The organism is Lonepinella sp. BR2271 (genome assembly GCF_051851515.1).
Lineage (GTDB): Bacteria > Pseudomonadota > Gammaproteobacteria > Enterobacterales > Pasteurellaceae > Lonepinella.
The window spans coordinates 1-42,167 of sequence record NZ_JBPDVF010000016.1 but is presented as its reverse complement, the minus strand read 5'-3'; the positions used below and the strand labels follow the sequence as shown (position 1 = coordinate 42,167).

The following is a 42,167-nucleotide window of genomic DNA, read 5'->3' as shown; positions in this document are numbered from 1 at the left end:
TGAAAACAGGGCAAAAATGGGACGCTGAACGTTATTTATTAACAGCTTAAAAAATGAGCAATTAGTGAGTTAACACGGTTGCTACGGCGATATATTATAGTCGTATTAGATCATTTCACAAAATCCGTGTAAAATAGACCGCAGTTTAATCCAATTTGAGAACATCAAGATGACCCAATCTAACAATAAATTAAGTGTTGTGATCCTAGCCGCAGGCAAAGGCACCAGAATGTATTCCGATTTGCCCAAAGTGTTACACAACGTGGCGGGCAAGCCGATGGTAAAACATGTGATCGATACCGCAAAACAGCTCAATGCCGAGCAGATTCATTTAATTTATGGCCATGGTGCAGATTTGTTAAAACAACGTTTAGCGGATGAACCGGTTAATTGGGTGTTCCAAGCGGAGCAATTAGGCACTGGACATGCTATGCAACAGGCCGCACCGTTTTTTAAAGATGACGAAAATATTGTTATGTTATACGGTGACGCACCGTTAATTACGACGGAAACCTTGCAAAAACTCATTGCCGCCAAACCACAAAATGGTATTGCCTTATTAACGGTGAATTTAGATAATCCCACTGGTTATGGGCGGATTATTCGTCAAAATGGTTCCGTGGTGGCTATTGTCGAACAAAAAGATGCCAATCCTGAACAGCTCAAAATCACCGAAGTCAATACTGGCGTGATGGTGTCTGACGGTGCCAGTTTTAAAAAATGGTTAAGCCGTTTGGATAATAATAATGCTCAGGGCGAATATTATATGACTGACGTTATCGGGTTGGCGAACCAAGACGGTTATCAAGTTGCCGCCGTGACTGCCGATGATATTATGGAAGTAGAAGGAGCCAATAATCGTTTACAACTCAATGCGTTAGAACGTTATTACCAACGTAAACAGGCGAGCCGTTTATTATTAGCTGGTGTGAGCTTGGCGGATCCTGAACGCTTTGATTTACGTGGTGAATTAAGCCATGGTAAAGATTGCGAAATCGATATTAACGTGATTATTGAGGGCCATGTTCAATTAGGCAATGGTGTAAAAATCGGGGCGGGTTGTGTGCTGAAAAATGTTGTCGTGGGCGATAATGTAGAAATTAAGCCTTATTCCGTATTTGAAGATTGCACCGTGGGCGAGAAAGCCATTATCGGACCATTTAGCCGTTTACGCCCTGGTGCAGAACTTGCGGCTGAAACCCATGTAGGTAACTTTGTAGAAATCAAAAAAGCGACCATTGGTAAAGGCTCAAAAGTGAATCATCTGACTTACGTAGGGGATGCAGAAGTAGGGGCAAATGTGAATGTGGGAGCTGGGGTAATTACCTGTAATTATGACGGTGCCAATAAATTCAAAACGGTGATTGGGGATAACGTGTTTGTCGGTTCCGACTGTCAACTGGTTGCCCCTGTTAACATTGCAAATGGTGCAACGATTGGAGCAGGTACCACGGTTACTCGAGATGTGGCGGAAAATGAGCTTGTGATTAGCCGTGTGCCACAAAAACATATTCAAGGTTGGCAACGTCCAAGTAAGAAAAAATAATTGTCGCTTTCAGCGAAATTTTATGGGTTTATCCTTTATTTCAGTAAAAAAATTGATAAACTAACCAAGGGTATGGCATTCAACTTGATCCATATCAAAAAAACAGATAAAACTTCAACTTTTTTTCATAAATTTGATCGAGTTCAGGTTTTTTCTTGTAAAAAAGTTATAGAATATGCGCATCCATTAATTTTTAATTTTCTAACTCTAATGAGGTAATGTATGACTGACTTAAACAAAGTAATCAAAGAACTTAACGACATTGGTATCACTGGCGTAACAGAAATTGTTCATAACCCAAGTTATGAATTGCTTTTCGCTGAAGAAACCAAAGATAGCTTACAAGGCTATGAAAAAGGTATCGTGACCACAACTGGTGCGGTAGCGGTAGATACGGGTATCTTCACTGGTCGTTCACCAAAAGATAAATACATCGTGTTAGATGACAAATCAAAAGACACCGTTTGGTGGACAAGTGATGCCGCTAAAAACGATAACAAACCAATGAGTCAAGAAACCTGGAAAAGTTTAAAATCCTTAGTGACTCACCAACTTTCTGGTAAACGTTTATTCGTGGTTGATGCGTTCTGTGGTGCGAATGCCGATACTCGTTTAGCAGTACGTATCGTTACCGAAGTTGCATGGCAAGCTCACTTTGTGAAAAATATGTTCATTCGCCCAAGCGACGCTGAATTAGCAAACTTCAAACCAGATTTCGTGGTAATGAACGGTTCTAAAGTGACCAATCCAAACTGGAAAGAACAAGGCTTAAACAGCGAAAACTTCGTGGCATTCAACATCACTGAAGGCGTACAATTAATCGGTGGTACTTGGTACGGTGGCGAAATGAAAAAAGGTATGTTCTCCATGATGAACTATTTCCTACCATTACGCGGTATCGCATCAATGCACTGTTCTGCTAACGTAGGTAAAGACGGTGATGTTGCTGTATTCTTCGGTTTATCTGGTACAGGTAAAACCACCCTTTCAACTGACCCTAAACGTAAATTAATCGGTGATGATGAACACGGTTGGGACGATGACGGTGTATTCAACTACGAAGGTGGTTGCTATGCGAAAACTATCAACCTTTCTAAAGAAAACGAACCTGATATCTATGGTGCCATCAAACGTGATGCGTTATTAGAAAACGTGGTCGTTCGTGCTGATGGTTCTGTTGATTTTGCAGACGGTTCAAAAACAGAAAACACTCGTGTTTCTTACCCAATTTATCATATTGATAACATTGTTGAACCTGTATCTAAAGCTGGTCATGCGAAAAAAGTGATTTTCTTAACCGCAGATGCGTTCGGTGTATTACCACCAGTATCTAAATTAAGCCCAGAACAAACTAAATACTACTTCTTATCTGGTTTCACTGCGAAATTAGCCGGTACAGAACGTGGTATCACAGAACCAACACCAACATTCTCAGCTTGTTTCGGTGCCGCATTCTTAAGTTTACACCCAACACAATATGCTGAAGTGTTAGTTAAACGTATGGAAGCTGCTGGTGCAGAAGCTTACTTAGTCAACACAGGTTGGAACGGTACAGGTAAACGTATTTCAATCAAAGATACACGCGGTATTATCGATGCGATCTTAGATGGTTCAATCGACAAAGCAGAAACCAAAACATTGCCAATCTTCAATGTTGAAGTGCCAACTGCGTTACCAAATGTTGACCCTGCGATCTTAGATCCACGTGATACTTATGCAGACAAAGCACAATGGCAAACTAAAGCTGAAGATTTAGCTAACCGTTTTGTGAAAAACTTTGAAAAATATACAGTAACAGCAGAAGGTAAAGCCCTAGTGGCAGCAGGTCCTAAAGCGTAATTTAATGTAATAATACAATGAAAAGTGCGGTGATTTTCACCGCACTTTTTTGTTGCCCTCTCACTACAACTCATACCCATTCCAGAATTGAATCCCTTTTTCAATCAAATCCGTGTAAGGCGTATCTTGTTCAATAAAAGGCACTTGCTGGCGGTAGGCTTGCCAAATTTTTTGTGTGCTTGGGCTGGCATGAAAGCCTTTGCGTAAATCTAAGGCTTGAGTGCCGTGCAGTAATTGGAAAGAGGAAATTTCCACTATACCTTGTAAAATTTGGCGTGCATTATCCAATGCAATACCTGAAAAGGTGGCAGTATCCTCAATATTACCCGCCAATGTGACCGAACTAAAGGAAACAGGTTGGGCAAGTTGTTTAATGCGAACACTGGTTTCAACAAAAGGTTTTTGAATCGCACCAAAGGCGTGTCCTTCGTTTTCGGGGGCAGCCAGAAAGCGGCTAAGTTGAGTAAAATTAGGGTTTTCTAAGCGAATTAATTGCTGGCTGACCACTTCTGCCACTTTTGCCCAAGATTGATTTAAATATTCCACCCGATTGACCACAGGCAAGAAATTAAAGTTGGCAGTGGGGTAAATCGCCCCAAATTCCCCTTGTTTAATTTCATATTTCTTTAATTGCGTTTGGCTGTCGTCCACGTTCGGGGCATTGATGAGTACCAACGGGTTATCATCGCTAGAATTAATCTGAATTTCCACCGCACTTTTTAACCCATCAATATTGTCTTTCACCGCACCAAGACTGTACGCCATAGAGCGGAAAGATAACGGATCTTGCAAGGCTCTAGTGTCGGACACTTTCCATAGATCGCTACCTGCCAAGGTTTGCCGAAGTTGGCTGGCGATCTGTTGAACGCCTGCATAAGGGCGAGCATTGACAGAACTTTCGCTAAACGGGGCAATATTGCCGTTATACCCCTCTAATACCAACGCAAATAAGGCGACCTGTTTATTCAGCAAGCGTTCAGCATCTAGGGTGAGCAAACTCGCTTCGCCTGCTTTTAGGCTGTTGGTGCTTAAAATAGACAAGAAATCTTTGCCAACAGGATCGAGCGGTTGAATATTGAGCTTTTGTAGCACTTCTTTGGCAGATTGGCGTTTACCTTGATAAAACACGTCCCATTCACCGATCATCGCCAAGCCAATGTGCGAACTCAAGGTAATATCCGCCTCGCCCACCGTGCCACGAGCAGGGATCACAGGGGTGATGCCGTGATTTAAAAATTCCACATATTTTTGTGCCACTTCAGGTTGAACCCCTGTTTCGCCATTTAAAAAGGTATTTAAACGAATCAACATGCCAGCACGCACGGTTTCAATCGGTAAAGGTTCGCCCAATCCCAAGGCGTGTGCTTTTAACGAAGCACGGTTAAATTTACGCGATAAATCCAGCAACTCATCAGAAACGATCTTTTTGCCGTCTTTTTCTTTAAACACGGGTTTGTCTTTATTCCAGCCTACGCCCACGGTTAAACCATACACTGGCACTTGGTTAAGTGCGGCTTGTAGCACCACTTCATGTCCCTTTTTCACCTTTTCTAAGGCTTGTGAACTCAAGCTCACTTCTTCATTTTGGCGAGCTACCTGTTCTACTTGCTCAAGGGTTAAATGGCGATCACCTGTTAATTGCAACGCAAAAGCGGAATTTGAAGCCAATGCCAACAAGGCAAATAAGCTGATTTTGTGATATTTTTTCATAACAGTTCCTTAGGCTCAGTAGCCCCTTAGTATTTATATTGTAATTTTTTCATCAATGCCAAACCTGTAAGTCCTGCAACACCAATCACCGCAAGATAAAATGACGGTGCGAATTTGTTCAAGGTGGTCGCCCATGCCATTAAGGCTGGGGTAAAGCCTGCGAAGAAAATCGCGGCAATATTGTAGGCAAGCGACATACCTGTGGAACGCACTTGCACAGGGAAAAGCTGTGCCAACGCAGCGGGGGCAGTGCCTGCGAAAATGGACATCATGATACAAAACAGGCTTTGGGCAATAATCAGATTATTCACCGTTGGAGAAGATTGTAACCAGCTCAGAATAGGGTAAGTTCCTACGCTCAATAACACAATCGCAAAAGTCAGGATTTTATATACGCCGATTTTATCTGCATAACGCCCCGAAGCAAGGCAACCGATCACCATAAACACATTGCCTAATAAGGCGGCTAAAAAGCTGTCGCTACGCTGAAAACCTAAACCAATATTCGGTGAAGCGTAGTAGGTTGGCATATAAATAATTAGGGTGTAAACACTGGCTGTCCATAAAATGGAAAATAACACGCCTGCCAATAAATGCAACGGATATTGGCGGAACACCGAACTTAACGGGCTATGCTCTTTGCGGCTGGCAATGGCACTAAATTCCTCTGTTTCATTTAAGGTACGGCGGATATATACGCCCACGGGGACGATTAACAAACCGAAAATAAACGGCAATCGCCACGCCCATTGATTGATACTTTCAGGGGAAAATAGGGAACTCACCGTCCAACCTGCCAGGGCTGCCAGAATATTGGAAATCCCCATACTGGCTTGTAACCAAGCTGCATAAGTGGCTTTTTGCTTTTCGGGGGCGGTTTCGACCAAAAATGCGGTTGCACCGCCAATTTCACCACCAGCGGAAAAACCTTGTAATAAACGTCCTACCAATAATAAAATCGGTGCACCCGCCCCGATGACCCAAACGGGTGGTGTGACGGCGATAATTAATGTCCCCAGTGCCATTAAGCTAATGGTTAAGGTTAACGCAGCTTTGCGTCCCACTTTATCGCCATAAGCCCCTAAGAATAATGCCCCTAATGGGCGAGCAATAAAACCCACACCAAACACCAAAAAGGTTTTGACCAGTGCGGCTGTTTCGTTGCCATCCTCAAAAAAGCTGTGTCCAATATAAGCTGCAAAAAAGGCGAAAATACTGAAATCATACCATTCTAGTGCATTGCCTGCGGATGCCGCTGCCACGGCTTTGGTTCTATTGGTTGCCATATAAAGTTCCTTGTTTGATTATCAAAAGCGTTATTAAAGATTATAATTGAATGTAATTTAAGCCTTTTTGCACGGCTTCATCTAAGGCATCGGGATAACCTGCATCGGCATATCGCATCACCCCAAGACTGGTGTCATTGGTCATTGAAAGGGATAAACGCTCAGCAGCTTCAGGTGTCCCATCTGCTACCACCGTTACCCCAGCAGAAGTCATATAACCGCTGTAACCGCCACCACCAGAATGAATTGCCACTAAATCTGCTTGTGAGGCACAATTCACCATGGCATTTATCAACGGCCAATCAGCAACGGCATCAGAACCGTCTATTAAATTTTCAGTCATAATATTCGGATGTGTCATTGCCCCTGCATCTAAATGATCTCGGGTAAAGGCAATAGGTGCGGAAAGTTTGCCCTCTGCCACCATTTGATTCACCGCCAACGCCAAATCGGTACGTTCTTGATGCCCTAACCAAGCAATGCGTGCTGGCAAGCCCTCAAAAGGCACTGATTTCCGTGCCAGATGAATCCAATTGGTCACAATTTTATTTTGTGGAAAACGTGCCAACACATAATCATCAATGATTTCAATATCTTTCGGATTATTGGATAACGCCACCCAACGGAAAGGACCAATGGCACGACAAAATAACGGTCGCAAAAAGGCTTCGGTGAAAATAGGAATATCAAAGGCATTTTGCACTCCTGCTTGTTTAGCGTGGGTACGAATTAAATTGCCATTATCAAACACTACCGCCCCTGCTTGTTGGAAATTCAACATGGCTTGTACATGTTGTTTAATAGAACGAAGGCCAGCGGCGATTAAACGACTGTGATCTTGGTTGCGAAGTTGTTGCACGGTGGTTAAATCAAATTCTGCAGGCACATAGCCATACACCAAATCATGAGCGGAGGTTTGATCAGTAACAATATCAGGAATAATGCCACGGGCAAAAATTTCAGGATAAACAATCGCCGCATTGCCTAATAGTCCAACGGAAACCGCTTGCTTGTCGGCTTGAGCTTGCTGAATCCAAGCCAAGGCTTGATCTAAATTGTCGGTGGATTTTTGCAAATAGCCAATACGCAGGCGTTTTTCAATGCTAGCAGGATTAATATCCACCACCAAGGTTGCCGCTCCCGTCATAAATCCAGCCAGCGGTTGTGATCCACCCATGCCACCAAGCCCTGCAGACAGAATAAATCGCCCTGCCAAATCGCCGTTAAAATAACGTTCTGCAATGCGACTAAAAATTTCATAAGTGCCTTGAATCACCCCTTGCGATCCGATATATTGCCAATCACCAGCGGTTAAACCACCCCAGCAAATTAAGCCTTTGCGTTCCAACTCATAAAATACTTCCGCCTTTGCCCATTGCCCCACTAAATTACAGTTTGCCATAATCACCACGGGGGCTTTGGCGTGGGTTTTTAATAAACCAATGGGCTTGCCTGATTGCACAATTAACGTATAGTCCTCTGTCATGCTTTGCAAGGCTTGCACAATGGCGTGGAAACTCGCCTGATCACGAGCCGCCTTACCAAGCGCTGCGTAAACCACCAATTTTTCAGGGGCTTCGCCCACCGCTAAAACGTTTTCTAATAAACGCAATAAGGCTTCCGTTCGCCAGCTTTTACAGCGTAATGGTTGAGAAACTGCGGTCATTTTTTCACCCCTTTTTGGCTTTTTTCGTGTTTGCACGAGGCAACACATAACTGTGTAAATCAATGCCCAAAATGGCTTCTACTGGCGGATAAACACTGGGATCAAACACGCTAGAAGAAAGGGGAATTTGGCTTTGGCTTAAATGAAACACCACAATATCCATGCCAGCTTTCAGTTTACCCGCACTCACGGGCTGCCCATTTAAATCAAGCGTGGTAATCACATCAGGATAAGTGGCGAGGCGTTCACCTTGGGCGTTGTCCACTGCCATATGCTCATTCATCACATGAATTTTCACCGCACTTTTGCCCGTTCCCACTTGCACCACGCCCACATCAAAGGCTTGATCGGTGTATTTCAAGGTATTTTTCTTCACTTGACCTGCGGCTAAAATCTGTCCACCTGTATGTTTGCAAATAGCATCAATCACCGCCGTACCACCTTTTTTTTCGCTCGCCACAATGGCTTGCCCCAAGGCTAACGCCTGAGAAATCCCACCCAGTGCTGCGTGTTGACGAACAAAACTTGCACGAATAGGATTGCGACAACTGGCAATAAAGCCCCCCGATTGATCAGAGGCTTTACGCAAAATAGGCGAAATTTTCGCCGTTGCACCACGAGTTACCAATTCAATATATTGATTATGCTGACGATTTCCCCCCACCGCCGTTTGAATCGTTTGTTCAGGGGAGTTGGCTAAACCAAGCGACCCCATATCGCCCGTTGGGTGTGCGCGTAAATCGCCCACGGCATCCACCACTTTCGTCCCTAAAATAGCCGATGGCAACCAGCCATTCACCGTGGAGGACATGCCATTTTGCCCAATAATCAAGCCGTAAATTTTCTCACCTAAGGCTTCCTGCAACAACTGCACCGCTTTCACATAATCCACCCCGAGCATTTCCCAATCGGTCAAATCCCCTGGTGCCCCAATGGCGGCTGCCGTGGCAATCCAAGCATCATCATCAATTTCATCAATACTCACTAATTCAGGGCGACCAATGGTTACCGCGGTTTTCCCCAACTCATAACCATGCTCAACCCAGCCACCGCCACCACAAGCAAACACCGAACCGCCTTTCACCGCAAAATCTACATCTTGTAAGGTTAAAATTCTTCCCATCGTTTTCTTTCCTTTTATTGGTTACTTTTGCAACAAAATATAACAAGCGACAAATTATTTGTCCTAGAATGTTTTTATCTTTGATATAGCTAAATGGAATTTAGGGAATAATGTTGATAATGTTAAGAGATAAGATCAAAGTGCAGTGAAAAAAATGATCTGCACGTCTTGCACATTTTCTTCTAACTTACGCACGGTAACGATGATGAGTTCTAATTCCATGGCATTGTCGGTGGTGGATAGGGTAGAAGATGATATTGATGTTTGAGCCAAAACAACTGACGGCAACGCATACATCAAGGCAAAAGCCAAAGGTTGTAAACGAAATGATTTTGCGTTCATAATACGCTCCTTGTTTTGAGACGAGATTGATTTGTATTTGCTATTGCAGGTTGTGTTTTTGGCAAATAATAGCGGAAAATTAAGCGGACATTGTTTATTTTTGCACAGTGTATGCTATATTAACCCCCAATATCAATCATCAGAGAACGCCCATGTCCCTAGACTGGAACAGCATTGACTACTTTGTTAGTCTTGTAGAACATCAAACCCTAACTGCCACTGCCGATAAACTCGGCGTGCAACACAGCACCGTTTCTCGCCAAATTGAAGGCTTGGAAAAACAGCTCAAAATCCGCCTGTTTGACCGCATTAACAAGCGTTATTTACTTACCGAAGACGGCAAACGCCTGTATCAGCAAGCGCGTGAAATTTACAAAGATATACAGGTGTTGCAACGCTTAGCCCATGAGCAAATTCAAGCCATGCACGAAGTGGTGGTGTCGGTGTCGCCCTTGCTTGGGCAGGTGGTGCTTGCTCCGCATTTAGCCGAGTTTTGTCGCCGTTATCCGCAGATTCGCTTGGTGCTACAAAGCACGTCTAATGTCAGCAATCTACACCAACGCCAAGCCGACATCGCCCTACGCATTCCGCCCCCTGAACAAGGCGATTTGGTGGTTCGCCGCCTGTTTGATATTCATGTGCATTTGTACGCACAACGTGATTATTTGCTTAAACACAAGCCTGATGAATGGCAATTTATTGGGGTGAAATCGCACGGCATGTTGGAATATTTAGTAGAAAACCTGCTCGCCGATCGCAAAGTGGTGTTGATGACCAACGATTTTATCACCCTAAAACAGCTGATTTTGCAACAAGTAGGCATTGGCGTGCTACCTGATTTTTATGTTTCGCCTAGCGATAATTTAAGCATCGTTACCCTGCCTGAAAAACAAAGTAGCTTCCACGCCCAACTGCATATGGTGATGCACGAAGATGTCCGCCGCTCGCCCTATGTGCGTGCCGTGGCAGATTTTTTGGTGGAGAAGTTGGGGGATTGAGGTTGTGCAAATATAAATCACCCTAGCAATATAAACACAATATTCAATAATTTTTGCACAATATTTTGTGGTATAGTGAATACAGTGCAATTGATCTTCATTGCAAAATTCCTACAACAGCCACATTCACGGAGGCGACTATGAGTACCCCTAGCTTAAAATTTATTGATGTGCAAGATTTCCCTATTGCCATTATCCACAGCACACAAATGCAGCTTGGCGATGGGCAAAAAATCCTAGATGACCTAGAAACTTTGATTGCCCACGGCGAAAAATTCGTACTGATTATTGAAGACGGCGACCCACGCCATACACGCAACACCCCAGAACTGCACGAAGAAGACAAAGCCCGCATGATGTGGCTAAAAGCTAATAGCCAACGTTTAAATGCGGTTTGTCCTGCGATTTTCTCGCCTACTGACGACCCAGCACAACGTGAATACAAAGCCAAACAAGTGGCAGGTTTAAGTGCTGCTTTGGGAGTGAATTTTCAGGTGGTGGAGAGTGTGGAAGAAGTAAAAGCGAAGCTAGCAGAATTATTATTGTAATTTGCAAAAACTTGTTAAAAAATACCGCATTAGTTTATTTACACTCAACCAATTATTTCACCCCTGACCACCAATCTTCCTGTGGCAATCCATTCAATGTAAAAGTTTGCCCTATTTTGGGCGTAACCGTTTGGAAATCCTGTTTCTCAGCCGCTTTTAAAAAACGTTGAATAGGATCACGCCAATTATGATTTGCTAAATCAAATTTTGCCCAATGAATCGGTAAAACAGCTTTTGCTTTTAAATCTACTGTGGCTTGTACTGATTGTTCCGGTGTCATGTGAATTAAAGGCCAGTGAGCATCATAAGCGCCATTTTCCATTAAAGCGATGTCAAACGGACCATATTTTTCACCAAGTAATTTATAATGTTGGCCATATCCCCCATCACCATTAAAAAAGACGGTTAATAACGGCGATTTAATCACCCAACTGCCCCACAATGTAGTATTTCGGTTGGTTAGCCCACGCCCACTAAAATGGCGAGATGGCGTTAAGGTAAAATGGAGCTGATCCAATTGAGCCTGTTCATACCAATCTAACTCAGTAATTTTTTCATCTGGTACGCCCCAGCGTTGTAAATGTCCTTTCACGCCTAGTGGCACATAAAAGCGCGTTGTTTTTTGGTTAAGTTCTTGAATAGTTTGATAATCAAGATGATCATAGTGATCATGAGAGATGATTACTGCATCAATGCCAGGTAAATCAGCCACACTTGGAGTATGAGTCATGGCAAAAGGTTTACCACCAAAAAAGATTGGAGAAGCACGATGAAATACAGGATCCGTGATTAAAATTTTATCGTTAAGTTTGAATAATACCGTAGAATGCCCAAGCCACGTGAAACTGCCATTTTTGATTTGAGAAACATCTAACCTTAAACTGGGCAATGGTTCACTCGGCTGTTTTCCTTGCGGTGGAAAAGCCATTTGATAAATACGCTCTAGCCACGACGTGTCATTGCCATCTACGGCTTTTTGAAAACCACTCGGCGTCGGTTCTAAATTAACAAAGGTTTCCCCATTAAAATTGGGAGATTGATGAATTTTTTTCAGACTTTGCTCATCAGGCGATCCCCCAAATGTTGGATGCAAATTAGTGCAAGCAATAACACCGAGTAATAAACTAATAATTAAAATAGCTAACCCTTTTAAACATGAGAACAATTTTCGCATTAATCGATTCCTTAGATTTCAAAATAGAAACAAATTCTAACATAAACTAAATTGATTAAAAAATCGTAAATATTTTCTCTCCCCTCTTTCTTTTTGTGCAAAAATCAGACATACTAGCGCCCTTTTTTCGTCTCTTATTTATTATTGAAAGGAAATTTTATGTCAACAGTCAAAGACGGTTTAGCTAACCCTGCGCCACTTGGTTTATGTGGTTTTGCACTCACAACCTGGTTATTATGTTTAATTAACGCTGGTATTTTCGATGTGAAAAGTGTGGGATTAGTGGTCGCCATGGCATTCGCATTTGGCGGGACCGCACAAATGATCGCTGGTATGTTTGAATACAAAAAAGGCAACACCTTTGGTTTCACCGCATTTATTAGCTACGGTGCGTTCTGGTGGTCATGGGCGTTATTCATCACGTTCTTCAAAGGCGAGACACCGGCGACTTTCGTGGCATGGTATTTAGGCGCTTGGGGAACATTCACCTTAATGATGTTTTTAGGAACGCTAGCAAAAGCCAAAGCCTTAAGAGCCATCTTCTTCTTTTTAACCTTAACGTTCTATGCGTTAGCTATCGGTGATGCAACAGGTAACCATGCCATTGTGAACCTCGGCGGTTATTTGGGGTTAATCACTGCGCTTTGTGCTTTTTATTTGGCGGCGGCGGATGTGATTAATGAGAGCTTTGGGCGAGTAATTTTGCCTGTGGGTGAGCCAAAGTAAGTACTCTGATTCATGTAAAAATGCGGTGAAATAAAACTCACCTCATTTTGTATCAGGATTGGCTTACCGTCTTACTTTACTAACCCAACTGCCTCTCTCGTCAAACGCCCAATTTCATCCCAATTTTTCGCTTTAATCAAGGCTTTCTCCACAAACCAAGAACCACCACAAGCGACGACATTTGGAATCGCCAAATAGTCTTTAATATTGGTCGGTGAAATTCCCCCTGTTGGCATAATTTGCAAATTACTGTAAGGGCCTAGCAAGGCTTTAATCATTTTCACCCCGCCACTGGCTTCCGCTGGGAAGAATTTTACGGCGGTGATACCCATTTCTAATGCTGCCTCAATGGACATTGGGTTGTTTACCCCTGGTGTAATTGGCAAGCCTAAGTCTTGGCAAAGTTGCACGATTTTTGGGTTAAATCCAGGGGTGACGATGGCATCTGCTCCTGCGTTTTTTGCTGCAACCACTTGTTCTGCGGTCAACACTGTACCTGCTAAAATTAATACATCAGGATAGTGCTGACGGACAAGACGAATGGATTCTTCAGCCGCAGCTGAGCGGAACGTGATTTCAGCTACTGGCAAGCCATTGTCAGATAAGGCTTTGACTAACGGCAAAATATCTTGGGCATCGTCCACGGCAATAACAGGGACGACTTTAAGCGTTTTGAGTTTTTCAATTAGTTGTTCGGTTGTGTATGACATATTTTTTCCTTAATTAAATTGCCGCATAAATTGTTCTACTTGATGACAATAAGGAATAGGTGCAACCGCCCCAAATCCTGTTGTGGTTAATGCTGCGGCTGAATTAGCATAATATAGCGATTCCTTTAGAGATTTACCTTGCATTATTTGTGTTAAAAATGCCCCCGAAAAGCAATCTCCAGCTCCTGTTGCATCAACAGTTTCTACTTTATGTCCTTTTTCAATAAATCGTTCATTTTCTGTTGCCACCATAGCCCCTTCTTTTCCCATTTTTAGGATAATAACTTTAGCTCCGAGTTTTAAATAAAAATCAGCAATATCGTCAGCCTTATTTAATTTGGTTAACAATATAGCCTCATCTAAACTTGGCAAACAATAATCTACCATACGGATAGTTTCGTGAATAATGGCTCTTGCACGATCTAATGACCAAAGTTTTAAACGCAAGTTAGTATCAAAAGAAACTTTTGTTCCAAGTTCTTTTGCTAATTCAATAGCTTTAAACACGGTATCACTCGAACTTTGACTAATTGCATGAGTAATTGCAGACGTGTGTAATAATTTAGTAGATTGAATAGACTGTTTAGTAATTTGTTCTGGTGTTATTTGTGCAGCAGCAGAACCCTTACGGTAAAAAGTAAAATGATGTCCTTGCTCATCATGAGAAATAAGATAAATGGCAGTTGGCGCGTTCGGATTGCGTACAACAAAATCTATATTAACATTTTCTTTTTGCCACAACTGAATAAATTTATCTCCAAACACATCATCACCAATATGAGCAAGCATACCGACTTTTGCACCTTGCCGAGCGGCACTAATAGCAAAATTAGACGCATCTCCTCCATATCCAGCTAAGTAATTTAATTCTTGATTAGGTAACTGGCTCAATTCATACATAGGTTCGCCAAATGAAAGAATATCTAACATATTTACTCCTTGTTTACTGAGATCTTATAATAAAAAGTATGCGGTTACAAAAACACATTAAAAATAACCGCACTTTATTGATTAAATACGTCCGTACTTAGCCAGACCTTCACGTAGAGACCCTGATTCAATGATTAATTTAGCTTGCTCAAGCTCTCTTTCATCAATAGATTTAGAGAGTGCTAACACTTCTTCTACCACATCTTTAGGAACGCAGACTACACCATCAATATCACCAACTATCAGATCTCCTTGATAAATAGTGACTTCACCAATTTGAATCGGTTGATTTGAGCTAATAGTTTTAAAACGCCCTAGGGTTGTACCAGGAGAAACTGTTTTGGAAAAAACGGGGAAATCATAATCACGACGAATTTCATTAATATCTCGCAAACCGCCATTTAATATAGCCCCTTCGTGTTTATTAGCTACTGCCCCTGCGGTCATTAAACCGCCCCAAACAGCCACAGTTTCCAATGCTTGGCAACCGCTAATCACGATGACGCTACCTGCTTCCGATTCATCAATAGCATCTAAAGCATGTTGCGGTGGTAATTTTTCATCCGTGGCATCTTCAAAAATAGTAACTGCTGGACCAACAATTTTTTTGTTATTAATTCGATTTTTGATTTCATGGGGTAAAAACATAGTCTTACCTAAAATCTGGTCACAGGCATCTGCAATAGAAGCAGTAGAGAAAATTGCACGATAGCCGTCAATAATTTGTTGTGAATACATAATAAAACTCCTTAATAAATGACATGTTAGTTGATTATTTGTTTACCCAGTTTTTAGGTTGTTCACCTTCAAACACACGGAGAACTTCCTCTGCTGCTTTATGTTGTAATTCAATCACTGATTCTGTTGTATACCAAGCTGTGTGATCGCTACAAATCACGTTATCCAGAGTAAGTAATGGGTTAGTTGCTGAAACAGGCTCTTGCTCAAAGGTGTCGATGCCCGCTGCAAAAATGCGTTCTTCATTTAATGCGGAATAAAGTGCTTGCTCATCAATTAAGCCACCACGTCCACAATTGACAATAACCGTATTAGGTTTCATTAACGCTAAACGATCGGCATTAATTAAATGATGTGTTTGTGGGAGTAATGGAGTGTGTAATGAAATAAAATCAGCCTGTTGACATAATGCATCAATTTCGACTTTTTCTATACCTAATTGTTGTGCTTCCCTTTCCGTTAATAGGGGATCTGATACTAAGGTTCTGGAGAAGCCAATTCCTTTGGTTTTTCGGAAAAATTCTCGGGCAATGCGACCAAATCCAACAATACCAAGTACTTTTCCGCCCATTCGATACATGGGTTCAAGTTGTCCAATTCCCCATTTACTATTCAAGCGAACATCTCGATCTCGTTTAACAATACGTCGTGTTGTTGCGAATAGTAATGCTACCGTATGTTCAGCGACATCTTCAGAGCCATAATCAGGCACATTCGCAACATAGATCCCGTTTTCCTTTGCGGTCGCTAAATCAACATTATCGACCCCAACCCCGTAGCGTGCTATAACTTTACATTGCTTAGCCGCCCTGATAACATCAGCATCAATTTTTGCTTCACGCACCATAATAGCATCAACATCTTCAACAGCCTTTAGTATTTCAGTTTTATTGCTCCCTAAGGAGACGATGATAAATTTTGGTTTATATTTGGCTAGGACACGTTCTTCTTCTTGATAATCAAGATAGCCAGGTTCAATAATAACGATTTTCTTCATGTTAACCTCTACATCTAAAATGTTAGTTTTGGGTATATTTTATAGTTAAAATAGATTTTATCACAATAAAAAATTTTAAATTTTGTGATCTTGTTCACAAAATTGAAATAAAAATAGCATATTTTTCGAAAAATGATATTTCATGCTTGTAAATGGAAATGATTAGGGTATAAAATCCAACCATTCTTAAATGTCAGAATATGGAGAATGAAACCATGAAACTTATCAAATCAGCATTATCACTAGCCTTATTAACTTCCGTTGTTATTTCATCAACGGCTATGGCTAAAACTAACATTAAAATTGGTCATGGTGCAGCAGATACTTATCATATGCACAAGGCGTGGGTGAAATTTAAAGAAATAGTAGAAAAAGAATCTGCTCAAGATATAACGGTAGATATTTTTCCTAATGGACAAGTGGGGGGGGATCGTGAGCTAACTGAAGCAGTGCAAACAGGTATTGTGGATATGACAAGCCCCGTAGTGGAAGTGATGTCGGGCTGGGATAATGCGTTTACTGTCCCTGGTTTGCCGTATATTTTCCCTAATCGTGCTGGAGCTTTAAAAGCGCTATATGGTGAATTTGGCAACAAACTATTAGCAAAAGCAGAAAATTTTGGGCTTATTGGATTGGGCTGGATGGAAAATGGTATTCGAAATATTACTAGCAATGTTAACTGTCCAATTACCAAACCAGATGATCTTAAGGGGGTAAAGATTCGTACTATGCAAGTTGATGCCCATATGGATGCTTTTAAGGCAATGGGTGCTAAACCAACCCCAATGTCTTTCAATGAAGTTTATTCCGCTTTACAGCAAGGTGTCATTGATGCGGAAGAAAATCCATTAGGTCATATTTATTCCTCTCGCTTTTATGAAGTACAGAAATGTGTCACGCTTTCTGGGCATGTGTATTCTACCCATATGGTTTTAGCAAATCCAGATTTTTATAATGGATTATCCGATAAAGATCGTGAATTGATTAAATCAGCCCTAAAACGTGCTATTGATTACCAACAAGAGATCATTACTCAAGAAGAACAAGAGCAAATTAATGCCATTCGGAAAGCTGGAGTAAGCGTAACCGAACTGTCTCCTGAACAATCAAAAGTCTTTGAAAATGTAGTTGCCCCGGTGAGAGAAAAATATCTTAAAGCAGTTGATCCAGAACTTGTTCGAGCTCTTGAATCAGGGAAAAATTAACATGTAAGTGGGTGGATAAGTTCCGCCCCTAATCAATAGGAAAAGAGCATATGAAATTCCTAAAATTACTTGATGAAAAAATAGAAATTTGGTTAATCAATCTTCTATTGGTTAATATTACCTTTTGGATTTTCTACGAAGTCGTGATGCGTTATATCTTCAACAATTCATCTTCTTGGGGGGAAGAATTTGTACGGTGGTGCTTTATTTGGTTTTTATGGATTGGTGTTAGTTATGGTTTCAAAACCAGAAAACACGTTGCGGTGACAGCCTTTGTCAATCTACTGCCAGAAAAACTACAGGCAATTATAAATATTCTGGTTAACATCATAGTGTTATGGTGTATGGTAAAAATCAGTCTGTATGGTTGGGAACAATTAATTAGCCCAATTATTGTAAAGCAGACGAGTGTGGTGCTCTACTGGCCATTTACTGAAATTCGAGTTGGAATGCAATGGCTTTATGGATCATTATTAGTGGGAGCAGTACTCAGTGTTATAAGGTTATTACAAAATATTTATCAAGATATTAACGCATTTAAATTAGATTTCTATAAAAAAGGAGAATAATGATGATCACTGCAGTACTTTTTGGTGTGTTCGTTCTTTTAGTGTTACTAGGTGCCCCTATTGCAATTTGTTTAGGGGCCGCCTCACTTATCGTTTTAGAATATTTACCCAATACGCCAAATATTTCTTTGCTGGCTAAAAGTGCCGTAATGGCTGGCAATTCCTTTCCTTTAGTCGCCATTCCACTTTTTGTATTAGCAGGTGAGATTATGCAACGTGGGGGACTTTCTTCTCGCATTGTAGGTGCTGCTTATAGATTAGTTGGACGGTTTAAAGCAGGATTAGCTTATGTCAATATTTTAGCTTCTATGTTTTTTGCTGCTATTTCAGGATCATCCCCAGCAACAGTGGCTGCTATTGGTTCAAATATGATTCCTGAAATGGAAAAAGCAGGTTATAAACGTCCTTATTCAGCAGCTATAACCGCAGCAGCTGGTATCACTGGCGTCATGATCCCACCATCCATTCCTTTTATTATTTATGGCGTAACCGCTAATCAATCTATCGGTAAAATCTTTTTAGCTGGTGTTATTCCTGGGATTTTGTTTGGCTTAGGCTTTATGTTGGTATCTAAATTTACCATACATAAAAATTTAGAAATTGCCGCTCGTGCCACGAAAAAAATGGAAGATGTTATCAATCGTAAAGAACATAATGGTTTACGAGAACATTCTATTTGGGCATTAATTACACCAATTATTATTCTTGGTGGAATTTATGGTGGGATTTTCACCCCGACCGAAGCAGCTGGTGTAGCCGTTGTATATGCTCTAATTATTAGCCTATTTGTTTATCAAGATCTTAAATTTAAAGAATTAAGTGCAGTCTTTTTAAAAGCTGGTTTGACTTCCGCAACGGTATTGGTCATGGTAGTGATGGCTGCATCTTTTGGGCGATTACTTACCTTACAAAAAGTGCCTGTTGATGTGGCTAATTTTATTACTACCCTATCTAATAATCCTTACATGGTGTTATTGCTGATTAATATTATGTTATTAATTGTCGGGATGTTTATGGAAACCATTGCTTCTATTATTATCCTCACACCAATTTTATTACCCATAATTCAACAATTAGGCATTGATCCTGTGCATTTTGGGGTGATCATGACGGTTAATCTCGCTATTGGTTTTTGTACACCACCATTAGGTGCGAATCTCTTTATTGCGACAGGGGTGGCAAATGTGAGTTTAGAATCATTAATTAAATCTATTATTCCTTACTTATTTATGATGATTTTGATGTTATTTGTTGTCACTTACGTGCCACAATTATCCTTATTCTTACCATCACTCATGAATTAGCTGTGTATATTAACATTTATTAGGAGAATTTTTCATGAAAAGTATCAAACATGGTTTAACAATCCTGACCTTTATTGCCCCATTATCTGTAAGTGCTTCAAATCTACCGGCTGAGATTGTAGCTGAATGGAACGCTATAAAATACGAAGTTAAAAACCCATTGATTAAATCAACATGGGAAAAAAGTCAGATCTATGATAAAGCATTAATGCAAGGCGTAAAAGTAGATCAAAATAACCATCTTTATGTATCTACGGCTCGTTGGGCTGGTTCAGAAATTCCTGCAACACTTTCTAAACTAAAAGGTAATGGAAAATCCGCAGTATTAGTACCATTTCCATCAGAAGAACTCAATGATGTTAATAACCCACAGGGATTAAAGGCCGTGTTAGGTTTTGAGATTGACCGTAACAATGTAATGTGGATTTTAGATCAGGGACATATTGCAGGTCAGCCTACTAAAGACGGGGATGAAAAATTAATTTTATGGGATTTGAATACCCATAAAGAGATTTCTCGTTATCATTTTACTGAAAAAGACAGTAGCCGTACTTGTTCATTTTTAAATGATATTGTGGTTGATAATGATCATCAATTTGCCTATATCACCGATTCTGGTATTTTTTGTAAGCCACTGGATGGAGGATTGATTGTTTACGATCAAACTAAAAATCAAGCTCGCCGAGTATTATCAGGTTCAAAATTTACGCAAAATGAACCGCACTTTTTCTTTAATATCAATGGTGAACCTGTTTCTAAAGATCAACCCATGCTCACTGGGGCTGATGGTATCGCACTTTCTGGCGATAAAGAAACCTTATATTGGACAAATCTCACTGGAAATACTTTGTATTCGATTAAAACCCAAATTTTACGTGATTTTTCTCTACCTGAATCAGAAATTGAAAAACACGTAAAAATCGTCAATTTACTACCGTCTAATACTGACGGCATGACAGCGGATCGTGCGGGGAATCTTTATATGACGGGTCTAACCATTAACGGTTTAATGAAACGAGATGCCAAAACAGGAGAAATTAGTCGCTTGTTTTATAATCAAAATATGGTATGGCCAGATACTTTATCCATTGGTAATGATGGTTCTTTATATGTTTCATCCAATAACCTACATCGTAATGATTTAAATTATGTTGATCCACCAACAACTAATTACAAAATCTGGAAGCTGACAATAAATCAGAAACCTTATACAGATAAATAGATTATACAAAGTATTCTGGGTTATAATGACTCAGAGTACTTTTCTATATTATTATCATGAACAATTCAACCAATTTACTAAAAGATATTATTTATTTACGTATCCACAATATGATTATCAGCGGAATTTTGCCCATGGGGCAAAAAATTTCTGAATCTATGCTTATCGAAAGACTGAATGCGACAAAAGCCCCTGTCAGAGATGCAATTAAACGATTGGAAACAGAAAATTTAGTTGTTATCAAACCTAAAAGTGGAACATTTATTTTCAGTGTAACCGATAAAGAGCTGGAAGAATTATTAGAATTTCGTTTTTGTTTAGAAAGCAGTGCGATGCGTTTAGCCTATACCAAAAATAGTAAATTTTTGGTGCAACAACTACGCCTGATTCTTGATAAAATGCAAGTAAGCTATGAACTGAATGAAATGAATGAATACTTAAAATTAGATTATGAATTTCATAACACAATTATTGCGAGCAGTTATAACAGCTACTATATTGATGCATATAGCTTAGTAGCTGCAAGAATGGCTGCTGTTCGCGTCCATCTAGGCTCCAATCAAGAGCATACTACACGATCTTTTGAACAACATAAAAATATTATTAATGCTTTAGAAAAAGACAATCTTGATGTGGCAATCAACGAATTGTTAAAACATATTTCACCCAAACATGGGGCTTATTGGAGTATCACCAATATTACACAACCTCTTTAAATTTCCAAGGATTGCCTATGCACAAATATACTGGTGAATTAGCCCTTATTTTAACCACGATTTTAGCTGCGTTAGGTTGGTTTTTTTCTAAATATGCCATTGCTGGGTTTCCTCCTTTAGGTTTTCTTGGGCTGCGTTTTTTCTTGGCCGCCTTACTTTTCCTACCTATTGCATATCGCCCATTATTACAGCTTAGCAAACCTCAACTTTTTTCTGCTATCGGTGTTGGCGTAACGTTTTCAGTTTTTCTCAGTAGTTGGATTTTAGCTATTCATCATAATACTAATTTAGGCAATGGGGCCTTTTTATTGAGCTTATCTATGTTAATTTCCCCTTTGCTTTCAAGATTGATTTTTAAACACGCATTAGAAAAAATCTTTTGGCTCGCTTTTCCACTATCGCTTTGTGGTTTATATTTTCTTGCGGTTGGGAATGATGGATTACATCTTTCAAATGAGAGCTGGTTTTATTTGTTTGCGGCGTTCTTATCGGCACTTTATTTTGTGTTAAATAATAAATATGCCAAAGATATTCCCATATTACCACTCACCACCATTCAACTTGCCGTCATTGGCATATTATGCAGCCTATTTTCTTTATGCGGTGAGAATTGGAACCAAACAATCCCCATTTCAACTTGGGGTTGGTTAGCAGCCAGTATTTTAATTTCCACTAATTTACGTTATTTATTGCAAACCTTTGGACAAAAACACTGCAATATCGCCAATGCCTCTATTATCATGCTACTTGAACCTATTTGGACATTAATATTGAGTGTAATTTTATTTTCAGAAGAATTAGGTTTCAGAAAATTATTGGGGTGTGGAGTGATTTTGTTATCTTTGATGGTTTATCGTTTATTGGGAGTTAAACAAAAGTATTAGCGGTTGTTTTCTGCTCTTTAACCATTTAAAAAAATCTGCTATATTACGTAGTCCAATTTTCTAAACTTACTCCGTCAATCAAAATGGCAAATTATCAAGACATCACTCTCGCCCTAGCTGGGGTTTGTCAATCGGCAAGATTAGTGCAACAGTTTGCACAACGAGGGCAAGCGAATACCTACGCCCTAGAAGTTTCTTTAAAAAGTTTATTGCAAACACACCCAACTGATACATTGGCGGTTTTTGGTGGTTCGTTGGATAATATCAAATTAGGTTTAGAAACCTTAATTGAACAACTAAATGCTCAAAACCCTGAACTCGCTCGCTATTGGTTGAGCTTAGTGGCAATGGCTGGTAGATTGCAAGATAATGCGGAAGCGAAATCTCAGCTCGCCCATCGTATTCAATATATGCCAACGCAATTAGAATATTATTCACTGCTTGATGAAACCATGTTAGAAAAAATTGCTACTATCTATACCGATATTCTCAGTCCATTGGGTAAACGGATTCAAATATTCGGTAATGCGGAATATTTACAGCAACCATCTATTCAAAACCGTATTCGAGCCTGTTTGCTAGCGGGTGTTCGAGCGGCTATGCTTTGGCAACAAGTAGGTGGTAGCAAATGGCAACTGCTATTCTCTCGCCGTAAGATCCTAAATATGGCACAACAATTATATGAAACTATTTAACGGAGCAAAATCTCTATGTCTTTCAATGCTATGCAACTCAATGCGTTAACTGCCCTTTCCCCGATTGATGGTCGCTATCAAGATAAAACCACTGCTTTGCGTGGTATTTTTAGCGAGTTTGGTCTATTAAAATTCCGTGTCACCGTTGAAGTACGTTGGTTACAAAAATTGGCATCTACTGCACAAATTAGTGAAGTTTCTTCTTTGTCAAAACAAGCAAACGATTACCTCGATCAACTTGTGGCAAATTTCAGTCTTGCCGATGCGGAACGCATTAAAGAAATTGAACGCACCACTAATCACGATGTGAAAGCGGTGGAATATTTCTTAAAAGAAAAATCCGCCGCCTTGCCTGAATTGGCGGCAATTAGCGAGTTTATCCATTTTGCTTGTACATCAGAAGATATTAACAATCTTTCCCATGCGTTGATGTTAAAAACGGCTCGTGAAGAAGTGATTTTACCGCAGTGGCAAAAATTAATTGATGAAATTACAAGGTTAGCGAACGAATACAAAGAAATTCCGCTACTTTCTCGTACCCACGGTCAGCCTGCATCCCCGTCCACCGTAGGCAAAGAAATGGCGAATGTGGTGTATCGCTTACGCCGTCAATTTAATCAATTAAAACAAGTGGATGTGTTAGGCAAAATTAATGGTGCGGTGGGCAACTATAACGCCCATTTATCTGCCTATCCTGACATTGACTGGCATCAATTAAGTCGAGAATTTGTCACTTCCCTCGGCATTCAATGGAATCCCTACACCACCCAAATTGAACCTCATGATTACATTGCGGAATTTTTCGATGCCGTGGTGCGTTTTAACACTATCATCATTGATTTTGACCGTGATTTATGGGGTTATATTGCATTAAATCATTTCAAACAACGCACTATCGCAGGGGAAATCGGCTCAAGCACCATGCCACACAAAGTTAATCCGATCGATTTTGAAAACTCTGAAGGCAATCTTGGGGTGGCAAATGCGGTGATGACCCATTTAGGGCAAAAATTGCCAATTTCTCGCTGGCAACGTGATTTAACCGACTCCACCGTATTGCGTAATCTCGGTGTCGGCTTGGGTTATTGCTTAATTGCCTATGCTGCAACGCTCAAGGGCATTAGCAAATTAGAAGTGAACGAACAACATTTACGTGATGAACTTAACCAAAACTGGGAAGTGTTAGCCGAACCCATTCAAACCGTGATGCGTCGCTATTGCATTGAAAAACCTTATGAAAAGCTAAAAGAATTAACCCGTGGCAAACGTGTTGATGAACAAGCGATGCGTGAATTTGTGGAAAAACTGGATATTCCAGAAGAAGAGAAAGTGCGTTTACAACAGCTTACGCCTGCGAATTATATTGGTGATGCAGTGAAGTTAGTGGAAAAACTTTAATCATTGATTTAATTGAAAAAAGTGCGGTGCTTTTCACCGCACTTTCATAGACTAGATGGATAACTTCGGCTTACTCACCATAATCTCAATCACCTGACGGTCAGTGTATTGCATACTGCGTGACGCAATGTTACACAGATTATCAATGGAACGGTCAATGGAATGTTCAACAATGCCTTCATTGCCTGTCACTTGGGTGTTATCCAACGCCATTAAGACAGATTTATAGCCTGAACTCACGCTAGTAGACACTTTCATGGCACAGCTATTCGCCGCACCGTCACAAATAATACCACTGATGTCACCAATCATACTGCTAATCGCCATACTAATGGTTTCAAATTTCCCCGTCAGCAACCAAGCCACCCCCGCACAACTGCCCATTGCAGCCGTGGTCGCCGCACATAGGGCGGACAGTTTTGGTAATTTACTGTGAATATAAATCGCCATTAAATGAGATAAAAATAACGCTCGAATCCGTTGTTCATGGCTGGCGTTCAAATGGCGAGCCACGACTACAACTGGCATTGTGGCGGCAATGCCTTGATTGCCTGAACCAGAATTACTCATGGCCGGTAGGTTTGCGCCACCCATACGGGCATCAGATGCGGCCGTGGTTTCAATAATAATTCGATTCATTAAATCATCACTTAATAAGCCTTTACCGATTTGATGTTGCAAAGTTCGCCCAATATGTAAGCCATATTCTTGGCGTAAGCCTTCTTGTGAAAGTGCCGAATTCAGTTTTTCCGCATCATCAATAAAGGCAATTTTTTCCAATGCCACATTCATGGAAAAATCAAAAATATCCTGTGCGGACAGGGCGGCAAAAATATCATTTAAGCTGTCGGTTTCTGCTGCACAAGGTTTAGAAAAAATCACCTTACCATTTTTAGCAATGTAAATAATGTTGGTATGATGTGCGGCAATGCGAACGCATACCTGATCTTCACCATAAAATAAACAGGCTTCGGAATATAAAATATGCTCAGTGTCAAAAATAGACACATCAACCCGATTTTCTGCCAGTAAATTTTTGGCTTGGGCGACCTGTTCGGGAGTAATACCTTTTAACACTTCTAAGCCCGCATTAGGATCACCACCAATCGCCCCAATTGCTGCCGCCATGGGTAAACCCAATGTGCCTGTCCCTGGTACGGTAACACCCATGCCATTTTTCATTAAATTGGCAGATACTTTGGCATCAATACGTTCAGGCAAATAGCCTAAATGATAGCGAGCCACCGCCGATGCCAAGGCTAAGGAAATCGGTTCAGTACAGCCGAGGGCAGGGACGACTTCATTTCTTACGGTGTCTAAGATCAAGTTTTCAGTCATCTTGTCATTAATTTTCATTGATATCCTTTAAAAATAATTCGCTGTCTATATAATTAAAATTCAGCAGTACGGCTGAACGTCATTTTTTCCTTTGTGATCGGGTGATGAATCGTCAAACTCTCCGCATGCAAACACAACCTTGGCGACATGGCTTTAGCTTGTGGGTGGGCATAAAATTTATCGCCTAAAATCGGGTGTCCTAGGGCTAACATGTGTAAACGTAATTGATGTGAACGCCCTGTAATCGGGGTGAGTTTGACTCTTGTGCTGTTATTCGGCAAACGTTCCAACACCTCAAATTCCGTCACGGCACGCTTTCCATACACAAAATCGATCCGTTGCCGTGGGCGGTTTTCCCAGTCGCAAATTAAGGGCAAATCCACCACGCCATTGTCGGCTTTCACATGTCCCCAAACTAAGGCTTGATAATGTTTTTCCGTTTCTCGTTCCCGAAATTGGCGTTTGAGTTCGCTATCGGCGAGCTTGCTCATGGCGAACAATAAAATGCCACTAGTTGCCATATCAAGGCGGTGTGCAGGTTCGCAAAAGCCGTATTTATCTTTAATGCGGCTCATGGCACTGTCACGATATTGCGGTTGGCTACCCGAGACGGAAAGCAAGCCGCTAGGTTTGTTGACGACCATAATATGATTGTCATGATAAACAATATCAAGCCAAGGTTCGGTGGGGGGGGTGTAGTCAATTAATGCCATAATGGGTTACTCAAAAAATCAGAATGGCGTATTTTAGCATAATTTAGGCTTGATTTTCTGTTTGTCTATACTATGATTGTTCTATTCATTGATCCGTCTTTTTATAAATATGGTTGAAATTCAAAATCTTAGTTTTTCCTTTGAACAGCAAGTGATTTTTCATGGCTTGGATTTTTCCTTGCCAGAGCAGCAATGGACAGCCTTGCTCGGGGCATCGGGTATCGGAAAATCTACATTATTGCGTTTAATTGCAGGCTTGGAGAAGCATTATCAAGGTCATATTTTGCTGAAACCCAAGGCAAAATTAGCGTGGTTAGCTCAACAAGATAGCCTGTTTCCTTGGCTTTCGGTGTTGGATAATGTGCAGTTGCAAGCCCATTTACAAAGTAAAACCAACGCACAAACGATTGCGAAAGCCGAGCAATTATTGCAAGCGGTGAATATGTTGGAACATAAAAACAAACCTTGTTATCAGCTTTCGGGCGGACAACGGCAACGGGTGGCATTGGCAAGAACCTTGATGTTGGAGGCGGATTTAATTTTAATGGATGAACCCTTTTCGGCGTTGGATGCAGTGACAAGATTACAACTACAACAGCTTTCACGAGAATTATTAAAAGACAAAACCGTGTTATTAATTACCCATGATCCACAAGAAGCCTTACGTTTGGCAGATCGGATTTTTGTATTGAAAAAGCAACCTGCTCAACTGTCTGATCCTATTATTCCCGACAGCCCTGCCCCGAGATTTTCTCAAAATCAAGCCTTGTGGCAGTTGGAGCAACGCCTCTTTAGCGAATTGCTTGGGGAGGTGGCATAATGCACAACGCAATGAAAACACTGATAAAATCCTTGGGACTGTGTTTAAGCCTTGCCCTGCTTTGGCAGTTAGTCGTTTATCTCTTTGATTTACCCCATTATTTATTACCCACACCGTTAGACGTTGGCAACAAAGCCATTGAGCGAGCGGATCTGCTTTGGGAACACGCTCAAATCACAGGCATTGAAATTTTATTAGGGTTGGCGTTGGGCTTAATTTTAGGGCTAATGTCTGCCTTATTGCTCGCATTATCTAAATGGCTCAGTCGCTTGTTATTGCCCTTATTATTAATTTCTCAAGCCATTCCCGTATTTGCCATTGCACCGCTGTTGGTGGTGTGGTTCGGTTATGGCATGGCATCTAAAATCGCCATGACGGTGCTGATTATTTATTTCCCCGTAACCGCCTCTTGCTATGACGGTTTACGCAACACCCCTAAATCTTGGTTAGAACTGGCTCAAACCATGCAAATTTCCCCACAAGCCATGTTGTTTAAAGTCCGCTTACCTGCGGCGTTACCTTCCTTGGCTTCGGGTTTACGCATTGCCGTCACCATTGCCCCTATTGGGGCAGTGATTGGCGAATGGGTCGGTTCTTCGCAAGGCTTGGGGTATTTAATGATGCACGCCAACGCGCGTATGCAAGTAGATTTAATGTTTGCAGCCTTGTTGGTGTTGTTAATCATCACGCTCTGCTTGTATTTTTTGGCAGATAAATTGTTAAACCGCTGGCTCCCTTGGGTCAGCCATTTACGTTAATCTGGAGAACTTTATGAAAAAAATTACCCAATTTTTCACCGCACTTTTGGCAAGTTTTGCGTTAGTTTGCCAAGCTCAAGCCAATGAGAAAATCAGCTTATTGCTCGATTGGTTTATCAATCCCGACCACGCCAATATTGTGGTAGCACAACAAAAAGGCTTTTTCGCTCAACAAGGCTTAGAGGTAGAAATCATTGAGCCAACCGATCCCTCAATGCCACCGAAACTTGTTGCTGCAGGCAAAGGCGATATTGCCGTCAACTATCAACCGCAACTGTTAATGCAAGTGGATGAGGGTTTACCGCTAGTGAGAGTAGGTACGATTGTTGGCACACCATTAAATTCCTTAACCGTATTAGAAAGTAGTAAGATCAACAAGTTAGAAGATCTAAAAGGCAAAAAAATCGGCTTTTCGGTGAGTGGATTTGAAGATTCCTTGTTAGAAAAAATGCTTTCCGATGTAGGCTTGCACAAGCAGGATGTGGAATTAATTAATGTCAACTGGGCATTATCGCAATCCTTGTTGAGCAAACAAGTGGATGCGGTGATTGGTACGTTGCGTAATTTTGAACCGCACGAATTGAACCTTGAGGGACATCAAGCCAAATTATTTTACCCTGAACAATACGGCGTGCCGAGCTATGAAGAACTGATTTTTGTGGTGCAAGCGGGTAAACAAAACGATGCTAAAATTGCCAAATTTTTAACCGCACTTGAACAAGCCACCGCTTATATTAAACAAAATCCAACGCAAGCATGGCAAGATTTCGTCAGCTATAAACCAAAAGAATTAGACAACGAACTTAACCGCCGTGCGTGGAAAGACACCATTCCGTTGTTAAGCGATAATGTCCGCAAACTGGACAAAGATCTTTATCAACAAGTGGCTCAATTTATGCTAGACAGCAAACTGATTAAAACCCTGCCAGCCTTAGACCGTTATGCGGTGGAAGTGGGGCAGTAATTTACGTTGTACAGCCCTCATCATGAATGATGAGGGTTCTTTTATTAGGATGAAGAATGAAGAAAACTCGCCAATTTTACACCGCACTTTTTAGCCTGACTTTCGCATTATCGGCACAGGCGAATGAAAAATTAACCATGTTAATTGACTGGTTTGTCAATCCCGTGCATGCCGATATTGTGATTGCCAAACAAAAAGGCTTTTTTGACCAACAAGGGTTGGATGTGGAGATTATTGAACCCACTGATCCGTCCATGCCACCGAAATTAGTAGCCGCAGGACAAGCGGATATTTCCATGGATTTTCAACCGCAGTTGGTGATGCACGTTGATCAAGGGTTGCCTTTGGTGCGTATTGGTACAATGGTGGCGACACCGTTTACCTCTTTAGTGGTGTTAAAAGAAAGCGGTATCAATAGTTTAGCGGATCTCAAAGGCAAAAAAATTGGCTATTCGGTCAGCGGCTTTGAAGATACGATTTTAAGCAGTATGCTAGAATCCGCTGGATTGTCGTTGAAAGATGTGCAATTAATCAATGTGAACTTTGCGTTATCGCAGTCGCTGTTAAGCAAACAAGTGGATGCGGTGATCGGGGCGTATCGCAATTTTGAATTACACGAACTGGCTTTAGAGGGACACCCAGCCCAAGCCTTTTTCCCTGAACAAAATGGCGTGCCGTCTTTTGAAGAACTCACCTTAGTGGTGAAAAAAGGGCGAGAAACCGATCCGAAAATCGCTAAATTTCTCACCGCACTTGAGCAAGCTACGGCATATATGAAACAAAATCCCGAACAGGCTTGGCAAGATTTTGTGAGCTTTAAGCCAAAAGAATTGGATAACGAACTAAACCGTTTAGCGTGGAATGATACTTATCCTGCTTTTGCGGACAATCCCCGTGAATTGAACAAAGATCGCTATAATCAGGTGGCGGAATTTATGTTAGAAAAAGGGTTGATTAAGAAAATGCCAACCTTGGAAAGTTATACGGTAGAAGTACCACATTGATTGTGCTTTATACTGGATTTATTTTCAATTTATATAGATAAAAAAACATAACAGCCACTTTTAAAAGTGGCTGTTTGTGTTATAATCCCTTTCGTGCTATCGGCGTGGGCTTTGTGCTATTACCGTAGCACATGCCTAGTCGCTTAGTCTTATAGCACTAAGGGGGTGATTTATGTGAAAATATCAGAAATTATTACTCTGATAATACTAGCAAGTTTGCTAGTTGGGGTAATCAGTTTAAAAACATTGGCTGTGTTAGATTTACTGATTACAGTTTTTAATAAATAGCCTATCGGCTAGGAAGTGGGTAAGTTAGCCGCTTACCCACGACCTTTTTGTATTATAAGGCTTTCCACTCAGATTTCAACCCTTAAAATTTACTGGCTCACCATCACCCTCAAACTATCCAATCGCCAGTGAGCTTGTTGTAAATGCTGTAATGATTGTTGGCGCATTGCCTCTAAGCTGTTAATTTCATCTTGCCGAATAGCCGGGTTGACGGCTTTTAATGCGGTTAGGCGTTCTAGTTCTTCGCTTAATTGTTTATCTGCCAACTGTTTGGCTTGCGTAATAATTTGTTTAGACTCAAGCATCATCAAGTTTTCTCCAGCCTTGAGCATTTGTTCTAAATTGGGGCGAACCATTTTCACCATTTTGTGTGCCATGGTTTTCTCCATCGGTTTAAGCTGTTTTTCAAGATGTTCGAATGCCACATTGGGAGCGAGATTATTGCCTTTGCTATCTAACAATAAGCGTACAGGTGTGGGTGGTAAAAAACGGTTTAGCTGCAAGCCTTTTGGAGCTTGGCTTTCCACTACGTAAATACATTCTAATAATAATGTCCCCGTTGGCAATTTTTTATTGCTTAACAAGCAAGTTGCCGTTTTGCCGATGTCGTTAGACAAGACTAAGTCAATGCCGTTGTGTAATATGGAGTGATCCCAACTGAGAAATTCCACATCTTCACGTGCTAAGGCAACATCTCGGCTAAATGTTACCGTGATACCGTCTTCTTTTAAGCCAGGGAAATCAGGCACTAACATTGTGCCAATGGGCGTAATGACAATGGATTGTTCGCCTAAGTCTTCTTGTTCTACACCGATAATGTCGAATAAATTTAAGGTGAAATTGACTAATTCAGGGCTGTTGTCTTGCTCGGCAATTTGATTTGCTAACTGTTGAGCCTGAATACCACCGTTGGAATTTAATTCCAGTAAGCGATCTCGTCCATTTTCGAGTTCGTCTTTTAGCTTGGCACGTTGTTTCGCTGTTTCTTTTATGAAATCGGCAAAACCATCAAGTGCGGTGGGATGTTGCAAAAAATGTTGTAATTTTTCACCGCACTTTTCAAATAACATTGCCCCCATTGGGCAGGTTTGTTCAAAGGCATTTAAACCTTGATGATACCAATCGGCTAACAAGGCTTGTGGCGTTTGAGCAAAACAAGGGACATGAATTTGAATTGCTTTAGTTTGCCCGATTCGGTCTAAACGCCCGATACATTGTTCTAATAAATCAGGATTACTTGGCAAGTTAAACAGCACTAAATGTTGCGCAAATTGGAAATTTCGCCCTTCTGAACCGATGCTTGAACTGAGTAATACTTGAGCACCTTGTTCTTGATCCGCAAAGTAAGCAGCGGCTCGATCTCGTTCAATAATCGACATATTTTGATGAAATACCGCACTACGAATCCCTTCTTTTTCTCGCAAGGCTTGCTCTAACTGAATCGCAGTTTGAGCCAGTTGGCAAATCACTAACACTTTCTCCGTGCGGTGATTTTTTAAGAACGTGACCAACCAATCAAAACGGGGATCAAATTCGCACCATTTGGCATTGTCATTCATTTTCTGAAACAGCTGTTCTGGATAAAATAAACCTTGCTCAACATTTTCACCGAGAGAACGCATCACTTTCATGGTATTTTCATATTGCTTAGGTAATTCAAGGGTGATCTGATGATAAATCCGTTGCGGAAAGCCTTTTACGCCTGATCTGGTATTACGAAATAACAATCGACTGGTACCATGACGGTCAATCAGATGACGAATGAGTTCTTGTCGAACACTGGCTTTTTCTGGTTTGTTATGGCTCTCTAATACCTTAAATTGTGGCTCAATATCTTGTTCGGATAACAGATCAGAAATGGCATTTTTTTGCACCGCACTTAGAGCTTTTGAGGTCAGTAAAGTTTGTACTGCCTTGGCAACAGGTTGATAATTCTGCTGTTCTTGTAAGAACGCATGGTAATCATAAAAACGGTCATTATCTAATAAACGTAAGCGGGCGAAATGCCCTTGTTGTCCGAGTTGTTCAGGCGTGGCAGTGAGGAGTAATACAGACGGAATTTGTTGAGCTAAGGTTTCTACTAACTGATATGCTGTACTTGGATTTTCAGGTGACCATTGTAAATGATGTGCTTCATCTACAATCAACATATCAAATTGGCTTGCGATTAACTGTTGCATTCGTTTTGGATTTGCCACTAACCAATCAATGGAACAAATAATGCGGTTTTCCGCATCAAAAGGATTTCGCTCTTGTTCATCTTCGGTTGCGGAAAAATCGCCAGCACGTTCTTCATCAAATAGCGAAAAATGCAAGTTAAAACGGCGTAGCATTTCCACTAGCCATTGATGTTGCAAAGTTTCTGGCAGTAGGATTAATACTCGATCGGCACGTTCGGCAAAAATTTGTTGTTGTAAAATCATGCCAGCTTCAATGGTTTTACCTAACCCAACTTCATCCGCTAACAATACTCGTGGTGCAATACGTTGACCTACTTCTTTGGCAATATGTAGTTGGTGGGGAATTAAGCCTGCTCGAATACCACATAGCCCACGTAAAGGAGATTGAAATTGTGCCTGTTGATGTTGTAAAGCACGATAACGCAAGGCAAAGCGATCCGAGCGATCGATTTGTCCTGCGAATAATTTATCTTGTGGTTGACTAAAACTGATATGACTGGCGAGTTCCATTTCTTTGATCACCATTTCTTCGCCATTATCTAAACGTTGGACTAAATACAGGGCAATGTCATTATTCATCATCGTATCCACGATTTTTGCCTGCCAGCCTTGTTGATGTGTGATGTGATCGTGCTTTTTGAAGATCACACGGGTTAAAGGGGCAGTGGCAATGGCATAAATTCGGGTTTCTTGTGCGGCTGGGAAAGAAATCGTGATACTGCGGTGATTAAGTTCGGTGATGATACCTAAACCGAGATCGTTCTCACTTTCGCTGATCCAACGTTGACCGATAGCAAATGACATAATAGGGGGACACTCTTGTTATGGTAAATTAAGGGAACGTATTTTATCAAATATTTGCCAAAGGTAACAAGCTATCCTATGTATAAAATATTTTCCTTAAAATGTATTTATATGGTTAATTTTTACTATTTTGTAATTTATCCTTGACTTCATTAAAGTGCGGTGCAAAAATTCATCTGTTTGTTATTAATATTGAGGAGCCTGTTATGAACTATGTTAATGCCATTAAAAAAGAATTCTTTGGTGGTTGGAATACGATTGAAGCTCTATGGATTGTGGTTTTTGTTGGGGCTCAAATTTGGGCGTATGTACAAGCACCAGAGTCACCATTGGGAATGATCTCAGGAATTGCGGGATTGTTATGTGTTATTTTCGTCAGTAAAGGAAAAATCAGTAACTACTTCTTCGGGCTTATTTTTGCTTATACTTATTTTTATGTAGCTTGGGGCAATAATTTTATCGGTGAAATGAATACCACGCTATATGTGTATATCCCAGCCCAATTTATTGGTTATTTTATGTGGAAAGCCAACATGCAAAATGACCAACAGGGAAATGAGGAAGTGATTGCGAAAGCCTTAACCCCAATAGGTTGGCTGATTTTATTAGCCAGTATTGCGGTGGGATCCTATTTCTTTATTCAAGCAGTGAATGCGGCAGGGGGCAGTTCGGCATCGCTTGACGGCACCACCACAGTGATTACCTTTGCCGCACAATTATTGATGATTTTGCGTTATCGTGAACAATGGGCGTTATGGATTGTGTTAAACATTCTCTCTATTGTTTTATGGGCAGAAACCCCAGCGATGTATATTATGTATAGCGGTTATTTATTGAACTCCATTTATGGGTATTACAACTGGACGAAATTAGTTAAGAAAGAAGCCTAATTTGCTATTCTCGAAAACAATAGAAAAAAGCACCGCACTTTTATGGTTAATCATATCATCAAGTACGGTGCTTTTATTATAGGGTTAGGCGGATTTTAATTATGCCCAATATTTTTCAATTTCAGCACGAATTGCTTCGGCTGTTTGTTTGCCTTTTTCACCCACTAATGCTCGACCAGCAATAAAGGCTTTGGCGTTTTTGATTTCTTTGAATAGGTGAATTTCTTCAGGTACGATACCGCCAGTAATAGAAAGTTCAAGACCTAAGGCAGAAAGTTGTTTCATTAATTCGACATCTTCTGGTGTCCAGCCTTTGCCTGCTAATTCTGCATCACGGGAACGGTGGTAAATGGCTTGTTTCACGCCTAATTCAACCCATTCTTTAGCATCTTTTTCTACTGTCCAGTTACCATAGATTTCAATTTGGATTTCTTTTTTCACTTTTAATTCAGGGTGAGCGGCATTGAAATCGTCAGCGACTTTTTTACAAGCGGCTTTGGTGGCTGGGTGAGCAGCAGCGGACACGGTTAACCAGTCAGCACCCGCTTCAAATGCCATTTTAGCTAAGATCGCACCACCGTCAGTGGTTTTTAAATCACACACGATAATGTGGTTTGGGTGTAAAGCACGTAAGGTACTCACGGCTTTCATACCTTCAGCACAAGCAAGGATGGTACCGCATTCGATGATTTCAACCACGCTTTCTGCTTGTTTTGCATCGGCAACGGCTTTTTCTAAGCTCAATGAGTCAAGGGCGATTTGTAATAATGGTTTAGACATAATTTTTTCCTTTTAAAATTTGAGTAACTTGTTATATTCCCTCTCCCTCTGGGAGAGGGCTAGGGTGAGGGTTGACAGTTTATGCAAAATAATTCACCCTCACCTTCCGAAAATCCTACGGATTTTCTCCCTCCTCTCCCAAAGGGAGAGGAAAGTATGATTAATTCAATGCTGCATCAATCACCGCAATCACTTCATCTGCGGTTTTGCAACGAAGTAATTTTTGTAAATCTACGCCAGTTTCGCTATTAAGATCTTCATCTTCTAATACTTCGGTGATTTCCATAATCCCTTGCATATGTTGATCCGAGTCGCTACCAGCAAGAGTAATCAGAACGCTAACCGGTTCATCTTCTCCGTCAAATACCACGGGTGTGGTTAAGGTGACTAAAGCAAAAGCTGTTTTAATGACGCCTTCTTCTGGGCGAGCATGTGGCATGGCAAGACCTGGGGAAAGGATGATGTAAGGTCCCATTTCTTTCACTTTGGCGATGATATTGTCGTAGTAACGAGGTTCAATCGCACCTGAAGCCACTAATAAATCCGTACCAATTTTAACGGCATCTTGCCAATTATTGGCAGTTTGGTTTAATTTAATTGAGTTATTCGCAATGAGAGATTCTTTTAACATGGCATTTCCTTTTTTGAATCGTAAAAAATGGAGAACCCCCGACCTATTGGTCAGGGGGATAATACTTATTTACCGACGTGTTTGTTGATTAATTCAATTAATTCTTCACCGAAGGTATTTGGGTTTAACATGTTTTGTACGCCAAGTACAGACACATTGTCACCGCCATTAATTTCACCAGCAAGGTGTTTAGATGAAACGATAATGTCGATACCTGAAAGTTTTCCTTTGTAATCTGTCACCGCACAAGAGTCCATGACATTTGGAATACCACGTTTGTCTAGGTATTGTTTAATTTTCATTTTCATCATCATGGATGAACCTTGACCTGAACCACAAACCGCTAAGATGCGAATGGCTTTGGTGTCGGCGTTAGCTTGTGTAGCGGTTGTTGCGGTGGCAACTGGTGCAACCTCAGGTTCATCTTCTACACCGTAACCGTCCATTTGTTCAAGGGTTTTACCTGCGGCTGCCGCTGCAGCTTCATCAGCACGTAATTTACGTGAAGCAAAGAACATATACACTAAGCAAAGCGCTAAGATAACGAAGAAGAAGAATGGAATGCTGACGATACCTTGTAATACTGGTGGCCAGAATAATGCCCAGTCTGCCATACCCATCCAGCCGTTGAATTCGGTACCTTGTGATTTTAATAATTGAATTACCCAAGCAGAGCCTAGCACTTCAATCATACCCATCACTAAACAGATTTTGATAACTGCTTTCCAACCACCAAATTTGTTAGCAAATACACCGACGGTGGCGTTAGAGAAGAACATTGGGATAAAGCCTGGGATAATTAATACTTCAACACCGAAGTTATCACCGAAAGCAAGGAGTAAGCCGACCGCAATAAATTGACCGATAGCACCCCACATGAAACCGAATACCATGGCATTTGGTGAGTAAGCATAAATTGCTGCACAGTCAATGGCTAGCACAGAATTTGGAATCACACGTTCGGAGATACCTTTAAACGCTTCAGATAATTCCGCTACGAACATACGCACACCAACCACGATAATTTGAATGGCTACCGCAAATTTCATACCAGTTTCAACGATGTACATGAACCAGTGGGTTTTACCTGCCATGGTTTGAAGATTATCTAAACCGAAAGAAAGTAAGATAATACCAAAGAACACGGTCATCACTAACGCTGTGGCAGAAATACTATCATGGAAAATATGTAACCATTTTGGTAATTTCATATTATCTACGGTATCTTTTGGATCACCTAATTTCGGTGCGAGTTTAACCGCTACCCAAGAGGCAATTTGTTGTTGGTGACCAATGGAGAAACCGGCACCGCCAGTAACGGCTTGGGTTGGTTTATACATGATGTTAGAGGAAATACCCCAATAGAGAGCCATTAACACCGCAGTATAAATCACGGTTTCCCACATAGAGGCACCGATAATCATGTAGAACACCGCAACTAAGCCAGCTTGTTGGAACATGATATGACCAGTTAACATGATCGTACGAATACCGGTGACACGTCTTAACACCACTAATAAGATATTCAATGCTAATGCAAGTAACACAGCATAACCGACCCAACCATAGTTTTCACCCATGGTTTGAATGGTAGATTGCATACTGGTGTAAGGGTCAATCACCGCACCGGTTAAATGGTGGAATTCAGATAGTTTTTCAATGATCGGTTTGAAACTAGAGGTTAAGAAACCCGATCCTTGTTGTACCATTAAGAAACCGACGATGGTTTTAATGGTGCCTTTAATCACCGTTGTTGTATCTTTTTTCAATAAGATATAACCCAAACAAGCCACGATCCCGAGGAGGAAAGGGGCTTTAGATAACACTTGCGTGTTAAAACCTAAAAATAGGTCGTAGAGAGCGTCCATATATAATTCTCCGAAGTAGAATAAAATTATTGTTGCGTTTATGCCATTAAGCTGACGAGTACCACTATTCGTACAATAAATCGTTAAAACAGTGTGAACGGCTGAATCATAATCCTAAAATGCAAGTTATAAAAGATTCTTTTTGATTATTTGTGAGCGAGATCACAAAATTTTTGAAAAAAAGCGTGCGTTTGCCGATTTATTGAACAATTTTACTAAAAACCGCAAAATGTCCTTTTTTTGTTTGTTTTTTGTTAATTTTTTGTGCGTTTTACCCAAGTTCGGTGGGATTTTTAGCAAAAATTACAGAAAAAAGGTGAGCTAGATCACAAAAATGACAAAAACTATTTTACAAATTGCTGTGATTGTTTATGATTACTTCTGATTATTTCATCACTCTTTAAAGGAGCTTATTGTGAGCAAAATACAAGAAATTACACGTGATAGTTGGATTCTTTCTACCTTCCCTGAATGGGGTACTTGGTTAAACGAAGAAATTGAAGAAGAAGTTGTACCAGAAGGCAACTTTGCTATGTGGTGGTTAGGTTGTGTGGGTGTCTGGATTAAAACCCCAGCCGGTGCCAATATCTGTATGGATTTATGGTGTAGCCGTGGTAAAAGCACCAAGAAAGTCAAAGATATGGTACGTGGTCACCAAATGGCAAACATGGCCGGTGTACGTAAATTACAACCTAACTTGCGTGCTCAACCCATGGTGTTAGATCCATTTGCGATCAACGAAGTTGACTTCATCTTAGCCTCTCACTACCACAGTGACCATATTGATGTAAACGTCGCTGCAGCAATCATCAACAATCCAAAATTAAACCATGTTAAATTCGTTGGTCCTTGGCATTGTACTGAAATTTGGAAAAAATGGGGCGTACCAGAAGATCGTTTAATCACCGTTAAACCAGGCGATGTAGTGAAATTGAAAGACGTTGAAATTCACGCTTTAGATTCATTCGACCGTACTTGTTTAGTTACCTTACCTGTTGAAGGTGCAGAAAATCAAGACGGCGAATTAGCCGGCCTTTGCCCATCTGATGAAGAAATGGGTCGCAAAGCGGTGAACTATGTGTTCAAAACACCAGGTGGTAATATTTACCACGGTGCGGATTCCCACTACTCCATTCAATTTGCCAAACATGGTAAACAATTCGACATTGATGTGGCATTAAATAACTACGGTGAAAACCCAGTTGGTATTGCGGATAAAATGACGTCAATCGACTTACTTCGCATGGCAGAATGTTTACGCACTAACGTGATTATTCCAGTGCATCACGATATTTGGACCAACTTTATGGCCAGCACGCAAGAAATCATTGATTTATGGCGTATGCGTAAAGATCGTTTACAATATAAATTCCACCCATTCATCTGGGAAGTGGGCGGTAAATATGTGTATCCACGTGATAAAGACTTAATTGAATATCACCACCCACGTGGTTTTGATGATTGCTTCGAGCAAGAACCAAATATTCAATTTAAATCTATGCTTTAATAGATAAATAACACTTTCTGATCGCCGGTTTAATGTTAAAAAGTGCGGTCAGAAAGTGGCTTTATTTTTTATTAAGGTGCATTTTCAGGAAGAACAATGAACGAAAATTATAGACATAAACAACTGTTGGCATTATTGCACAAGCAAAAAATGCTTTCTACGCAGGACATTATAGAACAACTAAACGTCTCTCCTGCCACTGTTCGCCGTGACATCAATAAATTAAATGAATTAGGATTATTGAAAAAAGTTCGTAATGGTGCGGAATATGTCAATAATTCAACCATCAATACCGAAATCAGAACGCTGGCTTATAGCGAAGAAAAAAAACGTATAGCCAAAGCCGCCGCCGATATATGTAAAGATGATCAAAGTGTATTAATTACTTGTGGTTCCACCATGATGTTGCTAGGGCAAGAATTGTGTGGACGCAAAATCCAAATTTTAACTAACTATGTGTCATTAGCCAATTATTTAATTGAGCAAAAACATAGTGATTTCGGCATTATGGGGGGACAATATAATGCTGAAAAAGATATAACCATTTCATTTAGTTCAGATTACAACCATTATTATTCTGCCAATATTATGTTTACCAGTGGCCGTGGTTTTACTGAAGAAGGACTATTTAAAACCGATATGATTATTGCCAATTCAGAAAAACAAATGGCAGCCAAATCAGATCGTTATATTGTGTTATTAGATAGTTCCAAATTAGGTAACAAAGTGGGAATGCTGTTTACTCGAATTGATGAAATTGATACCTTAATTACTGGACGAGAAGCCGATCCAACCATTATTCAGAAATTAAGAGAAAAAGGGCTAAAAATTATTCTGGCTTAACCGCCTTAGGCATGCTTATAGAAGGAAAATGTTATGCGAAAACATAAACTCGGTATTTACGAAAAAGCCTTACCGAAAAACATCAGCTGGCAAGACAGACTTTCCATTGCCAAAGCCACTGGCTTTGATTTTGTGGAAATTTCCATTGATGAAACCGATGAACGTTTGGCTCGTCTTGATTGGAGCAAAAAAGAACGTATTCAACTGGTGAAAGCGATTATTAACACCGGTGTCACTATTCCATCCATGTGTCTTTCTGGTCATCGCCGTTTTCCATTCGGTAGCAAAGATCCTGCGACTCGTCAAAAAGCCTATGAAATTATGGAAAAAGCGATTCAATTAGCGGTGGATATTGGCGTGCGAACCATTCAGTTAGCTGGTTATGACGTTTATTATGAAGAACAAGACGAAGAAACCTTACGCTTATTTGAAGAAGGCTTAAAATGGGCGGTTGAATTGGCGGCAAGCAATGAAGTCACTATTGCGGTGGAAATTATGGATACGCAATTCATGAGTTCAATTTCTCGTTGGAAAAAATGGGACGACATTATTAAAAATCCATGGTTCACCGTGTACCCTGACTTGGGCAACTTAACCGCTTGGAATGACAATGTGGAAGAAGAACTGCGGTTGGGTATTGATAAGATTTCTAAAATCCATTTAAAAGATACTTACAAAGTGACTGAAACCTGCAAAGGCCAATTCCGTGATGTGCCATTTGGTGACGGCTGTGTGGATTTCGTCAACTGTTTTAGAATTTTAAACGAATTAAATTATCGTGGTGCATTCTTAATTGAAATGTGGACTGAAAAATCAGATGAGCCGATAGCAGAGATTATTAATGCTCGCCGTTGGATCGAACAAAAAATGAAAGAAGGGGGCTTTACACTATGACCAAATTAACATCCTTAACACCAGAATTACAAGCACTGAGAGAACGTGTGCTGAAAGCGAATTTAGAATTACCAAAATACGGTTTAGTCACATTCACTTGGGGCAACGTCAGTGAAATCGACCGTGCCACAGGTCTTGTGGCAATCAAACCATCAGGCGTGGAATACGACAGCATGACGGTTGAAGATATTGTTATCGTGGATTTACAAGGTAATCGTGTCTATGGTGATAAAAAACCATCTTCCGACACTGACACTCACTTAGAACTTTATCGTGAATTTAAAGATATTGGTGGTGTTGTACATACTCACTCACGCCACGCCGTAGGTTGGGCACAAGCCGGTGAAGATATTCTTGCTTTAGGCACCACACAAGGCGACTATTTCTACGGTTCCGTGCCTTGCACACGTCGCATGACCCCATCAGAAATTGCCGGTTCATACGAATTAGAAACCGGCAAAGTGATTGTGGAAACATTCCGCAAACGTGGTATTGAGCCAAAAGCGGTACCAGGTGTGTTAGTGCATTCTCATGGCCCTTTCACATGGGGTAAAGACGGACATGATGCGGTACATAATTCTGTGGTATTAGAAGAAGTGGCTTATATGAACTTCATTAGTCACCAAATCCGCCCACAAATTAATTCTATGCAACAAGAATTGTTGGATAAACATTATTTGCGTAAACATGGGGCTAATGCGTATTATGGGCAGTAATTTCTCAGCTTAAGCAAAAAGTGCGGTGAAATTCACCGCACTTCCAACATTTTGGCATAGTAGAAAAATAGTTGGTAAAAGTAGGTTAAAGCCTTATACTCCCCAAATATAGCCACTTAAAACCTTTCACTACTCTCCCCTTTATCAGAAAAATACCAACAGAAACATCTCATCAGGATTTCAACAATACCAAAAAACCAATTAAATTCTTATTTTGCAGATTACAAAAAACGTAAGAAACGTTAAAAGTGGTACAAAATACGCCCATTTAAATGCAGATCACCTGCTGAAATTTACCGAAAAGGTCACAATTTTGACACAGTGAGAGTAAAAGGAGGAAATTTAAAAATAAAAATTAACTTATAACTATTTGAAATAAAATAGGAAATAATGGCAGGGGCGGAGAGGCTCGAACTCCCAGCATTCGGTTTTGGAGACCGACGCTCTACCAATTGAACTACGCCCCTGTAAAGAGAAAGCTGATTAAATCAGCGAAATAAGTTGGCGGAATGGACGGGACTCGAACCCGCGACCCCCTGCGTGACAGGCAGGTATTCTAACCAGCTGAACTACCACTCCGCAAATAAGGTAATTGGCAGTGACCTACTCTCACATTGGGAAACCCAACACTACCATCGGCGTTACAGCATTTCACTTCTGAGTTCGGCATGGGATCAGGTGGAACTACTGCACTATGGCTGCCAAAAAATTTTTATTTGGTTAATTCACTCAATAAAAATGAATTAAACAAATAAAGCCCTGATGGTGACCTACTCTCACATTGGGAAACCCAACACTACCATCGGCATTACAGCATTTCACTTCTGAGTTCGGCATGGAATC

General features: G+C 40.7%; 38 protein-coding genes, 2 tRNA genes and 2 rRNA genes. 22 read left to right on the top strand and 20 right to left on the bottom strand.

Annotated elements, in window-relative coordinates; translation table 11 throughout:
• The first annotated feature begins 169 nt into the window (after positions 1–169).
• Both glmU and pckA read left to right on the top strand, forming a co-directional pair.
• Positions 170–1,546 carry a bifunctional UDP-N-acetylglucosamine diphosphorylase/glucosamine-1-phosphate N-acetyltransferase GlmU gene (gene glmU / locus ACTG7X_RS10880; RefSeq protein WP_439258468.1) on the top strand — a complete coding sequence of 459 codons (1,377 nt, stop codon included), beginning with the start codon at positions 170–172 and terminating at the stop codon, positions 1,544–1,546.
• A gap of 222 nt (positions 1,547–1,768) precedes the next feature.
• Positions 1,769–3,385 carry a phosphoenolpyruvate carboxykinase (ATP) gene (pckA, locus tag ACTG7X_RS10875; RefSeq protein WP_439240567.1) on the top strand — a complete coding sequence of 539 codons (1,617 nt, stop codon included), beginning with the start codon at positions 1,769–1,771 and terminating at the stop codon, positions 3,383–3,385.
• Positions 3,386–3,448: 63 nt separating this feature from the next.
• On the opposite strand, the gene ACTG7X_RS10870 is transcribed toward pckA, so the two are convergent.
• The 5 genes from ACTG7X_RS10870 to ACTG7X_RS10850 form a co-directional block, all read right to left on the bottom strand.
• The gene (locus ACTG7X_RS10870) at positions 3,449–5,095 is read right to left on the bottom strand and encodes an HAL/PAL/TAL family ammonia-lyase (RefSeq protein WP_439258467.1); all 1,647 of its coding nucleotides are present in this window, start codon (positions 5,093–5,095) and stop codon (positions 3,449–3,451) included.
• A gap of 26 nt (positions 5,096–5,121) precedes the next feature.
• Positions 5,122–6,381, bottom strand: coding sequence for an MFS transporter (locus tag ACTG7X_RS10865; protein ID WP_439258466.1), 1,260 nt, complete (start codon positions 6,379–6,381; stop codon positions 5,122–5,124).
• A 40-nt stretch (positions 6,382–6,421) separates the two neighbouring features.
• Positions 6,422–8,047: a urocanate hydratase gene (locus ACTG7X_RS10860; protein WP_439258465.1), complete on the bottom strand. Its 1,626-nt coding sequence runs from the start codon at positions 8,045–8,047 to the stop codon at positions 6,422–6,424.
• A gap of 4 nt (positions 8,048–8,051) precedes the next feature.
• Positions 8,052–9,170, bottom strand: coding sequence for a DUF917 domain-containing protein (locus ACTG7X_RS10855; protein WP_439258464.1), 1,119 nt, complete (start codon positions 9,168–9,170; stop codon positions 8,052–8,054).
• Positions 9,171–9,305: 135 nt separating this feature from the next.
• Positions 9,306–9,512, bottom strand: a complete 207-nt coding sequence (locus tag ACTG7X_RS10850; RefSeq protein ID WP_439258463.1) for a hypothetical protein — start codon at positions 9,510–9,512, stop codon at positions 9,306–9,308.
• Positions 9,513–9,664: 152 nt separating this feature from the next.
• Here ACTG7X_RS10850 and ACTG7X_RS10845 point away from each other — a divergent pair, with 152 nt between their 5' ends.
• Both ACTG7X_RS10845 and ACTG7X_RS10840 read left to right on the top strand, forming a co-directional pair.
• Entirely contained in the window at positions 9,665–10,510 is an 846-nt protein-coding gene (locus tag ACTG7X_RS10845; protein ID WP_439258462.1) for a LysR family transcriptional regulator, read from the top strand.
• Between the two features lie 140 nt (positions 10,511–10,650).
• Positions 10,651–11,058: a hypothetical protein gene (locus ACTG7X_RS10840; RefSeq protein WP_439258461.1), complete on the top strand. Its 408-nt coding sequence runs from the start codon at positions 10,651–10,653 to the stop codon at positions 11,056–11,058.
• A 52-nt stretch (positions 11,059–11,110) separates the two neighbouring features.
• Here ACTG7X_RS10840 and ACTG7X_RS10835 read toward each other — a convergent pair whose 3' ends face one another.
• The gene (locus ACTG7X_RS10835; protein WP_439258460.1) at positions 11,111–12,232 is read right to left on the bottom strand and encodes an MBL fold metallo-hydrolase; all 1,122 of its coding nucleotides are present in this window, start codon (positions 12,230–12,232) and stop codon (positions 11,111–11,113) included.
• Positions 12,233–12,391: 159 nt separating this feature from the next.
• On the opposite strand from ACTG7X_RS10835, the gene ACTG7X_RS10830 reads away from it, so the two are divergent.
• Complete coding sequence (locus ACTG7X_RS10830; protein ID WP_439258459.1) at positions 12,392–12,958, top strand: acetate uptake transporter; 567 nt, start codon at positions 12,392–12,394, stop codon at positions 12,956–12,958.
• Positions 12,959–13,029: 71 nt separating this feature from the next.
• Here ACTG7X_RS10830 and ACTG7X_RS10825 read toward each other — a convergent pair whose 3' ends face one another.
• The 4 genes from ACTG7X_RS10825 to ACTG7X_RS10810 all read right to left on the bottom strand — a co-directional run bounded on the left by ACTG7X_RS10825 (position 13,030) and on the right by ACTG7X_RS10810 (position 16,333).
• Positions 13,030–13,668 (bottom strand): bifunctional 4-hydroxy-2-oxoglutarate aldolase/2-dehydro-3-deoxy-phosphogluconate aldolase, encoded by a 639-nt coding sequence (locus ACTG7X_RS10825; RefSeq protein ID WP_439258458.1) that lies wholly within the window; start codon positions 13,666–13,668, stop codon positions 13,030–13,032.
• A gap of 9 nt (positions 13,669–13,677) precedes the next feature.
• Positions 13,678–14,598 (bottom strand): sugar kinase, encoded by a 921-nt coding sequence (locus ACTG7X_RS10820; RefSeq protein ID WP_439258457.1) that lies wholly within the window; start codon positions 14,596–14,598, stop codon positions 13,678–13,680.
• Between the two features lie 81 nt (positions 14,599–14,679).
• Positions 14,680–15,336: an RraA family protein gene (locus ACTG7X_RS10815; RefSeq protein ID WP_439258456.1), complete on the bottom strand. Its 657-nt coding sequence runs from the start codon at positions 15,334–15,336 to the stop codon at positions 14,680–14,682.
• A gap of 34 nt (positions 15,337–15,370) precedes the next feature.
• On the bottom strand, positions 15,371–16,333 hold the full coding sequence (locus ACTG7X_RS10810; RefSeq protein ID WP_439258455.1) for a C-terminal binding protein: 963 nt from the start codon (positions 16,331–16,333) through the stop codon (positions 15,371–15,373).
• Between the two features lie 215 nt (positions 16,334–16,548).
• Here ACTG7X_RS10810 and ACTG7X_RS10805 point away from each other — a divergent pair, with 215 nt between their 5' ends.
• From ACTG7X_RS10805 to purB, 8 genes are all read left to right on the top strand, one after another.
• Positions 16,549–17,538 carry a TRAP transporter substrate-binding protein gene (locus ACTG7X_RS10805; RefSeq protein WP_439258454.1) on the top strand — a complete coding sequence of 330 codons (990 nt, stop codon included), beginning with the start codon at positions 16,549–16,551 and terminating at the stop codon, positions 17,536–17,538.
• Between the two features lie 50 nt (positions 17,539–17,588).
• Entirely contained in the window at positions 17,589–18,107 is a 519-nt protein-coding gene (locus ACTG7X_RS10800; RefSeq protein WP_439258453.1) for a TRAP transporter small permease, read from the top strand.
• Entirely contained in the window at positions 18,107–19,411 is a 1,305-nt protein-coding gene (locus ACTG7X_RS10795; protein ID WP_439258452.1) for a TRAP transporter large permease, read from the top strand. Before ACTG7X_RS10800 ends, ACTG7X_RS10795 begins: the two co-directional genes overlap by 1 nt.
• A 34-nt stretch (positions 19,412–19,445) precedes the next feature.
• Positions 19,446–20,633 (top strand): L-dopachrome tautomerase-related protein, encoded by a 1,188-nt coding sequence (locus ACTG7X_RS10790; RefSeq protein WP_439258451.1) that lies wholly within the window; start codon positions 19,446–19,448, stop codon positions 20,631–20,633.
• A gap of 56 nt (positions 20,634–20,689) precedes the next feature.
• Positions 20,690–21,349 carry a GntR family transcriptional regulator gene (locus tag ACTG7X_RS10785; protein ID WP_439258450.1) on the top strand — a complete coding sequence of 220 codons (660 nt, stop codon included), beginning with the start codon at positions 20,690–20,692 and terminating at the stop codon, positions 21,347–21,349.
• 17 nt (positions 21,350–21,366) lie between these two features.
• Complete coding sequence (locus tag ACTG7X_RS10780) at positions 21,367–22,233, top strand: DMT family transporter (RefSeq protein WP_439258449.1); 867 nt, start codon at positions 21,367–21,369, stop codon at positions 22,231–22,233.
• Positions 22,234–22,316: 83 nt separating this feature from the next.
• The gene (gene hflD, locus ACTG7X_RS10775; protein WP_132302675.1) at positions 22,317–22,928 is read left to right on the top strand and encodes a high frequency lysogenization protein HflD; all 612 of its coding nucleotides are present in this window, start codon (positions 22,317–22,319) and stop codon (positions 22,926–22,928) included.
• A 30-nt stretch (positions 22,929–22,958) separates the two neighbouring features.
• Positions 22,959–24,326, top strand: a complete 1,368-nt coding sequence (gene purB / locus ACTG7X_RS10770) for an adenylosuccinate lyase (protein ID WP_439258469.1) — start codon at positions 22,959–22,961, stop codon at positions 24,324–24,326.
• Positions 24,327–24,377: 51 nt separating this feature from the next.
• On the opposite strand, the gene ACTG7X_RS10765 is transcribed toward purB, so the two are convergent.
• Together ACTG7X_RS10765 and rluA are read right to left on the bottom strand one after the other, a co-directional pair.
• Positions 24,378–25,682 carry an L-cysteine desulfidase family protein gene (locus ACTG7X_RS10765; RefSeq protein WP_439258448.1) on the bottom strand — a complete coding sequence of 435 codons (1,305 nt, stop codon included), beginning with the start codon at positions 25,680–25,682 and terminating at the stop codon, positions 24,378–24,380.
• A gap of 35 nt (positions 25,683–25,717) precedes the next feature.
• Positions 25,718–26,377 (bottom strand): bifunctional tRNA pseudouridine(32) synthase/23S rRNA pseudouridine(746) synthase RluA, encoded by a 660-nt coding sequence (gene rluA / locus ACTG7X_RS10760; RefSeq protein ID WP_439258447.1) that lies wholly within the window; start codon positions 26,375–26,377, stop codon positions 25,718–25,720.
• 109 nt (positions 26,378–26,486) lie between these two features.
• Between rluA and ACTG7X_RS10755 the strand changes: the two genes are divergently transcribed.
• From ACTG7X_RS10755 to ACTG7X_RS10740, 4 genes are read left to right on the top strand one after another with little or no spacing between them, the layout of a single operon-like run.
• Complete coding sequence (locus ACTG7X_RS10755; protein ID WP_439258446.1) at positions 26,487–27,197, top strand: ABC transporter ATP-binding protein; 711 nt, start codon at positions 26,487–26,489, stop codon at positions 27,195–27,197.
• Positions 27,198–27,208: 11 nt separating this feature from the next.
• Positions 27,209–27,955, top strand: a complete 747-nt coding sequence (locus ACTG7X_RS10750; protein WP_439258445.1) for an ABC transporter permease — start codon at positions 27,209–27,211, stop codon at positions 27,953–27,955.
• A gap of 13 nt (positions 27,956–27,968) precedes the next feature.
• Positions 27,969–28,919 (top strand): ABC transporter substrate-binding protein, encoded by a 951-nt coding sequence (locus ACTG7X_RS10745; protein WP_439258444.1) that lies wholly within the window; start codon positions 27,969–27,971, stop codon positions 28,917–28,919.
• A 56-nt stretch (positions 28,920–28,975) separates the two neighbouring features.
• The gene (locus tag ACTG7X_RS10740) at positions 28,976–29,923 is read left to right on the top strand and encodes an ABC transporter substrate-binding protein (protein ID WP_439258443.1); all 948 of its coding nucleotides are present in this window, start codon (positions 28,976–28,978) and stop codon (positions 29,921–29,923) included.
• Positions 29,924–30,300: 377 nt separating this feature from the next.
• Here the strand turns inward: ACTG7X_RS10740 and rapA are convergent, their stop codons facing one another.
• Entirely contained in the window at positions 30,301–33,195 is a 2,895-nt protein-coding gene (rapA, locus tag ACTG7X_RS10735; RefSeq protein WP_439258442.1) for an RNA polymerase-associated protein RapA, read from the bottom strand.
• A gap of 206 nt (positions 33,196–33,401) precedes the next feature.
• Here rapA and pnuC point away from each other — a divergent pair, with 206 nt between their 5' ends.
• Positions 33,402–34,085 carry a nicotinamide riboside transporter PnuC gene (gene pnuC / locus ACTG7X_RS10730; RefSeq protein WP_439258441.1) on the top strand — a complete coding sequence of 228 codons (684 nt, stop codon included), beginning with the start codon at positions 33,402–33,404 and terminating at the stop codon, positions 34,083–34,085.
• Between the two features lie 99 nt (positions 34,086–34,184).
• Here pnuC and ACTG7X_RS10725 read toward each other — a convergent pair whose 3' ends face one another.
• The 3 genes from ACTG7X_RS10725 to ACTG7X_RS10715 form a co-directional block, all read right to left on the bottom strand.
• Complete coding sequence (locus ACTG7X_RS10725; RefSeq protein ID WP_386689099.1) at positions 34,185–34,865, bottom strand: 3-keto-L-gulonate-6-phosphate decarboxylase UlaD; 681 nt, start codon at positions 34,863–34,865, stop codon at positions 34,185–34,187.
• Between the two features lie 160 nt (positions 34,866–35,025).
• A complete protein-coding gene (locus tag ACTG7X_RS10720; RefSeq protein ID WP_439258440.1) occupies positions 35,026–35,496 on the bottom strand; it encodes a PTS sugar transporter subunit IIA in 471 nt (156 codons plus the stop codon).
• Between the two features lie 65 nt (positions 35,497–35,561).
• Positions 35,562–37,364 (bottom strand): PTS ascorbate-specific subunit IIBC, encoded by a 1,803-nt coding sequence (locus tag ACTG7X_RS10715; protein WP_439258439.1) that lies wholly within the window; start codon positions 37,362–37,364, stop codon positions 35,562–35,564.
• 415 nt (positions 37,365–37,779) lie between these two features.
• Between ACTG7X_RS10715 and ulaG the strand changes: the two genes are divergently transcribed.
• The 4 genes from ulaG (at position 37,780) to ACTG7X_RS10695 (ending at position 41,324) form a co-directional block, all read left to right on the top strand.
• Complete coding sequence (ulaG, locus tag ACTG7X_RS10710; protein ID WP_439258438.1) at positions 37,780–38,871, top strand: L-ascorbate 6-phosphate lactonase; 1,092 nt, start codon at positions 37,780–37,782, stop codon at positions 38,869–38,871.
• 96 nt (positions 38,872–38,967) lie between these two features.
• Positions 38,968–39,714, top strand: coding sequence for an HTH-type transcriptional regulator UlaR (ulaR, locus tag ACTG7X_RS10705; RefSeq protein WP_439258437.1), 747 nt, complete (start codon positions 38,968–38,970; stop codon positions 39,712–39,714).
• Between the two features lie 33 nt (positions 39,715–39,747).
• Entirely contained in the window at positions 39,748–40,608 is an 861-nt protein-coding gene (locus ACTG7X_RS10700; RefSeq protein ID WP_439258436.1) for an L-ribulose-5-phosphate 3-epimerase, read from the top strand.
• On the top strand, positions 40,605–41,324 hold the full coding sequence (locus tag ACTG7X_RS10695; RefSeq protein WP_439258435.1) for an L-ribulose-5-phosphate 4-epimerase: 720 nt from the start codon (positions 40,605–40,607) through the stop codon (positions 41,322–41,324). Before ACTG7X_RS10700 ends, ACTG7X_RS10695 begins: the two co-directional genes overlap by 4 nt.
• Positions 41,325–41,715: 391 nt before the next feature.
• On the opposite strand, the gene ACTG7X_RS10690 is transcribed toward ACTG7X_RS10695, so the two are convergent.
• The 4 genes from ACTG7X_RS10690 to rrf (ACTG7X_RS10675) form a co-directional block, all read right to left on the bottom strand.
• Positions 41,716–41,791, bottom strand: a tRNA-Trp gene (locus tag ACTG7X_RS10690).
• 35 nt (positions 41,792–41,826) lie between these two features.
• Positions 41,827–41,903: transfer RNA gene (locus tag ACTG7X_RS10685), tRNA-Asp, on the bottom strand.
• Between the two features lie 11 nt (positions 41,904–41,914).
• Positions 41,915–42,030 (bottom strand): 5S ribosomal RNA (gene rrf, locus ACTG7X_RS10680).
• A gap of 51 nt (positions 42,031–42,081) precedes the next feature.
• Positions 42,082–42,167: ribosomal RNA gene (gene rrf / locus ACTG7X_RS10675) — 5S ribosomal RNA — on the bottom strand; the annotation flags it as partial.

Bases quoted from the DNA above. Each gene is read 5' to 3' on its own strand.
- glmU (WP_439258468.1), top strand. From the start codon at position 170: ATGACCCAATCTAACAATAAATTAAGTGTTGTGATCCTAGCCGCAGGC.
- pckA (WP_439240567.1), top strand. From the start codon at position 1,769: ATGACTGACTTAAACAAAGTAATCAAAGAACTTAACGACATTGGTATC.
- ACTG7X_RS10870 (WP_439258467.1), bottom strand. From the start codon at position 5,095: ATGAAAAAATATCACAAAATCAGCTTATTTGCCTTGTTGGCATTGGCT.
- ACTG7X_RS10865 (WP_439258466.1), bottom strand. From the start codon at position 6,381: ATGGCAACCAATAGAACCAAAGCCGTGGCAGCGGCATCCGCAGGCAAT.
- ACTG7X_RS10860 (WP_439258465.1), bottom strand. From the start codon at position 8,047: ATGACCGCAGTTTCTCAACCATTACGCTGTAAAAGCTGGCGAACGGAA.
- ACTG7X_RS10855 (WP_439258464.1), bottom strand. From the start codon at position 9,170: ATGGGAAGAATTTTAACCTTACAAGATGTAGATTTTGCGGTGAAAGGC.
- ACTG7X_RS10850 (WP_439258463.1), bottom strand. From the start codon at position 9,512: ATGAACGCAAAATCATTTCGTTTACAACCTTTGGCTTTTGCCTTGATG.
- ACTG7X_RS10845 (WP_439258462.1), top strand. From the start codon at position 9,665: ATGTCCCTAGACTGGAACAGCATTGACTACTTTGTTAGTCTTGTAGAA.
- ACTG7X_RS10840 (WP_439258461.1), top strand. From the start codon at position 10,651: ATGAGTACCCCTAGCTTAAAATTTATTGATGTGCAAGATTTCCCTATT.
- ACTG7X_RS10835 (WP_439258460.1), bottom strand. From the start codon at position 12,232: ATGCGAAAATTGTTCTCATGTTTAAAAGGGTTAGCTATTTTAATTATT.
- ACTG7X_RS10830 (WP_439258459.1), top strand. From the start codon at position 12,392: ATGTCAACAGTCAAAGACGGTTTAGCTAACCCTGCGCCACTTGGTTTA.
- ACTG7X_RS10825 (WP_439258458.1), bottom strand. From the start codon at position 13,668: ATGTCATACACAACCGAACAACTAATTGAAAAACTCAAAACGCTTAAA.
- ACTG7X_RS10820 (WP_439258457.1), bottom strand. From the start codon at position 14,598: ATGTTAGATATTCTTTCATTTGGCGAACCTATGTATGAATTGAGCCAG.
- ACTG7X_RS10815 (WP_439258456.1), bottom strand. From the start codon at position 15,336: ATGTATTCACAACAAATTATTGACGGCTATCGTGCAATTTTCTCTACT.
- ACTG7X_RS10810 (WP_439258455.1), bottom strand. From the start codon at position 16,333: ATGAAGAAAATCGTTATTATTGAACCTGGCTATCTTGATTATCAAGAA.
- ACTG7X_RS10805 (WP_439258454.1), top strand. From the start codon at position 16,549: ATGAAACTTATCAAATCAGCATTATCACTAGCCTTATTAACTTCCGTT.
- ACTG7X_RS10800 (WP_439258453.1), top strand. From the start codon at position 17,589: ATGAAATTCCTAAAATTACTTGATGAAAAAATAGAAATTTGGTTAATC.
- ACTG7X_RS10795 (WP_439258452.1), top strand. From the start codon at position 18,107: ATGATGATCACTGCAGTACTTTTTGGTGTGTTCGTTCTTTTAGTGTTA.
- ACTG7X_RS10790 (WP_439258451.1), top strand. From the start codon at position 19,446: ATGAAAAGTATCAAACATGGTTTAACAATCCTGACCTTTATTGCCCCA.
- ACTG7X_RS10785 (WP_439258450.1), top strand. From the start codon at position 20,690: ATGAACAATTCAACCAATTTACTAAAAGATATTATTTATTTACGTATC.
- ACTG7X_RS10780 (WP_439258449.1), top strand. From the start codon at position 21,367: ATGCACAAATATACTGGTGAATTAGCCCTTATTTTAACCACGATTTTA.
- hflD (WP_132302675.1), top strand. From the start codon at position 22,317: ATGGCAAATTATCAAGACATCACTCTCGCCCTAGCTGGGGTTTGTCAA.
- purB (WP_439258469.1), top strand. From the start codon at position 22,959: ATGCAACTCAATGCGTTAACTGCCCTTTCCCCGATTGATGGTCGCTAT.
- ACTG7X_RS10765 (WP_439258448.1), bottom strand. From the start codon at position 25,682: ATGAAAATTAATGACAAGATGACTGAAAACTTGATCTTAGACACCGTA.
- rluA (WP_439258447.1), bottom strand. From the start codon at position 26,377: ATGGCATTAATTGACTACACCCCCCCCACCGAACCTTGGCTTGATATT.
- ACTG7X_RS10755 (WP_439258446.1), top strand. From the start codon at position 26,487: ATGGTTGAAATTCAAAATCTTAGTTTTTCCTTTGAACAGCAAGTGATT.
- ACTG7X_RS10750 (WP_439258445.1), top strand. From the start codon at position 27,209: ATGAAAACACTGATAAAATCCTTGGGACTGTGTTTAAGCCTTGCCCTG.
- ACTG7X_RS10745 (WP_439258444.1), top strand. From the start codon at position 27,969: ATGAAAAAAATTACCCAATTTTTCACCGCACTTTTGGCAAGTTTTGCG.
- ACTG7X_RS10740 (WP_439258443.1), top strand. From the start codon at position 28,976: ATGAAGAAAACTCGCCAATTTTACACCGCACTTTTTAGCCTGACTTTC.
- rapA (WP_439258442.1), bottom strand. From the start codon at position 33,195: ATGTCATTTGCTATCGGTCAACGTTGGATCAGCGAAAGTGAGAACGAT.
- pnuC (WP_439258441.1), top strand. From the start codon at position 33,402: ATGAACTATGTTAATGCCATTAAAAAAGAATTCTTTGGTGGTTGGAAT.
- ACTG7X_RS10725 (WP_386689099.1), bottom strand. From the start codon at position 34,865: ATGTCTAAACCATTATTACAAATCGCCCTTGACTCATTGAGCTTAGAA.
- ACTG7X_RS10720 (WP_439258440.1), bottom strand. From the start codon at position 35,496: ATGTTAAAAGAATCTCTCATTGCGAATAACTCAATTAAATTAAACCAA.
- ACTG7X_RS10715 (WP_439258439.1), bottom strand. From the start codon at position 37,364: ATGGACGCTCTCTACGACCTATTTTTAGGTTTTAACACGCAAGTGTTA.
- ulaR (WP_439258437.1), top strand. From the start codon at position 38,968: ATGAACGAAAATTATAGACATAAACAACTGTTGGCATTATTGCACAAG.
- ACTG7X_RS10700 (WP_439258436.1), top strand. From the start codon at position 39,748: ATGCGAAAACATAAACTCGGTATTTACGAAAAAGCCTTACCGAAAAAC.
- ACTG7X_RS10695 (WP_439258435.1), top strand. From the start codon at position 40,605: ATGACCAAATTAACATCCTTAACACCAGAATTACAAGCACTGAGAGAA.